We start from the raw sequence: 53,982 nt of genomic DNA, 5'->3' as shown, positions 1-53,982 counted from the left end.
GACGAAGACATTGGGGATCGTTTCGCGTGCCGTGCGGTCCAGCACCGCCGGCAGATTGTCGGCCGTCAGCTTCGACAGGTCCTGGTCTGGCGCATAGCGCTGCGCCAGGAAGCCGTAGCCCATGGTCTGCTCATACTGGCGGAAGGTGGCAAGCGCCGCCGGGTCTTTGTCCTCGGAATACTGATGCAGCGCCATCACGGCCTTGATGCCGTTGACGGTATCGACCTTGGCCTTCTGTTCGAGATCGATGATGCCCGGCACGGCGGTCGTGAAGGAATGTGCCACCAGCGGCCCCAGCACATAGGGGATGTTGATTTCGGCATAGTTCTTCTGCGCCACGTCATCCGGGATGGCGAAGGCGGTCCAGGGCGCGGATGGCGGGGTCGTCGTGTGCCAGATGCCTTCCATGGCGGCCAGCTTCGTCGGCTGCACCAGATAGTCGAGACGGCCGAGCGCATCGCCCAGGGTCACCACGGCGAGGGAGGAGATGACGCCGAACAGCGCCGCCATGCGGAAGGAGCGCGCCGCGAATTCACGGTGCTGCTTGCGCAGCATGTAATAGGCGCTGATGCCCATGACGAACATCGCGCCCGTCACGAAGCCGGCGATGGAGGTGTGCACGAACTTTGCCTGCGCATCCTCGCTGAAGACGAGTGCGGCGAAATTGGTGAATTCCATGCGCATCGTGTCGGGGTTGAAGGTGGCGCCGACCGGGTCCTGCATGAAGCCGTTGGCGACCAGAATCCACAGGGCCGAGAGGTTGGAGCCGAGCGCCACCAGATAGGTCACGGCCAGATGGCCGCCTCGGCTCAGGCGGTTCCAGCCGAAGAACATCAGGCCGACGAAGGTTGATTCCAGAAAGAAGGCCATCATGCCTTCAATGGCCAGCGGCGCACCGAAGACGTCGCCCATGAAATGCGAATACATCGACCAATTGGTGCCGAATTCGAATTCCATGGTCAGGCCGGTGGCGACGCCGATGGCGAAGTTGATGCCGAACAGCTTGCCCCAGAACTGGGTCATGTCTTTGTAAATCTGCTTGCCGGTGATGACGTAGACGGTCTCCATCGCGGCGAGCAGGAAGGTCATGCCGAGGGTCAGCGGCACGAACTGAAAGTGGTAAAGGGCGGTCAGCGCGAATTGTAATCGCGATAGGTCTACGACGCCGTGGTCCATGTCATGCTCCAACACAATACGCATTGCTGCGGCGTCTATCATTTTAGTGGCCGAGCGTAACGAAATCCTAGCCGACAGGGGCTGAAGGCGCCTTGATCTGAGTCAATGCGCCTGGATGGGGATGTGACAGTGTGACGTCATGGACCGATCAGCCCCCGATTTCCGGCTCCTCAAGACGCGCCAGAAGGCGCGGCGGGCCGCCTGGCTCGCCGAACTCGGCAAATCCGGCGGCGGCATGACCCGCATCGCCGGCACGGTGCTGACGCTTGAAAGCGTGGCGGCCATCGGTTTCGCCGCCGCCCTCGCCTATGGGCTGACCGCCTTGCCGCGTGGTTTGCCGGCCGCAGCTCCCTGGCTGGTCTTGGGTGTGGTGAGCGCCACCGTTCGGGGCGGCTGTGGCTTTCTGTCCGCCCGCACAGGGGCCGAAGCGGCGCGCCGCGCCAAATCCATTCTGCGCGACCGCATGACCCGCCACAGTCTGGCACTGCCGCTCAGCCAACGGCCGGAAACCGGGGCGCTGATGACCGCGGCGATCGATCGGGTGGAGACGCTGGACGGTTATATCGCCCGGTTTCTGCCGGCCAAGGCAGCGGTCTCCGGCCTATTCCTGGTTCTGGTCGCGACGGCCGTCGCCAGCCCGGTCGGCGCTGCGATCCTGGCAGCGACTTTACTGCCCTTTATCTTCCTCATGATCCTGGCCGGCACGGCCGCCGCCGATCAGGCCGCCGCTCAGTTCCAGGCCATGATGCGCCTGGGCGCCGTCTTCGCTGACCGCATCCGCGCCTTGCCGCTGATCCTGGCCTTCCAGGCCGAGGCCGCCGAAACCTCCCGCCTGGCCCAGGCGGCCGGGGATCTGAAACGCCGGACGATGGCGGTGCTGCGCATCGCCTTCATCAGCTCCGCCGGGCTGGAGTTTTTCGCGGCTCTCGCGGTGGCGCTGGTCGCGGTCTATTGCGGTTTCAACCTGCTCGGCCTCGCGCCTGAATTCGTCCAGCCTTTCCATTTCGGGCATCTCGATCTGGCGCGCGCCTTCTTCATCCTGGCGCTGGCGCCGGAATTCTATCTGCCGATGCGCCGGCTGGCCGCGACCTATCACGACCGGCAATCGGCTGAGACGGCGGCGGACGGGCTGATGGCGATTGCGGCGCAGGCGCCTCCGGCGGCGGCCGCGCCGCTGGCCCTTCAGGCCGCGCCACGCATCCGCTTCGATCATGTCATGCTGCGCTATCCCGGTCATGACCATGCCGTGCTGGATGCCTTCACGCTCGATATCGCGCCGGGCCAGACCGTGGCGCTGCTCGGACCCAGCGGTGCCGGCAAGACCTCCATTCTCAACCTCCTTCTGGGACTGGTGGAGCCGACGCAGGGGCGCGTTTTCATTGACGACCATGCGCTGGGGCCATTGGCGACCGTCGCCGGGTCTGTCGGCTGGGTCGGGCAATCCCCACTCATCACCGCCGGCACGCTGGCCGAGAATATTGCTTTGGCCCGGCCGGATGCGACGGGGACGGAAATTCTGCTGGCGGCGCGCGAGGCCGGGCTCAGCGCCATGCTGGCAACCCGCGCCCAGGGGTTGCAGACCGATATCGACGAGCGCGGCAGCGGGCTTTCGGGCGGGGAGCGTCAGCGTGTGGCGCTGGCACGGTTCTTTCTCAATCCCGCGCCCCTGCTGCTGCTGGATGAGCCGACGGCGCATGTCGATGCGGCAGCGGAGGAAGCCTTGGTGGCGTCCATCGCGAAGGCGGCACAGGGCCGCACCACGCTGATCGCAACCCATTCACCGCGCCTGGCCGCGATCGCGGACCGGATCGTGCGGCTGGAGGCAGAGTGATGACCGTGCTCTCTCAACTCATCGCGGCCGAGAAGAAGGCCCAGCGCGGATGGCTGGCGATTGCCTGCCTGGCGTCCATGGCCGTCGCCGCCGGGTCGGTGGCGCTGCTCGGCGTCTCGGGCTGGTTCATCACCGCCAGCGCGCTGGCCGGTCTAGCCGGGCCGCTGGCCGCCGGTGCCTTCAACTATCTGCTGCCGGCGGCGATCATCCGGCTTTGCGCCATTCTGCGCACGGGCGGGCGCTATGCCGAGCGTGTCATCGGCCATGATGCGGCGCTCGGCGCGCTGGCGCGGCTGCGGCCGAAGATTTTCGCGGGCATCATGGCCGCGCCGGTCAAGTTTGCCCTGGGCCTCTCGGTGGGCGATGCGTCCAGCCGCATGGTGCAGGACGTCGATCTGCTGGAAGCGCGCTTCGTTCGCATTCCCGTGCCATGGGGACTGGCCGTTGGCGTGCTGACGGGCATGGTCATACTGGTGCCGGCCGGGATTGCGCCTGCCTTGGCGACGCTGGCCATCCTCGGCATCACCATTGGCTGCGGCTGGCTTTTGGCATGCCTGTCGGCGGAAGCCGGGCGGAATGTGCAGCGGGTGACGGCACGCCTGAAGGATCGCTACGCGACGCTGGTCTCCTCCGCGTCCGAACTCCGCGCCTATGGGCTGGAGAATTGGGCGGCGCAGGAGATCGCCCGCGAAAGCGAAGCGCTGCTGAAGGCTCAGAAGCAGCTGACCGCCTGGGGCGGCTGGTTCGCGCTGCTGCAAGCGACGGCTGCCGGGCTTGCCGCGATGCTGGCGATGGCGCTGAGCGCCCATCAATTCCTGCCGCTGGCCGCCATGGCGGCGCTGGGCGCGGCGATGACGGTCGATTGCGCCGGGCCTTTTCTGCGCGGCCTGGAAGCGCAGGGCGGCTGGGCGGAGGCCGCGCATCGGCTGGAACGTCTGCTTGAGGCGCCAACGGTCTCCACCGGAATAGCGGTGCGGCCGGCTGAGCGGCCGGAGATTCGCTTCCTGCGCTTCGGCGCCGTGCTGGTGCCGGGCAGCGTCACCGGGCTGACCGGGCGTTCGGGCATCGGCAAGACGACCATTCTCGAAAAGCTGGTCGGGCTGCGCCATGACGATGATGTGACAATTCTGCTGGATCGCTGGTCCCTGCCGGTGATCGACCCGGCCGATCTGCGCCGAGCCTTTGCCTATGCGCCGCAGGATGCCGCGATGCTGGCGGGCTCCGTGCGCGACAATCTGCGGCTGGCGGCCGGTGAAGCGACCGACGACCTGCTGTGGCAGGCGCTGGAGGATGCGGCCTTGGCCGATACGATCCGCGCGCTGCCTCAGGGGCTCGACACCTGGATCGGCGAGAATGGGGCTGTGCTGTCGGGTGGCGAGCGGCGGCGCCTGAGCCTGGCCCGCGCCTATCTGCGCGCCGCGCCCTGGCTGCTGCTGGACGAACCGACAGCCGGCCTGGATCAGGCCACGGAACAGCGCGTGGTGGAGCGGCTGCGCGCGCGGCTGGCCGCGAGCGGGCAGGGTGCGATCATCGTCTCCCACCGGCCGGCGCCGCTCGCGCTTTGCACCGCGCTTATCACCTTGCATGAGAGCGGGGCTGAAGTGTTGGGGCAATCGGCCGAGGGGCCTTCACGCCTGGGCGGCCACTCCCTACATATCAGTCCAGCCGTTTGAAGCTCCCCTTTCCGCTGTCCGGTACCCTGAATGCCAAAAACCGATCTCTATGCGACCCTTGGCGTCGCGCGCGACGCGACGCCCGATGCTATTCGTAAGGCCTATCGCGCCTTGGCGAAGAAGCATCATCCTGACCTCAACCCCGGCAATGCCGAGGCTGAGGAGCGATTCAAGGCGGTCGCTGCCGCCAATGACATTCTGGGCGATGCCGACAAGCGCGCCCGCTACGATCGGGGCGAGATCGATGAAACGGGTGCGGAAGCCCCGCCCGAACATCCGGCCTATCGCCGCTATGCCGATGGCGCGCAGGGTCAGCGCTATCGCCAGTCCGGCGGTGACACGGTTTCGGAAGATGATTTCGGCGATATTTTCGAGAATTTGTTCCGCAATGGCGGCGGCAATCCCGGCGGCGGCACCGGGCCGCGTCGTGGCCGCGACCAGCAATATACGCTGACGGTCGATTTTCTGGACGCGGTGACGGGCGCCACCAAGCGGCTGTCCCTGCCGGACGGTCGTGGGCTCGATGTCCGCATTCCGCCGGGAATCGAGGACGGGCAGACCATGCGCCTGAAAGGCCAGGGCGGCCCCGGTCGCAACGGCGGCCCGGCCGGCGACGCGCTGATCGAGATCAGTGTCGCGCCGCATCGCTTCTTCCGCCGCGAGGGGCGGGACATCCATGTCGAACTGCCGATCACGCTGTCTGAGGCTGTGCTGGGTGGGAAGATCGTGGTGCCGACGCCGACCGGCTCGGTCGCCATGACGATCCCGAAACAGGCCGATAGCGGCACTGTTCTGCGTTTGCGCGGGCGCGGCATTGCGGCCCAGGGCAGCCAGCCAGCGGGTGATGAGTTGGTGACGCTCAAGCTGGTTCTGGGCAAGCCGGATGAAGGTCTGGAGGCGTTTCTGCGTGAAAAGCCCGGCGACCAGGGTTTCGATCCGCGCCGCAGCATGACGGAGGCATCATGATTACGATCGAAATATTGTCCCGCATGGTGGCCGGCGCGGACACCAGCCAGGTGCAGCGCTGGATCGACAATGCCTGGATCCGCCCCGATGGCGAGCCGGGCCGCTACCAGTTTCATGATATCGACGTCGCCCGCGTGCGCCTGATCGTGCAACTGCGCGACGACTTGGGCGTCGACGACAATGCGCTTCCGGTTGTTCTGTCGCTGATGGATCAGCTTTACGAGACGCGTCGGCAGATGCGCCGGCTCTGCACTGTCATCGAAACATCGGTACCGGACGACCTGCGATCGGCGCTATTGGATCGCCTGTCGCAACGTTAGGCTGTATCGACCACAAAAGGACGAGATCATGAGCCGGACGGGTTCCATCCTGACGCTGAATGCCGGCTCATCCAGCGTCAAATTCGCGCTGTTCGATGCCAGTCGCGATTTGCACCAGTCCATGCGCGGCGAAATCGAAAACCTCAGCAGCGTGCCGCATTTCCATGCCGTCGATGACCAGGGGCGGGTGCTGATCGAGCGGCGCTGGAAGGCGGAGGATAATGCGTCCTATCCCCATGTCATCGAAGAACTTCTCTCCTTCATCGAAAGCCATCTCGGCAAGGGCGGTCTGACGGCGGTCGGGCATCGCATCGTTCATGGCGGCGCCGATTTCACCGCGCCGGTGAAGCTGACGCCGAAGGTGATCGACGCGGTGGAAGCCTTGACGCCGCTGGATCCGCTGCATCTGCCGTTGAATATCGCGCCCATCCGGGCGGTGGCGGAAGCCCGGCCCAGATTGCCGCAGTTCGCCTGTTTCGACACGGCCTTCCACCATACCATCCCCAAGGTGGCGCGGACCTATGCGATCCCGCGCGATCTGACGGAGAAGGGCGTGCGCGCCTACGGCTTTCATGGCCTGTCCTACGAATATATCGCGGGCCAGTTGCAGCAGCATGCGCCGGACCTCGCGGCCGGGCGCGTGATCGTGGCGCATCTCGGTGCCGGCGCCAGTCTATGTGCCTTGAAGAATGGCCAGAGCATCGCGACCACGATGGGGTTCAGCGCGCTGGACGGGCTGATGATGGCAACCCGTTGCGGGATCATCGATCCAGGCGTGCTGCTGTATCTTGGCCGCCACGGCTATAACTTCAAGCAGATCGAAGAGATGCTGTATCGCAAATCCGGTCTGCTCGGGGTCTCCGGCATCAGTGGCGATGTCCGCGAATTGCTGGCGAGCGACGCGGATGAGGCGCGGGAGGCACTGGATCTGTTCAGCTATCGCCTGGCCTGGGAAATCGGCGCCTTGGTCAGCGCGCTTGGTGGAGTGGATGGGCTGGTCTTTACCGCCGGCATCGGCGAGCATTCAGCCGAAATCAGGGCGAATGTCTGTGCGCGCCTGGCCTGGCTTGGGCTGCGCCTGGACCCCTGGGCCAATGAGGCCCATGCCGGCGTGATCAGCCTGGGCGAGAGTACGGTCGCCGCCCGCATCATCCCCACCAATGAAGAAGCGATGATTGCGCAGCATAGCCAGGCTTTGCTCGCACATTAATCGGACTGGCGCGGGAAACCCGCAAGGACACAACCTGCCACTGTTTTTCTGCGCGGCTTGTGGCATAGATCGTGCAGCCGTCCCACATGCGTGGGACGGCGCAAGTCGTCCAGACAAATAAGCCATGACCCAGGGATGAACGATCAGAGCCTCAAACAATTTGTGGCGCTTGTAGAGGAAACGCCGGTTCTGGGTGCCGTCTATGACGGGACGGATCACCTGCGTTATGCCAATGCGGCCTTCCGGTCGACATTTGCCGTGGCGGCGGATGAGATGCCGTTTTGGGACGAGATCATGCGCCGCAATCTGCGGTCCGGTGTCGGCACCGTCATAAAATCGGCGGATTTCGAATCCTGGCTCATCTCCACCAAGTCGCGCCGTGGTAAATTGCCTTATCGCGCCTTTGAGATGGACTTGCAGGACGGGCGCTGGTTCCTGATGACGGAAACGGTGAATGCGGATGGCTGGATGCTCTGCATCGCGACGGACATTACCCCGCTCAAGACCGGTCGCCGGGAATTGCGGCAGGCGCGGGATTTCGCGCTGCGCGCCTCCCAGACGGACGAGTTGACGGGCATTTCAAGCCGCAGGGCCATGATGGGCGCGCTGGAGATGCTCAACGAGGCGGTGACCGAAGGCCGTGTCGCTGCTGGATGCCTGTGCATCCTCGATCTCGATCTGTTCAAAAACGTCAATGACACCTTCGGCCATCAGATCGGCGATCAGGTTTTGGTCGAATTCGCGCGCCTGACGCAAACGGCGACGCGCCGCCGCGATCATTTCGGCCGCATCGGGGGAGAGGAGTTCATGCTCATCTTTCCGGACACGAGCCTGGAGGAGGCGACGCGTGTGGTCGAACGGGTGTTGCATATCGTCCGGCAGGCAAGGCCTATTCCGGTGGCGCCGGCTTTTTCCTGCACCTGTTCGGCCGGTATCGCCGCCGCCATTCCCGGTCAGACTACCGGCTCACTCTATGCCCGCGCCGATCTGGCGCTGTATCGGGCGAAACATGCTGGCCGGGACCGGCTTGAATTGGCCGTCTAGGTCAGCACAGCACCAAAAAAGGCGGGGCCTTTCGGCGCCCGCCCTTTGGCTGTCAGCCAAGCCTGAAACTCAGGCTGCGACCGTCTCGTTCAGCGCCGGGTAATCCGTATAGCCCTCGGGGCCGCTGGCATACATCGTCGTCCGGTCAAGCTCGTTCAGCGGTGCGCCGGCTTCAAGGCGCGCAACCAGATCCGGATTGGCAATGTATTTGACACCGAAGGAAATGGCGTCGGCCCAGCCTTCGGCCAAAGCCTGCTCGGACTGCTCGATCGTGAAGCGCTCATTGGCGATATAGACGCCGCCGAATTCGGCCTTCAGCGCGCGGCCGATGGAATCATCCGCCTCATGCTCGCGGGCAAACAGGAAGGCGAGGCCCCGCTTCTTCGCTTCGCGCGCGACATGGCTGAAGGTGCCGAGCAGATCGCTGTCACCCATGCTGTGGCTGTCGGCGCGCGGCGCCAGATGCAGGCCGACGCGACCGGCGCCCCAGACGGAAATCGCCGCATCCACGGCCTCGAACATCAGGCGGGCGCGGTTTTCGACAGAACCGCCATAGGCGTCGTCACGGGTGTTGGTACTGTCCTGCAGGAACTGGTCCAGCAGATAGCCGTTGGCGCCATGCAACTCGACGCCATCGAAACCGGCATCCTTCGCGTTCTGCGCAGCACGGCGATAGTCTTCGATAATGCCGGGGATTTCATTGAGCGCGAGAGCGCGCGGGGTCGGGTAGGGGCGTTCCGGGCGCAGCAGGCTGACATGGCCGGTCGCCGCGATGGCGCTGGGCGCCACCGGCAGGTCGCCACCGAGCAGCGCGGGGTCGGAGATGCGGCCGCAATGCCAAAGCTGGGCGACGATACGGCCGCCGGCGTCATGCACGGCATCCGTGATGATCTTCCAGCCCTTGACCTGTTCGGCCGACCACAGGCCCGGCGTCCGCTCATAGCCGACGCTTTTCGGGTTGATATTGGTGGCTTCGGTCAGGATCAGACCGGCGGTCGCGCGCTGCACGTAATAGTCGCGCATCAATTCGGTCGGCACGCGGTCTTCCGTCGCGCGGGCGCGGGTCAGCGGTGCCATGATGATGCGATTGGGCAGGTCCAGGCTGCCGACGCGGATCGGGTCGAAAAGGGTGGGCATGAATGGCAATTCCTTCTACGGGCTGAGAAAGCCCCGGCAAGGCGCGCCGCAAACCCAAAAAAGCGGCGAAAGCGGTCGCGCTGGTGTTTCGTGTTCGACGAACATCGAATATAGAAGGTCCCATCATGGCGCAAGAGCCCTACTTTCACCCCGACCTTGACGCGATCTCATTGGCCGATGTGCTGCATGCGCTGAGCGACCCGGTGCGCCTGGCCATCGTCAAATCCCTGGCGCCGGGGGAGGAAACGGCCTGGAATGCCTTTATGGTCGGCGTGGCACCCTCCACGCTCAGCCATCACATGAAAGTGCTGCGCAATGCCGGGATCATCGCCAATCGGCGGGATGGCATGCGCTGCATCGTCTCACTGCGCCCCGAACTCTCGGCACGCTTCCCTGACCTGCTTGAAACCGTGTTGCGCCTGCTACCCGAAGCCGCCTGACTGACCTGCAAAAGCTGGGAGGCTCGCATGGTCAAGGTTGCTGTTCTGGACGATTGGCAAGGCATCGCGCGGACAAGCGCGGACTGGTCGGCGCTCGCAGCCAAAACCGATCTTTCGTTCTTTGCAGACGCTTTCGATAGTGAGGATGCGGCGGCCAATGCGCTGGCCGATTTCGATATCCTGCTGACGATGCGGGAACGCACGCCCTTTCCGGCATCCCTGATCAACCGGCTGCCGAAACTCCGCATGATCGGCATTACGGGGGCCCGCAATGCCTCGCTCGATGTCACGGCCTGCAAGGCCCGTGGCATTGTGGTGAGCCATACCGAAAGCAGCGGCCCCGGCGGGTCGGCGACCGCCGAACTGGCGCTGGGCCTGCTGATCGACTGCGCCCGTGGTGTCACGGTGGGTGACGCCACGATCCGCGCCGGCGGCTTTCAGCGCGGCGTGCCGGTGGGGCAGACGCTGGCCGGCAAGACGCTCGGCATTATCGGCCTCGGGCGCCTGGGCCAGATGATGGCGGGCTACGGCCAGGCGCTGGGCATGAAGGTGATCGCCTGGAGCCAGAACCTGACGCCGATCGCGGCCAGCCAGGCCGGTTATGATTACGCGAAAAAGGACGACCTGCTGGCGAAGGCGGATGCCGTCAGCCTGCATCTGGTGTTGTCGGACCGCACGCGCGGCATTATCGGGGCCAAGGATCTGGCGCGGATGAAGCCTGGGGCCATCCTCATCAATACGTCCCGCGCCGGTCTGGTCGATGAGCAGGCGCTGCAAGCGGCGCTCCGCGAAGGCCGCATCCATGCCGGGCTCGATGTCTTCACCGACGAGCCGCTGGGCGCCGATGACGCCTGGCGGACCATGCCCAATACGGTGCTGACGCCCCATATCGGCTATGGCGTGGCGGAAACCTGGGCCGATTTCTATCCCCAGAGCGTGGAGAATGCGCTCGCCTTCCTGGGTGGCGCACCCATCCGGGTCATTTCCGGCTGAGGTCCGTTAGTCTCTCTCAACCGTCATACCCGCTTGCGCGGGTATGACGGTGTTTCAGTCAAAACCTGACAAACGTTAAGGCTTACGCCCAGACCTCGCGATACAGATCCTCGATCGTCGCGGCGTCCGGAATGCGCGGATTATTGCCGGGCGACCCTGAGGCCAGGGCCTGTTCCGCCATCAGGGGCAGAAGCTGAGTCCAGCGGTCCGCATCGATGCCGTAGCTTTGGGGCGTCGGCACGGCCAGATCACGGTTCAGCAGGGCCAGTGCCTCGGTCAGCATGGCGACCGCCGTCTCTTCGTCGTCGCTGTCCGCCGCGATGCCCATGACGCGCGCGCAGGTCGCGTAGCGCGCCATGGCGCCGGCCGCCGACCAGCGCGTGATGGCCGGCAGCAGCATGGCATTGGAGAGGCCGTGGGCGACATGGAAATGCGCGCCGATCGGCCGGCTCATCCCATGCACCAGGGCGACCGATGCGTTGGAGAAGGCGATACCCGCCTGATGCGATCCCAGCATCATCGCCTCGCGCGCGCGACGGTCATCCGGCTGCTCATAGGCCGTGCGCAGATGCGGCCAGATATTGCGCATGGCGAGCAAAGCCATGCCGTCCGAAAAGGGATTGGCGCGGCGGGAGACGAAGGCCTCGATCGCATGGGTCAGCGCGTCGATGCCGGTATCGGCCGTCAGGCGTTTCGGCTTGCTCATCGTCAGTTCGAAATCGACCACGGCGGCGATGGGCAGATAGGCGAGGCCGGCGCAGAGCATCTTTTCGCCCTGCACCTCATCCGTGATGATGGTGAAGCGCGTGCCTTCCGAACCCGTGCCGGCGGTGGTGGGGATGGCGATAATGGGCAGGCCGGGCCTCTCTTCCAGATGCGGCGTCTTCAGCGCCTGCATGGACCCGCCGCGCTGGCTGAGCACGGCGGCTGCCTTGGCCGTGTCGATGGGGCTGCCGCCGCCGAAGCCGATGACGCAGTCGAAGCCGCTTTTGCCGATCATGTCGACGACCGCATTGACCGAGGCGACCGTCGGATCGGGCACGACCTCGGTAAAGGCGCGGGCCTGGATGCCGTCTGCCGCCAGAATGCCCGTCAGCCTCTCCAGCCCGCCGCTTTGCGCCAGATAGGGGTCGGTCACGATCAGCGGACGGGTGAGGCCGAGCTGCACCAGCAGCGCGCCGGTTTCCCGGATGGCACCGGCGCCGATGCGGATCAGCCGAGGCAGTGCGATGGCGGCCATGGCCTTATTCTCCCGAAAAGCGGATTTCGTTTTTAGAGCGGGGATTTGAGCCGATAGGCGACCTCACCCACAATGCCGCGGCGGAATATCAGAACACAGATCACAAAAATGCCACCTTGGATGACGATCACCCAGGCCCCGAAGGGGGCTAGATAATATTGCATGGCGACGACGATCAGCGCGCCGACGACCGGCCCGAAAATGGTGCCGATACCGCCCAGCAAGACCATGAGGACGACAAGCCCTGACGTGGTGACGCCGACATCGGACAAGGTCTGGATGCCCATCACCATGGCCTTCAGACCGCCGGCAATCCCCGCCAGCACTGCGGCCAGGATAAAGATGATGCGCTTGTAGCTGGCCGGGCGGTAGCCGAGGGAGACCATGCGCGGTTCGTTGTCGCGCACGGCGCGGATCACCTGCCCGAAGGGCGAGTGGATGACGCGATGGACGAAGAGGACGCCGGCGAGGAAGACGACGCCTACGACCGCATAGATGACGCGGTCATTGCCGAGGGGAATCAGGCCGAAGAGCGCCGAGCGCGGAATGCCCTGGATGCCGTTTTCACCGCCCGTGAAGCCGGTAAGCTGCACGGCGCCGAAATAGACGATCTGTGCCAGGGCCAGGGTGATCATGGCGAAATAGATGTCCTGGCGGCGGATGGCGAGCCAGCCGAAGACAGCGCCCAGCAATCCGCCCGCGAGACCACCGGCGAGAATGCCGATTTCAGGCGTCAGCCCCAGGCTTTGCACCAGGTAACCGGCGGTATAGCCGCCAAGGCCGAAATAGGCAGCCTGCCCGAGCGATAGCAGCCCGACCGACCCCATCAGCAGATTGGTGCCCAGCGCAAAGAGCCCGTAGCACATCACCTGCATGGCCACGATGGGATAGACGAAGAAGGGGGCCAGGATCACGATCGCGACGAGGATCGCGAAACTGACCGCCTGTGCGCGTGAAAAACCAGCCATTCAGGCGGCCTTGCCGAAAAGGCCGGCCGGCCGCGCCAGCAGCACGATGGCCATGACGACGAAGACGACGACCGCCGAACCCGGCGGATAGAACACATCGGTAAAACCTTCGATGATGCCGAGGCCGAACCCGGTGAGGATGGCGCCGCCGATCGACCCCATGCCACCGATGACGACGACCGCGAAAACTGTGTCGATGAGGTCCGATCCCATACCGGGATTGACGGCGTAAAGCGGTGCGGCGAGCACGCCGGCCAGGCCCGCCAGCGCCACGCCGCCGCCGAAAGTCAGCGCCAGCAGGCGCGGCACATTGACGCCGAAGGCCTGCACCAGCGCTGGGTTCTCGGTCGCCGCCCGCAGCAGCGCACCCAACCTTGTCTTTTCAACGATCAGCCAAGTGCCGCCGCAGACGATGATGGCCGCGAAGACCACGAAGCCACGATAGAGTGGCATATACATGAAGCCGAGATTGACGACGCGGGCGAAGGCGGCCGGGGGGTCATAACTGACGCCGGAGACCCCAAAAAAGTTGGTCGCCAGCCCTTGCAGCACCTGCGCCAGCCCGAAGGTCAGCAGCAGGCCGTAGAGGATATCCAGCTTGTAGATCGGCCGGATCAGGAACCGCTCCGCCGCCATGCCCAGCAGCCCGACCGGGAGGGGCGCGCAGATGATAGCGCCCCAGAAGCCGATGCCCAGATAGGTCAGCAGGCCCCAGGTGACGAAGGCGCCGACCATGAACATTGCGCCATGGGCGAAGTTGATGATGCGCAGCAGGCCGAAGATGATGGCCAGGCCCATCGACAGCATGGCGTAGAAGGAGCCGTTGATAAGGCCGAGCAGAAGCTGCCCGAAGAGCAGCGGCAGCGGCTTGCCGAGAACCATCACCATCGCGGGTCAGCTTTTCACCAGCGGGCAGCCTTCGGTCGCCAGCGGTGCGAAAGTATCCTCGGCCGAGGTCGTGTGCAGAAGATCGTAATAGTCCCAGGGAATGCTGCTTTCGCCGGGCTTCTTCACGCGGAAGAGATAGGACGGACACATGAAGCGCCCATCCTCGCGGACGCTGCATGACCCGAAGGCGTCATCCTCCGTCGGCATCTTTTTCATCTGCGTCACCACAGCCGGACCGTTGCCCGCTTGATCGACCCCGATGGCATCGACCGCTTTCAGGAAATGCGTGGTGCCGCTGTAGCAACCGGCCTGCGCCATGGACGGGTAGTTGTTGGGCGTCCTGGGCAGAACGCGCTTGGTGAAGGCGCGCGTGCGGTCGCTCATGTTCCAGTAGAAGCTTTCCGTCAGCACGAGGCCCTGCGCGATCTCCAGCCCGATGCCGTGGATGTCGTTCAGATAGATCAGCAGCCCGGCGATCTTCATGCCGCTTTGCGTGATGCCGAACTGATGCGCCTGCTTGATGGAATTGACGGTATCCTTGCCGGCATTGGCGAGGCCCAGCACCTGCGCGCCGGATGATTGCGCCTGCAACAAAAAGGACGAGAAATCGGTGGTCTGCGGAAAGGGATAGTCGACGTCGCCGACGACCTTGCCGCCGGCCGCTTTCACGACGGCCGAGGTCTGATCACGCAGCAACTGGCCGAAGGCATAGTCGGCCGTAATGAAGAACCAGGTTTTGCCGCCCTGCGCCACCATGGCGCCACCCGTGGAATGCGACAGCATATAGGTGTCGTAACTCCAGTGAATTGTGCTCGCATTGCATTTCTTGCCGGTGAGAAGAGAACTCGCGGAATTGGTATTGATGTAGGTTTTATTCTTCTCGCCGGCGACGGCCGCGATGGCGAGGCCGACAGCCGAATTCGGCACGTCGATGACAAGATCGACGCCATTGTCGTACCATTGCCGCGCCAGGCCCGCGCCGACATCCGGCTTGTTCTGATGATCGCCCTGGATGACCTTGATGTCATAGCCTTTGGCGACGGCGCCCCAATCCTCTATCGCCTGATGCACGCAGGCGACGGAGGTTTTGCCGCCGATATCGCTATAGACGCCTGAGAAGTCGGTGCAGACGCCAATGGTGAGCTGTTTGCCCGCGGCGGCCCGCGCGCGGCTGCCGGGCAGCGCCGTCATCGCGCCGATTGTCAAAGCACTGCCAAGAACTGTACGCCGTGTCATGGTCATCTTAGCCGTCTCCCCGTTTCTTGTTGTGGGGTTCAGTGAGGGCCCCAGTTTTAGACGCCTAGCCGGTTGTGCAGATCGTCCATGCGCGATGCCAGTGCATGGGCGGGAATCATGTCGACAATCTTGCCTTGCTCGACCAGGTAATGGCGGTCGGCGAGCTTGGAGACGAAGCGGAAATTCTGCTCGACGAGAAGGATGGTAAAGCCGCGGCGCTTGATCGCTTCGATCATGTGGCCGATCTGCTGGACGATGACGGGGGCCAAGCCTTCCGTCGGCTCATCCAGCAGCAGAAGTTTCGCGCCCGTGCGCAGAATGCGGGCGATGGCCAGCATCTGCTGTTCTCCGCCCGAGAGTTTCGTCCCCGGGCTGCGGGCGCGTTCGTGAAGATTGGGAAAGAGCGCGTGGATTTCGGCGATCGTCAGACCGCCGGGGGCCACGACAGGCGGCAGCAGCAGGTTTTCCTGCACGCTGAGAGAGGCGAAGATGCCGCGTTCCTCCGGGCAGAAGCCGATGCCCTGCCGCCCGATCCTGTCGGGTCGCGCCGCGATCAGCTCCTGCCCGCGAAAGCGGATGCTGCCGGCGCGTTTAGGGATAAGGCCCATGATGGATTTAAGCGTCGTCGATTTGCCGGCGCCGTTGCGGCCCAGCAGCGTCACCACCTCGCCTTCCTGCACTGTGAAATCCATGCCGTGCAGGACATGGCTTTCATCATACCAGGCATGGAGGCCGGAGATTTCAAGCATGATCTTGGCCGAGATAGGCGGTGATGACGGCGGGGTCACGTGAAACGGTTTCGTAGTCACCTTCCGCCAGAACGCGCCCCCGCATCAGCACGGTGATGCGATCGGACAGGCCGGCGACCACGGAAAGATTGTGCTCCACCATCAAGATCGTACGGCCCTGGCGCAGGCGTTTGATCAGATCGACGATGCGCTCGACATCTTGCTCGGTCATCCCGGCCGTCGGCTCGTCCAGAAGAAGCAAGGGCGGGTCCAGCGCCAGGGTTGTGGCGATTTCCAGTGCCCGTTTGCGTCCGTAGGAGAGTTCGGCGGCTTTGGTATGGATAAAGGCGCCGAGACCGACATCCTCCAGCAAGGCGCAGGCACGATCGTCGAACCGTTGCAGATTGCGATCGGATCGCCAGAAATCGAAACTGGCCCCACGTTCGCGCTGTAGAGCGATACGGACGTTTTCCAGTGCCGTCATATGGCCGAAAACGGCCGAGATCTGGAAGCTGCGGACAAGGCCGCGGCGGGCGACGTCGGCCGGTTTCAGATATGTAATATCATCGCCGCGATAGATGATCTTGCCTGCGCTGGGCTGCATGAACTTGGTCAGCAGGTTGAAGCAGGTTGTCTTGCCGGCGCCGTTCGGGCCGATCAGTGCATGAATGGAGCCAGTTTTGACCTTCAAGGAAACGTTATCGACAGCGGTGAAGCCGCTGAAACGCTTGGTCAGGCCGGATGTTTCCAAGACGGTGTCGGCGACAGCGTTGTTCACTGCTCATATTCCAGTTTGCCCGGATTTTGATGAAGGCTTGCATAGATCGCGGGACCGCGCAACGGCTATCGCGCTGGCGCGTATCCCTCGCCTGGAATGAGCCGATCGCAGGAGGCATGGTCAACACGAGTGCTTAAAGAGAGCCTTGTCGTGAGGCCATACTCATGACGAAGCAAAGTCTACAGGGGCGATGCCGGCCCAGCTGCGCAGAGACCGCCAGCGTCTTAGCGGGCTGCGGTCTGATGCTCGGAATGACCGAAATGTGGTGGCGCGAGGCCAGGCCTGCTGAAGGCGGGCTTAAGCCTAATAGCAGCGCTTTCAGTCGATCTGATGAACGAAAATATTTGTGGATTCTGGGGATAACTTTACAGGGCCAGACAATAGCTGGAATGCCCCAGCATCGTTTAGTCCGAGCTTGACTGTCTCGGGCCTAGACCATGGTGAGCCCGGTGGGACTCGAACCCACGACCCCATGATTAAAAGTCACGTGCTCTACCGGCTGAGCTACGGGCTCGACTTTAGGTGGGTGGGTTGAACGGCAGTTGGGCCGCCGCGTCAAGCCATGCAAACGAAAGGCGCCCCGCGTGAAACGCGGGGCGCCCCTCAAGATACTGAAAAGTCTGCAGAAATTACTTCGCGACCGTCATATGGATGATGCGGTCGGGGTCGGTCACGCTGCCGCTTTGGCCGACGCCCTTCTTGATGTCCTGCACGAAGTCCATGCCGCTCACGACCTGGCCGACGATGGTGTACTGGCCGTCCAGCCAAGGGGTGGGCGCCAGGCAGATGAAGAACTGGCTATTGGCGCTGTTCGGGTTCGCCGTACGCGCCATGCCGACCGTGCCGGTCAGGAACTTGGCGTCATTGGTGAATTCCGCGGGCAGGTCGGGCAGGCTGCTGCCGCCGGTGCCAGTGCCGGTGGGGTCGCCGCCCTGGGCCATGAAGCCCGGGATAACGCGGTGGAAGGGCGTATTGTCATAGAACCCTTCGCCGGCCAGCTTCAGCAGCCGGGCGGAGGCTTCCGGCGCGATATCCGGCCGCAGCTTGATGACCACGGTGCCGTATTTCAGCTGCATGTCCAGAGTATCGGACGCCGCCTGTGCTTCGCTCATACCAAATCCAATCATAGTTGCGCCGAGGGCGACCTGCATCGCCTCTCTTCGGTTGAAGATCATGGCTCTCTCTGCTTCTTGGCCCAGGTGACGAGCTGCGCCTTCGTCAATGGCGGCACGAAGCTCGATACATCTCCACCCAGCAGGGCGATTTCTTTAACGAAACGGGAGGAGATGAACTGGTGCTTTTCGCTCGCCATGAGAAAGACGGTGTCGATTGTTGAATCGAGCCGATAATTCATGCCGGCGAGCTGGAACTCGAAATCAAAATCCGAGACCGCGCGCAAGCCGCGAATGATGACGCTTGCGCCAAGCTCATGCGCGAATTGCACGAGAAGGGTGGAATAGGGGCGGACGTCTATTGCCGTTCCGCTATCCGGCATGGCCTCCGCCAGAACCGAACGGGTCAGCGCGACCCGCTCGTCGAGCGACATCAGCGGGCCTTTGCCGGAATTGATCGCGACACCGATGATCAGCCGGTCGACCAGCTTGGCGCCGCGCGTAATGATATCCAGATGGCCATTGGTTATCGGATCGAAAGTCCCGGGATAGACCCCGATCTTTTCATGGCCACGCATATTAGCTGGGCTCGCCGTCGGGCAGCGTCCCATCGGGCGCGGAGGCATCCTCGTCCGGCGTGATGATATCCGGCATCTCGTCTGTCAGTGTCTCACCCGTTTCCGGCTCGGTCGGCTCCTCCATCACCGGGAAGACGCTCGTCACCGTCTCGCCCTCACTCAGCCGCACCAAGGTCACGCCCATGGCCTGGCGGCCGGTGACGCGCACCTGATCGCCCGGCACGCGGATGAGGCGCGCGGTATCGGTGACGAGCATGAGATCATCGCCCGGCACGACAGGGAAGGTCGTCACCACGGCGCGTCCGTTGCGCTTGCTGAGCGTAATGCCGCCGATGCCCTGGCCGCCGCGGCCGGTGACGCGGTATTCGTAGGCGGAAGACCGCTTGCCGAAGCCGCCATCCGTCACCGTCAGCAGGAACTGCTCGACATCCTTCAGCTCCTGATAGCGCTCGTCGGACAGCGTCACCGTGCTGTCGGCTGTCTCTTCGGCGTCGGCCTCGATTTCGATCTCGGCAGCCTCGTCGTCGCCCGCGCGGCTGCGCTTGAGATAGGCGGTACGTTCCTCGACGCTGGCCGGCACATGGCGGAGAACGGAGAGGCTGATGACGCGGTCGTCCTTGCCCAGGCGGATGCCGCGCACGCCGGCCGAATCGCGGCCGGCGAAGACGCGCAGATTATCCTCGTGAATCTGGAAGCGGATGCAGCGGCCGCGCTCGGTCGCCAGCATCATGTCATCGCCGTCGCGGCAGGTGGCGACGCCGATGAGGTGATCGCCCTCGTCCAGCTTCATGGCGATAAGGCCGGAGGCCCGCATATTGCGGAAGTCGGACAGCTTGTTGCGGCGGACATTGCCGGACGCCGTCGCGAAGACCAGATGCAGATTCTCCCACAGGCTTTCATCCTGCGGCAGCGGCAGCACGGTCGTAATGGTATCGGTGCCGAGTTCGGGCAGTAGATTGATCAGCGCGCGGCCCTTGGCCTGGGGGCCTGCTTCCGGCAGGCGCCAAACCTTTTCGCGATAGGCCTTGCCGCCCGAGGAGAAGAACAGCACCCATTGATGGGTATGGGCATTGAAGCTGCGGGTGACGACGTCATCGCCGCGCGTCGTCGCCGCCGTGCGGCCACGACCGCCCCGGTTCTGCTGGCGGAAGGTTTCCAGCGGCGTGCGCTTGATGAAATTGTCGCGGGTGATGGTGACGACCATCTGGCCCGGCTCGATCAGGCTTTCGTCATCCTGGTCGGCGGCGGCATCCGTAATCTCGGTCATGCGCGGAGAGCCGATTTCCAGCCGCACGGCGGCCAGTTCGTCGCGCATCACTTCCAGGCGGCGCACGCGCGAGCCCAGGATATCCAGAAGATCCTTGATCTTTTCGGCAACTTCGCCGAGTTCGGACAGGATCTTGTTGCGCTCAAGCCCGGTCAGGCGCTGTAGGCGCAGGTCCAGGATGCCGCGAGCCTGGGCTTCGGTCAGCTTGATGCGGCCGGTATCGGCGACGATGCTGCCGCGATCCTCGATCAGGTCCAGCAACGGAAGGATGTCTTCCGCCGGCCATTCCCGCTCCATCAGCGCCGCGCGGGCGCTGGCGGCGTCCGCAGCGGCGCGGATGATGCGGATGACTTCATCGATATTCGCCACGGCCACGGCCAGGCCGACGAGCAGATGGCCACGGTCGCGGGCGCGGGACAGGTCATGCCGCGCGCGGCGCAGAATGACTTCCTCGCGGAAGGTGATGAAGCACATCAGCGCTTCACGGATGCCCATCTGACGCGGGCGGCCGTTGTCCAGCGCCAGCATATTGACGCCGAAGGAGGTCTGCAGCTGCGTGAAGCGGAAGAGCTGGTTCAGCACCACTTCCGGCGTCGCGTCGCGCTTCAGCTCGACCACGATGCGCATGCCGTCGCGGTCGCTTTCGTCCCGCATGTCGGAAATGCCTTCGACCTGCTTGTTGCGCACCAGATCGGCGATGCGCTCCAGCAGGGTCGACTTGTTCACCTGATAGGGAATTTCGGTGACGATGATCGCCGTGCGGTCCTTGCGGATTTCCTCGAATTCGGTTTTCGCGCGCAGGATGACGCTGCCGCGTCCGGTCTCGAAGGCCTGGCGGATGCCGGCGCGGCCCAGGATGATGCCGCCCGTTGGGAAATCCGGGCCCGGAATGATGCGCATCAGCTCATCGAGGCCGATATCCGGATTCTCGATCATCGCGAAAGTCGCGTCGATCACTTCGCTCGGATTATGCGGCGGAATATTGGTCGCCATGCCGACGGCGATGCCGTTGGCGCCATTGACCAGAAGGTTCGGGAAGGCGGCGGGCAGAACCTTGGGCTCTTCCGCGCTTTCATCGTAGTTGGACTGGAAATCGACCGTATCGCGGTCGATATCGTTCAGCAGGAACATGGCCGCATTGGCGAGGCGGGATTCGGTATAACGCATCGCGGCCGGCGGATCGCCGTCAACCGAGCCGAAATTGCCCTGACCGTCGATCAGGCGCACGCGCATGGAGAAGGGCTGCGCCATGCGGACCAAGGCGTCGTAAATCGAGGCGTCGCCATGCGGATGGTATTTACCCATCACGTCGCCCGTGATGCGCGCCGATTTGCGATAGGGCTTGTCCGGCGTGAAGCCGGATTCCTGCATCGAGAACAGAATACGACGATGAACAGGCTTCAGACCGTCGCGCGCGTCCGGCAGGGCGCGGCTGACGATGACCGACATCGCATAAGCCAGATAGGACTGACGCATCTCATCTTCGAGCATGACAGGCTGCGTCGATGGCGGCAGGGAAGCGGATTGGTCAGGCGGTGTGGTGTCGCTCAACGGGTCTCTCGGAGCTGCTCAACAGGCGAGCGGGGGAGGCAGGTCGAAAAGGTGACCCGCGCGGGGATCTATCGCCGTTGCAGACGGGAAGACATCAGGATTTTATGCCCTAAAATCCTGATTGGAGCAAGGTCGGCGGCTTGTTGCGGCAGGCTGCGGGTTAAACGAAAACGCCGCTCGCGCCGCCCGGTGACGGGTGGCGGAGCGGCGCTTCGTTCAGTCCCAGGCCAGCGAACCGGCCTGGACAGGAAAATCAGTCTTCGCGGCGGCTGCCGCCCTTGGAACCGACCTTGTCGCCGATGTCTTCGCCGGTCGCCTGATCGACGACGCGCATCGAGAGCTTCACCTTGCCGCGGTCGTCGAAGCCGATGACCTTAACCTTCACGGCATCGCCCTGGGTGACGATATCGGCGGTCTTGTTGACGCGGGTGGCGGCGAGTTCGCTGATATGAACCAGACCGTCCTTGGCGCCCAGGAAGTTCACGAAAGCGCCGAAATCGGCGACCTTCACGACCTTGCCGTTGTAGATCTTGCCGATCTCGGCCTCGGCCACGATGCCGGTGATCCGGTCGATCGCCGCCTGGGTCTTCTCTTCGCTGGTGGACGCGATCTTGATCGTGCCGTCGTCCTCGATGTCGATCTTGCAGCCCGTCTGCTCGACAATGTCACGGATGACCTTGCCGCCCTGGCCGATGACTTCGCGGATCTTTTCCTTCGGCACATTGATGATCGTGATGCGCGGGGCGGTTGCCGCCACGCCGCCACGGGCACCGGTCAGCGCTTTGGCCATCTCGCCCAGGATGTGGATACGGCCTTCGCGGGCCTGCTCCAGAGCGATCTTCATGATCTCGGGCGTGATGGAGGTGATCTTGATGTCCATCTGCAGGCTGGTCACGCCTTCTTCGGTGCCGGCCACCTTGAAGTCCATGTCACCGAGGTGATCTTCGTCGCCCAGGATGTCGGACAGCACCGCGAAACCGCGATCTTCCTTGATCAGGCCCATGGCGATACCGGCCACGGGACGGGTCAGCGGAACGCCGGCATCCATCAGCGACAGGGAGGTGCCGCAGACGGTCGCCATGGAGGACGAGCCGTTGCTTTCGGTGATCTCGGAGACCACGCGCAAAGTGTACGGGAACTTGTCCTTGCCCGGCAGCAGCGGGTGGATGGCGCGCCAGGCCAGCTTGCCATGGCCGATTTCGCGGCGGCCCGGGGAGCCCATGCGGCCGGCTTCACCAACCGAGTAGGGAGGGAAGTTGTAATGCAGCATGAAATGCTCGCGGTATTCGCCGTCGAGCGCGTCGATCACCTGTTCGTCCTGCGCGGTGCCGAGGGTGGCAACGCAGAGCGCCTGGGTCTCGCCACGGGTAAACAGCGCGGAACCATGGGCGCGCGGCAGAACGCCGACTTCGGCGACGATCGGGCGGACCGTGCGGGTGTCGCGGCCGTCGATGCGGATGCCGTTGTCGAGGATGCTGTTGCGGACGATATCGGCTTCGAGGTCCTTGAACAGGCCGCGGGCGGCGTCGGCATTCAGGCCTTCAGCCGTCAGCGCGGCGGCGGCGGCCTTCTTGGCGGCGCCGACCTTTTCATAGCGAGCAGCCTTGGCCTTCTCGCCGTAAGCGGCGGCGATGCTGGTGCGGGCCAGGGCATCGACGCGGGCGCGCAGCGCCTTCTCTTCCTCGGACGCTTCCGGCAGAGCCCAGGGCTCCTTCGCCGCATGTTCGGCGAGTTCGATGATCGCATTGATCACGGCCTGGAAGGCGGTGTGGCCGAAGGTGACGGCGTCGAGCATGATCTCTTCGGACAGCTCTTTCGCCTCGCTCTCGACCATCAGCACGCCTTCGGCGGTGCCGGCGACGACGAGGTCAAGATCGCTCTCTTCCGTCTGCGCGGTGGTCGGGTTGAGGACGAATTCGCCGTTGATGCGGGCGACGCGGGCGGCGCCGACCGGGCCGAAGAAGGGAATGCCGGAAATCGTCAGCGCGGCCGAGCAGCCGATCAGGGAGACGATATCGGGATCGTTCTCGAGATCGTGGGACAGGACGGTCGCGACGATCTGGACTTCATTACGGAAGCCTTCCGGAAACAGCGGGCGGATCGGACGGTCGATCAGGCGGCTGACCAGCGTCTCGTTCTCGTTCGGGCGGCCTTCACGCTTGAAGAAGCCACCCGGAATCTTGCCGGCCGCGAAGGCCTTTTCCTGGTAGTTGACGGTGAGCGGGAAGAAGTCCTGGCCCGGCTTCACGGTCTTGGCGCCGACCGCCGTGCAGAGCACGATGGTATCGCCATAGGTGATCATCACGGCGCCGTCGGCCTGGCGGGCGATCTTGCCCGTTTCCAGGATCAGGGGACGGCCGCCCCATTCGATTTCCTTGCGGAAGTAGTTGAACATTCAATCATCCTTTCCGTGCGAGCCGGAGGAGACGGCAGGACGGAGAGCGGACCGGGATCGGCTGGAATCAGGATTTCGGCGTCTCGGGCGGCATGGGGAGCGGAATGCGTTTATACGCATCCGCCGGCCATGTGGCCGGAAACGCCGGTCTGGTCCTGATTGCGTCCTTGGTTGTCCGGGTCTGCCTTTCCACCGTACCGCCGCGTCAGCGGCTCTGTCTGTCTTACGCCGTTCGTGGCGTCCGGTAGCGCCGCTTCTGCGGCCCTTGGTCTTGGCCCCGGGAAGCGGGGCGGGCACCTTCCACCCGAAGGCGGAAGGTGATCGCAGAGACTGCGCTTTAGCGGCGCAGGCCGAGGCGGCCGATCAGCGTCGTGTAACGCTCGTGATCATTCCGCTTCAGGTAGTCCAGCAGGCGGCGACGGCGGCCGACCAGCATCAGCAGACCGCGACGGCTATGGAAGTCCTTCGCGTGAATCTTGAGATGCTCGGTGAGGCTGACGATCCGGTCGGTGATGAGCGCGACCTGCACTTCAGGGCTGCCGGTGTCATTGGTGCCACGGGCATAGTCGGAGATAAGCGACGAGCGCTTCTCGGCTGTAATCGACATCGTGTGTTCCTATAAAAAGGGGTTACAGCAGGCGCTCGGGCTTCATCCAGCCCTCTTCGAGCCGGCATAAACCGATCACGCGGCTCCCCACCATCGCACGCACGGTCCCGCCTGCGGGATCTGCGCCATCAGGTATCCGCCCCATGAGATCGACGAGGCTGATTGCCTGTCCATGTCCGAGACTGACGGCTTCGCTTTCGGTCAAGGCCAGCGCCGGGATGTCGGCCAGCGCGGTCGCGACCGGCAGCAGAAGCGCCGGAGAGATGGGGGCCGTATCCTCCCCCTGTTCCAATTTGTCCAGGGAAATCGCCATATCCTCCGTAAAGGGGCCGACCCGCAGGCGGCGCAGGACGGTGATATGGCCCAAGGAACCGCAGGCCAGCGCGATGTCGCGGGCCAGGCTGCGCATGTAGACGCCCTTGCCGGATTCCACTTCGAAGACCGCGGTATCGGCATCCGGGCGGTCGATCAGCTCGAACCGGTCGATCTGGGCCGGGCGCGGCTCCAGCACCGGGGCGCGGCCTTCGCGCGCCATGTCATAGGCGCGCTCGCCGGCGACCTTGATGGCGGAATAGATCGGCGGTACCTGCATGATGAGGCCGCGGAAGGCGGGCAGTGCCGCTTCGATCGCGGCATTGTCCGGGCGGACGTCGCTGGTGCCGGTGACGGCGCCCTGGGCATCGTCCGTATCCCGCGATTCCCCGAAGCGCAGGGTGAACTGATAGCGCTTGGTGCCGTCCATGACATAGGGCACGGTTTTGGTCGCGGCCCCGAAGGCGATGGGCAGCAGACCGGTCGCCAGTGGGTCCAGTGTGCCGCCATGGCCGGCCTTTTGGGCGTCAAAGAGCCGTTTCAGCTTGTTCACCATATCGGTGCTCGTCGGGCCTTCCGGCTTGTCGAGGATAAGCCACCCATCCAAGGGGCGGCCGCGCTGGCGGCGTTTCATCATGGCGTCAGAACAGTACAGTTGGGAAAGCGAATAAGGGGCGGGGCTATGGCAGGTGAGACGCGCTTCGGCAAGTTGCAGCAGCCTTGCCTCTTAGCGGCGCGGCTCCGGGAGTGCATAAAACGGTTTAATTGATAAATTGAGCGCGGCGGTGCTTGCGTCGGGCCGCGTTTCGATGAACTGCGCCTTTGCACCAGAGGGGCCGTTCTTCATGTTTGCTCGCCTATCGGTATCGCTCGAACGACGACTGACCCTGACCTATTTGCTGGCTTTGGCCATTGTCGCCGGGCTGACCCTCGTCTCGCATATCGTTTTGATGCGCGTGCTGGTCACCCAGAGCGGCGCCGCAGCCATCATCAGCCTGAGCGACCGGCAGCCGATGCTGTCCCAGCGTATCGCCAGCCTTGCCGCCCAATATGCCGATGGCGATCTGGCGATACGTCCTCTGCTGGTGCAGACGATCGACCAGTTCGCCCAGCAGCATGATGAACTGCTGCGTGGGGATAGGGCCTTCGGCCTGATGGCGCCGCGTCTGGGCGATCTGCATGCGCTGTATTTCTCGGGGGACAACCCGGTGCATGGCATGGTCGAGCGCTATGTCGCCGACGCGCGGCAGGTGGCGGCCCTGCCGCCTGGGAGCCCGACCCTGAAGCCCCTGCTGGCGGACCTGTTCGCTGCCGCGGATGGTCCTCTGGTGTTGGGCCTGGGCGAGGTGGTGCAGGCACATCAGCGGCGCAGCGACCAGCAATTGGCGGAACTGGCCGATATGCAGGACGTCACCTTACTGGTGATCCTGATGACCTTGCTGATGGAGGCGCTGACGATCTTCCGGCCAATGGTGCGTTACGTATCGGGCTACGCAAGGCAGCTTTTGACTCTGGCGACGGTCGATCCGCTGACGGACGTGCTCAACCGGCGGGCCTTCATGGATCAAGGCGCCCAGGCGCTGGCGCGGGCCAGAACCGCGGCGGCGCCAGTCAGCGTCTTGATGGTCGATGCCGATCACTTCAAGCGTATCAACGATACCTACGGCCATGCCGGGGGCGACGCCGTCCTGAAAGCGCTGGCCGCGGCGCTGCAGGCGGAAATCGCCGATCCCGGCCTGATCGGCCGCTATGGCGGGGAGGAATTCGTGCTGCTGCTGCCCGATATGGCCGTGGCGGCAGCCTGGGCTTTGGCCGAACGGCTGCGCGCTGCCGTGCTGCGCATGACGGCCGAAAGCGAAGGGCGGCCGATGTCCGTGTCGATCAGTATCGGTCTGGCCAGTGCCGCGGCGGGCGACGAGGGATTGGACAGGCTTCTGCCCCGCGCCGACCAGGCGCTCTACCGTGCCAAAGCCAATGGCCGCAATCGGGTCGAGGTGGCGGAGTGACCTTCGGCCGACCCCGCATCCCGGACAAAGCGGAATCGCAACCATCCCCGGCGCAATCAGGCTGACATCCGCTCAGCATTCCCTTATGTGACGGGCATGACCGACACGCCGCTTTCCCTCATCCGCAATTTTTCCATCATCGCCCATATCGACCATGGCAAGTCGACGCTGGCCGACCGCCTGATTCAGGCGACCGGCGGCCTGACCGCGCGCGAGATGACCGAACAGGTCCTCGACACCATGGAGCTGGAGAAGGAGCGCGGCATCACCATCAAGGCGCAGACCGTGCGCCTGAACTACAAGGCCAATGACGGGCTGACCTATGTCCTGAACCTGATGGACACGCCCGGCCATGTCGACTTCGCGTATGAGGTGAGCCGCAGCCTTGCCGCCTGCGAGGGCTCCCTGCTCGTCGTCGATGCCAGCCAGGGCGTGGAAGCGCAGACGCTCGCCAATGTCTATCAGGCGATCGACGCCGGGCATGAGATCGTCCCGATCCTCAACAAAATCGATCTGCCGGCGGCCGAGCCCGACCGCGTGAAGGAGCAGATCGAGGATGTGATCGGCATCGACGCGTCGGACGCCGTCATGATCAGCGCCAAGACCGGCATCAATATCGAAGGCGTGCTGGAAGCGCTCGTCACCCGCCTGCCGCCGCCGAAGGGCGACCCGGATGCGCCGCTGAAGGCGCTGCTGGTGGATAGCTGGTACGATGCCTATCTCGGCGTCATCATTCTGGTCCGCATCAAGGACGGCAAGCTGCGCCGTGGCCAGAAGATCCGCATGATGGCCAAGGGCGCCGTCCATACCGTCGATCAGGTCGGTGTCTTCCATCCTAAGATGGTGGCGGTGGACGAGCTTGGGCCGGGCGAGATGGGCTATATCAATGCCGCCATCAAGACGGTCGCCGATTGCGATGTGGGTGACACCATCACCGACGACCGCCGTCCGGCCGCTGAGATCCTGGCAGGCTTCAAACCCTCCATCCCCGTCGTCTGGTGCGGCCTCTTCCCGGTCGACGCCGATGATTTCGAGAAGCTGCGCGAATCCTTGGGCAAGCTGCGGCTGAACGACGCCAGCTTCCATTATGAGGCGGAAAGCTCGGCCGCGCTTGGCTTCGGCTTCCGCTGCGGCTTCCTGGGCCTGCTGCATCTGGAAATCATCCAGGAGCGGCTGTCGCGCGAATTCGACCTTGACCTGATCGCGACCGCCCCCTCGGTCGTCTATCATATCTATGACAGCAAAGGCGCGATGACCGAGCTGCACAATCCGGCCGATATGCCCGATGTCATGACCATCGATCATATCGAGGAGCCCTGGATCATCGCGACCATCATGGTGCCGGATGATCACCTGGGCGCCGTGCTGACGCTGTGCAACGAGCGTCGTGGCCAGCAGCAGGATCTGACCTATGTCGGCACCCGCGCCATGGCGGTCTATAAGCTGCCGCTGAACGAAGTGGTCTTCGATTTCTATGACCGGCTGAAGTCCAGCACCAAGGGCTATGCCAGCTTCGACTATCACATGGACAGCTATGCCGAGAGCGACCTCGTCCGCATCTCCATTCTGGTCAATCAGGACCCGGTGGACGCGCTGAGCTTCATCGCCCATCGCTCCCAGGCCGAGTTCCGCGGCCGCGCCATCTGCGCCAAGCTGAAGGACCTGATCCCGAAGCAGCTCTTCAAAATCGCCATCCAGGCGGCGATCGGCGGCCGCATCATCGCGCGTGAGACGATCGGCGCGCTGTCCAAGGACGTCACCGCCAAATGCTATGGCGGCGACATCAGCCGCAAGCGCAAGCTGCTGGAGAAGCAGAAAGAGGGCAAGAAGCGCATGCGGCAGTTCGGCAAGGTGGAAATCCCGCAAAGCGCCTTCCTGGCCGCGCTCAAGATCGACGCCTGACCCTTCGGCCCGGCCCTTGCGGGCTGGGTTCGCAGTCTTGCGTCAGGGCACGGTCGGCCCCGCGCGAAGCTGAGCCGAATTGTGCGGCGGGGGTGTTGCACTGGCGGTCCGGACTGGCTAGGAAGCGCTCCACCGCCGCTGGAGAGATGGCCGAGCGGTTTAAGGCGCACGCTTGGAAAGCGTGTGTGCGTGAAAGCGTACCGTGGGTTCGAATCCCACTCTCTCCGCCACCCGCCACCCGCCACCCGCCGATTACGCGGCGCTGCGCCAGGGCGCGGGCAGCTTGAGTCCTCAATATTTTTGTTGTGCAGCCGGTGTAAGCGGGCTTTCCGGCAGGGTTAGCGCCGCGACGCCTGAGCCCAGCCGGCAATCATGATCAATGCGGAGACAAGCAGCGAATAGCCGCCGGCAGCCATAAGGCTGATCGAGGGCCCTGGCTGGACGAGACCGGACATGTCGCTGGTGAAGCGGTCGCCCCAATAGATCACGGCGGTGACCACAGGCCAGGTCAGAAGCCCGGCCAATAGATAGATCGTGCCGGGACCGCTGCGCGCTTTGCGCCCCATGCTTTTACTCACAGCCTATATCCCTCGATCACTTGGCCCGGGGCCGGTCCGGTGTTCTGGACCAGAGCGGGGCCAGCGTAAACCGCTGCATGGCAAGGGCAGGCGCCTGCCAGATTCCCGCAGAAACCACCATGAAACCGTCCGCGATCGGCAGATAAATGGCTTTTCGTCGAACAAAACGGGGTAATGAGGCTAATCTTTCGATTTTGTTACCGCCACCTGTCTTAAAGTCTCAAATGAGGCTCGATAACGGAGCGAACAGATATTACTTTGGGCGCGCTGCAACGGCGCCACTGGCTAAGTAAGTCGTCGTCTCTTGAACCAGAGAGGCGGGGAGGGCCGCAAAACCTCCCCGCCGCAGTCTTCGTCGTTGAACCAGATCAAGTCGCGAAGACAAGCTATCCGGCTTTAGTGACGGATTCTACTAAAGTCTTAGCCATTTGGGCCCTTGAGGCGCAAATGTGATCGAAAATCGATTAAAAATTAGGTCTTTGGTGTTGGTAGTTGCCGGAGCCGGCCTCGGCCGGGCGCACAAACGGCACCCCCCCCTGAAACGCAAAAGAACGGAGACGGCATCTGCCATCTCCGTCCTTTCGCGTTTAGGCTTGTCGATCCGGATCAGCGCGAGGCGAGGGTCTCTTCCCGCTGCATGACCGGCATCGGAGAGATGTTCGGATGGCTCATCGTCGCCCAGACCACGTTATTGACCGTCGCCGGCTCGTTGATGATGCGGGCGGAGCCCGGAATCAGCTTGCCGTCATGATCGAAATGCAGCGCCACCACCCAATCAAAGGTGTCGTTCGGCCAGTGGCCGCCCGGCAGCATGGTCTTGGGATCGACGCCCAGCGCCGCCATCAGCTTGGCGATCTTGGTGTGATGCCAGGAAATCAGCGTCGTCTGATGCGCCGGGCGCTGCTTCAGCCAGTCCACTAAGGTACCGATCGCATGGTCAGCGCAGGGCTGCTCGATCGGCATATTCATGGCGGCAGCGAGCGGTTCCAGCGTCAGGCGCGGACGGTCGCTTTTATGCGTGTCCTCGGCCGCGACCAGAGCGTCGATATGCACCGGCGCGCCGTTCATCGAGAAATGGGAGAAGTAATCGGCATAGACCTGCGCGCGCATCGAACCGGCCGCGCTCAGCCCTGTGCCGAAGCCAGTCTTCTCGCCATGGCGGACGATCAGGATGGTCGCGTCGCTCAAGCCATTTGTGGCCGGCAGCGCGATATTGCTGTTCAAAAGCCTGGGCGCAGAAGCAACGGCCGGGGTTACCAGCGTCGCCAGAGCCAATCCGCAAGCTGTCAAAGCAAAACGCATCGCCACTCACCTCCTGATGCCGAGGATATTAGACTGTTTCAAACATATGAAACATTGATTTCGTGCAATAGATCGTAACACCCGGGGTGCAGCGATTGCATGTCAGATAATTTTTCCTGCCGCAGCTCAAATGTGCGCGAGGGTTAGACGTGCTGGCCGCCATTGATATGGATTTCGGCGCCATTCACGTAGGACGAGCCGTCGCTGCACAGATAATAGATGGTTTGAGCCACCTCATTGGGCCGGCCCAGCCGCCGCATCGGCACTTCGGCCGAGACCAGGGCGTCGGTGCCAGCTGAGAGGATGGCGGTGTCGATCTCGCCTGGCGCGATGGCATTGGCGCGCACGCCCCGACCGCCGAATTCATGCGCCATTTCGCGGGTGAGAGCCGCCAGCGCCGCCTTCGACGCGGCATAGGCGACGCCCGCGAAAGGATGCACGCGGGATCCGGCGATGGAGGTGACGTTCACAATCGATCCCCCCGCCCGTTCCAGTTCCGGCAGCAGCGCCCGCGCCAGCAAGGCGGTCGAGATCAGATTGACGTTCAGGACCTTCGTCCAAAGGGCGGCATCGCTGTCGATGACACCCAGGCGCTTGCCCTCCGGTCCCTTGGGGGAAATGCCGGCATTATTGACCAAAGCATGCAGCTTGCCACCCTCCAACCGGCTGCGCACATCCTCGGCGAGTGCGGAAAGACCGGACAGGTCTTCAAGATCGGCCTGGATATGGCTTTCCCGCGCATTGGGCCAGCGGCAGAGCGGCGAGAAGGCTTGGCGGGAGACGGTCAGCACCCGCCAGCCGCGTTCCTGAAACAGTTTGACGGTCGCATGACCGATGCCGCGGCTGGCGCCGGTCAGGAGCAGGACGGGCTGGGATTCGGACATGGATAACAACCATTGCGGGAAAGGAACGCAGCCATAGAAGCCGCTCTCCGTTCCCGCTGCAAATCGGCGCGGCCGTCAGCCTGGGCGCGACTTCGACAATAGCCGCGCGAGCGCTGGCCCCGCGATCAGTACGCAGAGAAACCGCGCGATCTGCATGGTCATGACGAAGGGCATGTTCACCTTGCTGGAGGCCGCGATGATGGCGACCGAGTCGGCGCCGCCCGGGCTTGTCGCCAGATAGGCGGTCAAGGGATCGACCCCGGTGACGAGCATCAGAATGGTGCCAAATCCGCCGCAGATCAGGATCAGCGCCAGGATCGAGGTCAATACGCGCGGAAAGACACGTCCGGCATAGCGCAGCACCGAGGCCGAGAAGCGCATGCCGATGCCCCAGCCGACCACGGCATAGCTTACCGCCAGAAGCAAAGGCGGCAATTCCAGATCCAGCGGCGTGAAGACTTTCAGCAGCATGCCGAGAACCATCGGCGTCAGCATGGCGCCGCCGGGGATTTTCAGCCGCACGCCGGCATAGGCGCCGATCAGCGCGATGGCGACGGCCGTCGCCACGGCGGTCCAGGAGGCGGGGGCCGCAAAGAAATGCTCCGTGACGCTGCCGCCGCCATGGCCCAGGAAGCGGGAGACCAGGGTCGCGACCACGGCGCAGGCCACTACCCGCATATACTGCATGAAGGCGACGAGCCGCATATCGGCGCCGAACTGTTCGGACATCAGCGTCATCACCGTCGCGGCGCCGGGGGACGATCCCCAGATCGCCGTCGTGCCCGGCAAGGCGCCGGAGCGGGAGAGCAGCCAGCCGAGCAGGCTGGAGGCAAGCAGCGTGGAGAGCGTGCCGAGCAGAAAGACCGGCCAGTCCGTAGCCATTTCAGGGAAGATCGAGACAGGCAGGTTGATGGCGATCATGGCGCCGACAATGCCCTGGTAGGTGACGAAGACAGGCGGGGCGATGCGGACTGTGCCGTCCTGGCTCGCCATCAGGATAGCAGCGGCCATGGGCCCCAGCAGCAGGGCCGCCGGCAGTTTCATCAGGATCAGCAGGACTGCCAGTGCGAAGGAGAGGGGTACAAGCACGAGCCAGCGCCGCGAGATCGGCCAGGTTTGCGGGCGGAGGGCGCCCAGGGTGCGGGCGCGCTCGGTCGTATCAGACAATGGTCGGTACCAGTGCAATTGGGCGAAGCATGAAAGGCGAGGCGAGGATAGCCTGCCAAAGATGAGATGATGCGCGCATGAGGCGTGAGCATGCTAAAGCTGGGCAAGTCGGCCGTCAGCCGGCCACAGAGCGTGTGCGGGATGAGGGTACAACGGAATGAGCGGATGCTTGTCCCGCGTAAGGGATAGTTGAGGATGGGCTCTCAAAACACAAGCGCGCTGGCCGCAGAGGCGCTCATGCCCAAACGCCAGCGCGGGCGTGATCGGGTCGACGCCATCCTGGCAGCGGCGACCGTGCTTTTCGCCGAAAAAGACTACGAGGCGGTGACGATGACGGAAATCGCCGCCCAGTCCTCGACCGCGATCGGTTCGCTCTATCGTTTCTTCCCGACCAAGGACGTTTTGGTCGCTGGCCTGCTGGAACGCTATGGCGCGACGCTAAGCGTCTCTCTGGCGGAAATCGTTGCCCGCGCGCCGCTATTGACGGCCGAGGCTATGGCAATGGCACTGGTCGCCATGGGTGACAGCCTGCGGCCGCAGCGGACCGTGACGCTGAAGCTGATCGACGTGCCGGATGACAGCATGGTGCGGCGTCAGCAGATGCGCGACACGTTCCAGGATGCGTTGGCTTGTATCCTGACACGCTATGCCGGCAGCCCCTACCGCGCGGATGATGTGGCGGTGCTGCTGATGCTGGGGCTGATGAAGTCTATCTGGTCTTTCGAGGCGGAGACAGAAGCGCAGCGGGACAGTTTCAGTCGGAATGCCGGGCGTATGATTGGCCTGTATCTGGCTGACCTCGGCGGATCGTCTTAGCCGGCTGCCTTCAGCGATCGAAGCGCGGCCAGGACCGCTGCGGACCGCGCATCGCTTCAAAAGCAGCCCCCATGCGCAGCACGCCGGTATCGTCGAAGCGCCGGCCTGCGATCTGTAGGCCGATCGGCATGCTTGAGGTCGAATAGCCGCAATTCACCGATAGCGCCGGCTGCTCGCTCATATTGAAGCCGACGCAATAGCCGATGTGCTCGAAGGGTTTTGCCGGATTGTTGAGCGGGCTGGCATAGTCCGCCGGGAAAGAGACGGTCGGCCAGACCGGCAGAAGCACATAGTCGAAAGGTGCCGTGGCTTTCTGGGTCGCCTGGCTCATGGCCGGGATCTGGGCGAAGCCGCGATAGACGTCCCTGCCGGACAGTTCGTCCCCGCCTTCGATCCAGTCCCGGATATAGGGCAGGATTTTCGCGCGCTGTTCGTCGGACAGGCCTGCGGTGTCCGAACCGAAGCGCGCCCGCCAGAAGCGGTCCAACCCCTCGATCATATCCCGGTTCAGGAAGGGGGCGAGTGGTTCGACGGTCGCCCCTGCATCTGCGAAGAGTCTTGCGGCATTGGTGATTGCGTCGACAACCTCCGGGTCCGGGTCACTACCGATGCCGGTATCGAGGCACAGCCCCAGCTTCAGGCCGCGCAACGGCAGCGGTTCAGCCGACCAGTCCAGGTCAGCAGGCGGCAGGCTCATATAGTCGCGGCTGTCGGGCAGGCTCAGCACCTGCATGGCGAGCGCCGCATCGGCGACGGTGCGGGTGATGGGACCGGCGGCGCGGCCGAGGAAGGGCGGGGAGACCGGAATGCGGCCGAAGCTCGGCTTGAGGGAGACGGCGCCGCACAAAGCGGCGGGCAGGCGTACCGATCCGCCGATATCCGTCCCGATATTGATCGGCGCATAGCCGGCAGCGGTGGCGGCAGACGCCCCGGCGCTGGAGCCGCCGGGATTCATGGCCAGATTCCACGGGTTTCGGGCGAGGCGATGGAAGCTGGACAGTCCGGAGGACAGCATACCGAAATCCGGCATGGTGGTCTTGCCCAGGATGACGGCGCCGCTTTCGCGCAGGCGCGCGGCGGCGGGCGCATCTTCGGTCGCGACCATAGCGTTAACGGCGGCGGTGCCGGCCGGCATCGTCACGCCCTTGGTCGCGATATTCTCTTTCACCGTGACAGGCACGCCGTCCAGCGGCCCGGCCGGCGTGCCGGACTGCCAGCGGGTTTCGGACTGGCGGGCAGCGGCCAGCGCGCCCTCCGGGTCCATCGCCCAGGTGGCGCAAATCTGATCGTCCCAGGCGTCGATACGCGCCAAAGCGGCGCGCGTCACCTCGACAGGGGAAAGCCGCCGCTCCCGATAGGCAGAGACAAGGACAGTCGCCGGCAGATCGGGAAGCTCGCTCATTCCGTCAGGCTAGACCGTGGATTTTGCTCTGTCTGCCCCTTTTGCGAGGATAGGCTCGTTTATTTTTGCGTGATCAAGCGATCAGCCGATATCGTATTTGCGCAGCCAGGCCAGGGCCTGTGCCCAGGCGGCTTGCGCGTCGGCCGCGTTGTAGCTTGGCCGGTAGTCGGCATGAAATCCGTGCCCGGCGTCGGGGTAATAGATGATCTCGACCGTCTTCCCGGCGGCGGCTGCCTTGGCCTGTGCGGCATAGACGTCAGTGGCATGGATGCTGGGGTCACGGCCGCCGTAAAGGCCGAGCAGCGGGCAGTTGAGATTCGCTGCCATGGTGATGGGATTGACGGGCTGGATGGCGCTGGTGGCACCCGCGACGGGACCATAGAAGGCGACCGCCGCTTTCAGCCGCTTGTCATGCTCGGCAAACAGCCAGACATCGCGGCCGCCACGACAGAAGCCCAGCACGGCCACGCGGTCCGCGTCCCCCTTCTGCGCAATGGCCCAATCGACGGTATGGCTGAGGTCGGACAGCATGGTCGCGTCCGGCGCTTTCGAGATGACTTTCGCGACGATTTCCTGCGGATCGGTCATCTTGGAGAGATCGGCGAGGCGGGCGTAAAGCTCGGGTGCGATTGCGAAATAGCCCTGCTTCGCCAGACGCCGGCAAACATCCTTGATATATTCGTGGACGCCGAAAATCTCCTCGACCACGACGACAATAGGCGGGTTTGCAACGCCCGCCGGACGCGCGAAATAGGTGGGCAGGGTGCCGTCCGCGACCGGCATAGCGACCTCGCCGAGATCGAGGCCGTTTGCATCGGTATGGATCGGCGCGGCCTGCGCGCGGGCGGCGGCCAGGGTGAAGCCGGTGATCAGGCTCGTCATGACAAAGCCACGACGGCCGAGCGGCGGCAATCCAGGCGAAGCGAGCTTATCTTCGGGCATCATTCGGGCTCCTGAAAGGGCGCGGGTCGCGTCATCAAGCCTGCGTTACGCCGAGTTTCATGTGCCAGACATAGTGCGGAAACAGGACGCGGTTAGAGGATCGCGCCATGATCAATCGCATAATATCCGCCTCTCTTCTCGCCGGCGCCGGGGCGCTGGCGGTCTTTCTATTCCAGCAGCATTACGCGGCGCCGTCCTGCAGTGCCGATACCGTGACCGCGCTCGCGACCCATCAGGTCGGTGCCGAGCTCGGCCATACCGGCTTCACGCTTACCGATATTCGGGAGACCAGCGGCGGTTTCTTTTCCCGCGTGCGGCAATGCCGGATGGATGTCGCCCCCCTCATCGGGCTGCAAGCCTTCGACAAGGCGCATTGGATGCGCGTGCTCTATTCCGATATTCGCGACGGCAAGACCGACGCGGTGACGGTGGTCGCGCATGTCGCGGGACCGACCGAGGCGGATCTGACGTCTAACGGCTAAAGGCTGAATGGCTTCAGGAGGAGAATGGTGCCCAGGAGTGGAATCGAACCACCGACACTGCAATTTTCAGTCGCATGCTCTACCAACTGAGCTACCTGGGCAACGACGCTCTTGGCGTGGCCGGCTGGGTAGCGCAGCCGGCCGCCGGGATCAAGGGGGGTATCTGCAATCGGGCTGTCACATCGCCGGTCGGCAGCCATCCATTTTAAGCGGTCAGATAGCGTGCCGTCAGATGGGCGGTGAAATCGGAGGATTCCAAGGGCTTGCCCGTGGCCGCCCGCATCAGGTCATTGAAGCCGAGGGAATTGGCGCGTCCGTGGATTTCACGCCTGATCCAGCCGAGCAGGGGCGACAGATCGCCCCTGGCAATGGCATCGTCTACGTCCGGCACGGCGCGGCGGATCGCCGCCATGATCTGGGCTGCGGCCATCGCGCCCAAAGTATAGCTTGGGAAATAGCCGAAGGCGCCGTCATACCAGTGGATGTCCTGCAGGCAGCCGCGACGGTCATCCGGTGGCGTGATGCCGAGCAGGGACTGCATGCCCTCGTTCCAGGCGCCGGGCAGGTCACCCACCGCCAGATCGCCGCTCATCAAGGCGCGTTCCAGCCGGAAGCGCAGGATGACATGGGCCGGGTAGGTCACTTCATTGGCCTCGACGCGAATGAAGCCTCGATCCACCCGGCGCAGCAGACGGCCGAGATTTTCCGTCGCATAGGCGGCTGACTTGCCGCCGAAGGCGGAGGCCAGTTGCGGCCCGAGCCAGGACAGGTAGCCGTCGCTGCGGCAGACCTGCAACTCGATCAGCAGGGACTGGCTTTCATGCGCGGCCATGCCGGCGGCCTCGCCCACGGGTTGGCGGGCATAAGCCGGCGGCAGTCCCGCCTCATACATCGCGTGGCCGGTTTCATGCATCACGCCCATCAGGCTCTGGAAGCATTCGTCTTCCGAGTAGCGGCTGGTGATGCGGTTGTCGGTCGGCGTGCCGCCGCTAAAGGGATGGGCCGAGATATCCAGCCGGGCATGGCGGTAGTCCAGCCCGGCGGCTTCCGACAGGTGCCGGCACAGCGCCTGCTGCGCCGGGATCGGGAAGGGGCCGGACAGGGGCAGCGGCGTGCCGCGCGCGGCCTGAATCGCTTCGGCGCGGGGCAGGGCATCGGCCAGGAAGCCTTCATAGGCCGTGAAGATGGGCTCCACGTCTGCCGCAGCGATGCCGCGCTGATAGAGGTCCATCAGCGCGTCATAGGGGGCCATGCCGAAGGTCTCGCCCAATGCCACCGAGGCTTCCCGGGTCAGGCGCACCACCTCCGCGAGATAGGGCCGCACGACGGCGAAATCGGAGTTTTGACGCGCCACGCGCCAGACGGATTCGCAGGCCGAATTGGCGCGGCTCTGCGCTTCCACCAGGTCGGCGGGCAGGGCGGCGGCCTGTCGCTGGCGGTGGCGCATGAGGGCGAGATTGCCAGCGGCCCAGGGCTCGGTCGGCGGTGCGGTCTCGGCTTCCGCGAGGTCATCGGCGAGTGCCGGTGCGGTCGCGAGTTCATGGGACAGGCCGGACAGCACGGCCAGCTGCTCGCCGCGCGCGGCGGCGCCACCGGGCGGCATCATGACGGAAGCATCCCAGTTCAGCATCGAGATCGCCTCGTTCACGGTCGCGATGCGGGCGAAGCGTGTGGCGAGGCGGTCATAGGCAGTCATGGGAAGTCCTTCCGGTTGGCGGGCCGTGCCGAAGCAGTCACCCAGTCAAACCGGAAACGACGGCGCGGGGCTAGCCCCGCGCGCGGGCGGCCGCGATCAACGGATCGCGTGGCAGAGGGCCAGCGCCAGAAACAGCAGGAACAGATAGAGCAGCGAAAAGCGGAAGGCCTTTCGCGCCGGCGCATGGTCCGAGACGGTATCGCCGCCGGGGCCGCGGCCGTCCTGCATGACGCGGACGGCGTAGTAGATGAACATGCCGCTGAGGATGAGGCTGACGACGAGATAGGGCAGCCCGACAAAGCCGACCATCCAGGGGCTGGCCGCGACGGGCAGCAGGATCAGCGTATAGACCAGGATGTTGATGCGGGTGACGCGCTGGCCGCGCACCACGGGCAGCATCGGCACGCCTGCGCGCTCGTAATCGCCGCTCGCATAAAGCGACAGTGACCAGAAATGCGGCGGCGTCCAGAAGAAGGTGATGGCGAACATCAGGACCGGCACAAGATCGATGCTGCCGGTGACGGCGGCCCAGCCGATGATCGGCGGGAAGGCGCCGGCAGCGCCGCCGATGACGATATTCTGCGGCGTGCGGCGCTTCAGCCACATCGTATAGATCAGCACGTAGAAGGCGATGGAGACCGCCAGCATGCCGGCCGCGACCCAATTGGTGAGGACGAACATGGCGATGACCGAAATGACGGACAGCACGATGCCGTAGATCAGCGCGGGCATCGGCGCCATGCGCCCAGCCGGAATCGGCCGATTGACCGTGCGGCGCATGACGGCGTCGATATCGCGGTCGTACCACATGTTGATGGCGCCGGCCGCGCCCGCGCCGATGGCGATACAGATAACGGCACCGACAGCGACCAGCGGGTTGATATGGCCGGGCGCCAGCAGCATGCCGATGGCGCCAGAGAAAACCACCAGGCTCATCACCCGTGGTTTCAGAAGAGCGATCCAATCCGCAAATGCCGGACCGGCGGTCAAGCTCGGCTCGGCAGACATCGCGGTAGCAGGCTTCTCCATGATCAGGTTTCGTCTTTCCTGTATCTTCCGGAAGCGCTTTCTTTACGGGAAAGACGCCGCGCCGAGTATATGTCGCTTGCCGCTACGGACGATGGCTGCCATGCGGCCGAGCACAGGCATTGTCGTTCTCTGCGACGGTCGCGCTGTCGACTCCCAGTCGACAGCGCGCAGGTTCGCTACCACAGCTGGCTGGTGCAGAGAACTCTTTGCGGACGATGGGACGCGTCCTGGGCGGGGCGCTGCTCTGCGTGGTGGGGCGCGCCGGCGCCCGATCTGCCGCTTAGCTCTGCGGCAGATGCACGAGCGTGAAAATGCCGAAGGGCGCGCAGCCGCGAATGATGGCGCGGTTCTTTTCGGCGGGCGTGAACAAGGCTTCCATCGCAAAGTCCGGATGCCAGCCCAAAGCGTGCGAGGCCGGCGCCATGGCCTGCTCCACCCAGCGGCGCGGACCGGTCTGCGCGATGAAGTGATTGACGAAGAGAAGATGGCCACCCGGACGCACCAGACGGCGCATTTCCGCGATCAGGCGCTTGGGATGCGGCACGACGGAGGCAACAAACATAGCGGCGGCAATATCGAAGCTGTGGTCCGGGAAGCCGGTCGCCTCGGCGTCCATCTCATGCAGGCCGGCGACATGGGACAGGCTCAGCTTGGCGGTGCGCTGGCGAGCGATGGCCAGCATTTCCGAGGACAGATCGATGCCGGTGACGCGTTTCTGGGTGGTGTAGAGCGGCAAAGCGAGGCCGGTGCCGACGCCCACTTCCAGCACGTCGCGGCCGGGCAGGCTATTGACCAGGCGCACGGTTTTTCGCCGCGCCGAGCTTGAGACCGCACCGAACAGATTGTCATAGACACTGGCCCAGCGCTTGTAGGCCGCCTGAACGGCCGCCTTGTCCATCGCCGAATGCGGTTGATGTTCCCCTGTCTCAGAAACCTGCATCCGGAACGGCCCTGCCCTATGAATATTCACCTTCCGGTCGCTGTCGCGCCGGAAGGCGTCTTGATGAGTATCAGCGTTACAAATCCGTGACCAGCCGCCAGGGCCGGTATCGATCCTGAAAAACGCTTTCGGCATATAGGGATGGTGCGCGTCCGGTGCGATCCCGGAACTGCTTCGCGGCGATGGAATCTGCATGGATCGCGCCCAGCACAGCCGGTGAGACGGCAAGCTTGTCCCGTGCGGCCGGGCGGGATTCGAGGATCTCGGCCAAAGCGGCGAGAGCCGCCAGGCCCTCCGCATGATCGCCGGTCAGCAATTCGTGAAGCGGCGGGGCGCGGCGCTGCCGCTGAATTTCACCCAGTCCCAATGCCGAGAAGCCAAGAAATTTGGCGCCGAGCGGGTCGGTCGCCAGACCCGCGTGAAATACATCCGCCAGCATCGGCCGCTGCCGCTGCGGCAGCCCGGCCGGATCGACCAGAATGGCGCCGGCCAGATGGCGCAACCGGATATGCCGCAGGATCGTCGGGATGACCGCGCGGTTGAGCGCCAGCTGCGCATCCTTTTTGCCGCGTTTCTCGGCCGTGGCGCTGCCGGTATCGACATCGATCGCGGTCAGCGCCGGTGTCGGCGTGATGGTGAAGCGGGCGCCGTTCGGCAGGATGACCTCGCTGTCCGCCAGCCCAGCCCAGAGCGATTGCGCCAGCGCGGACTCATCGCCCAATCCGACCGAGACGCGGGGGCGGAGGGCCTGCGGCAGGATCGCGGCCAGGCCCGGCCGGTCGACCAGGATGGCGGCATCGGGATGCAGGTGTGCCAGCTTTTCCACGGCGCCGGGACCGCGCGCCAATACTCGTGGCGGTCCCTCGGCGGCATCGGGCGGCTGTTCCGGCAAAGCGGCCAGACGGCAGCCCTTGCCGCCCTGCGGCCCGCGGGTGACGCGCAGCGCCAGATAGGCGCCTTCGCCCAGGCCCGCGGCGCCTGCCGTGTCCGGCAGAAAACCGTCCGGTTCGGAGCCCGGCAGAGCCACGAAAGCGCCGGCCATGGCAGGCACCACGGTCGTGACCCGCCCGACGATGCGGTCGTCGATGCCGAGCGGTCCGCCGGGGCGCTCGATGGCGGTGTCGAGCGCAGCCTCCCCGCGCACCGCGAGTGCCCGGACTTCGCCCGGACTCGATGTCGCCAGAATCAGGATGGGCTGATTATTTGGCAGGGAGTTTCTCGCCCGGCAGCACGCCCCAGAATTCCGACCGCTGCAGCCACCCGCCGGTATGGCCGGTGCGGACGCGGCACCAGTCGCTGGGCGGGTCGCATTTTTCGATCAGGCCGACGACGCCCGGCATCAGCTGCGCCGCCGGATTGGCGCCGGATGCAGGGCTGCGATAGAGCGTGACCGGCTGAGTGCCGTTGATGACGAAATGCCGATAGCTGACGAGCGTCGCTTCATGCATCCAGCCCTTGGTGCCGTCGGAATCCACCACCAGCCGCCAGACGTCATATTCGCGCAGGATTTCGACCGGCAGACCGACGCGATGATAGACCCAAAGGATTGGGTACTGGTCGCCGGGGCCGACCCGCATGTTCACCTCATCGGCGCGCAGCGAGACGAAGCGTGGCAGGGGCAGGCCAGTCGATGAGCCGATATTGGGATTGAAGACCGGCTTGGCGGGGGGCTTGGCCTGATCCGTGGCGGCCGGCGTCGTGCTGCTATCGGCGCGTGCCGCGATGCTCCAAAGCGCTGGAAAAATCACGAGGCCGGCAAGCACGGAGAGAACAAGGATGCGGCGGGATCGGAAGATCATAGGCCCTGCCTGCCAAGCAAGTGGCCCCGGGTCAAGGAGAGAGGGAAGTTCCTGTCTCAGGCTCAAGCTTCCTTATTCGCCTCGTCCTTATAGCGTGATGATCTGGCTATCCGCGCTTTCGGCCAGAAAAGCCGCGATGCCGCTGACCTGCACGGAGGGCAGCAGCGTGGCGGGCGTCACCCCTTCGGACTTCAACCCGGCATCGCAGGCGACCATGCGGACCTTCTGCTCCAGGCAGGCGTCCCGCAGGTCATCCAGGCCGGCCACGCCTTGAGCGCGAATCGTGCGATCCCGCGCCGCGCCGTCAAGGCCCGACCAGTCGGTCTCCAGCGCGAAACAGCCGCGATTGGTGGCGAAGATCATGGTCCGGCGACCAAGGGCGGCGGCGCTGGCGGCGAGCGCGAAGGCGTAATGCGCGCGCTCATGCGTGCCGGAGATCAGAAGAATGCTCAGTCCGGGCGATTCGCTCATAGGGCCGAGCATACCGGGCAGGCCGGATCGCGCGCCAGCCGTATCATGCGGAAGCGCGTCGCGAGCGCATCCCATAGCACCAGGCGGCCCGACAGGCTTTCCCCGATGCCGGTAATTTCCTTGATGGTTTCGCTGGCCTGGAGCGCGCCCATGACACCGGTAACGGCGCCCAAAACGCCGGCCTCGGCGCAGGAGGGGGCGAAGCCCGGCGGCGGCGCTTCCGGATAGAGGCAGCGGTAGCAGGGGCCGCCGGCATGGGGCTTGAAGACGCTCAGCTGCCCTTCGAAGCGCAGGACGGCGGCCGAAACCAGGGTGCGCTTTGCGGCGACGCAGGCATCGGCCACCAGATAGCGGGTCTGGAAATTGTCCGAGCCGTCGCAGACGATGTCGTAGCGGGGAATAAGGTCCGGCGCGGTCGCCGCATCCAGCCGCAGGCGGTGTTCTTCGATCTTGACCAGAGGATTGATGGCGCGAGCGCCAATGGCGGCGGAGGCCGTTTTGTCCTGCCCCAGCCGGTCGGTGGCATGGGCGATCTGCCGTTGCAGGTTCGACAACTCCACCCGGTCATCATCGACCAGGCCAATGGTGCCGACGCCCGCCGCCGCCAGATACAGCAGAAGCGGTGAGCCGAGACCACCGGCGCCGATGATCAGCACGCGCGCGCGCCGCAGTGCCGCCTGGCCACTGCCGCCCAGTTCGGGCAGCAGGATATGCCGGGAATAGCGCTGAATTTCCTCTTCCGAGAAGTCGAGATCCGTATCGGGCATCCGTGCCGTCACCTTGAGGCGAAACTTGCCTGACCCATGGAAACACCGGGGCGCCTGTCCGGCAAGCGCTTGACCGGGCAATTCGCTATAGCGTTAAGATCGTGTGATAGATTAAGAATATCATCTAATCTCTTCTCGTCATGGGACAATTCGGGATGCGATCTGGACAAGGCTTCGCTACGCGCGGCTTGGCGGCTCGGGTCTGGCTGTCGCTATCGTCTTGCCTGATCCTGGCCGGCTGCGGTGGCGGCCGTTACGCCGCCTATGGGCAGGCGACCTCCATGAGCTGCGTGCCTTATGCGCGGCAGGTCTCGGGCATGCCGTTGCAGGGCGACGCCTGGCAATGGTGGCACGCGGCACGCGGCCGCTATGCCGAGGCCAGCGTGCCGGCGCCCGGCAGCGTGCTGGTGTTCCGGCGCACGGGCCGGCTGCCCAGCGGGCATCTGGCTGTGGTGTCTTCCATCGTCTCGGGGCGTCAGGTCATCGTCGATCAGGCGAATTGGGTGCCCTATCGCATCACCAACAACCAGCCGGTGATGGATGTATCGCCCGGCAATGACTGGTCGGCGGTGCGCGTTTGGTGGCCGCCGTCCCATGCCTGGGGCATCACCGTCTATCCGACCTATGGATTTATCCAGCCGCGCCCGGCCGGCGTGCAACAGGGCGCGCCGATCGCGCAGGCGAACCAGAACGAGCTGCGCGTCGGCAGCTAGCTACTTGCAGTGGCTGGGCAGCAGCTGGAACTGGGCGAGGTCTCCGGCCATGGTGAAATTGCCGAAATCCATCGTCAGCTGATCGGCGACGCCATTGTCCCAATAGCGCATGGCCAGAAGCGTATCGGGCAGCATCTGCGTCGTGTCGGTTCCGTAATAGGCCATATGGACCAGCACGGTCGGCATATGGGCCAAGGGCGCGAAGCTGGTCGGCACCACCTGCCCGTGTTCAGTGATAATGGAGAAGGTGTTTTCCACGGCATCCGTCGCCGTGCCGTCGAAGATCGGCACCGCCAGGAAGGGTTTTCCGGCTTTCGCGGCTGCCAGCACGGCGGCCGTCTGCGCCATGGGAAAGAGCGTGCCGGGCGGCAGCGCCACGCGCCGGGCAGTGGGCTGGGTATAGACGGCGAAGCCGGGCCGGCCCGGCGGCAATTCGGCATAACCCGCGCGTACTTCACGCTGGTCATTGGTGTTCTGGGTGATGCGGAAGCGGAACTGCCGCCCGTCCTTGGATTCCCAGGTGGAATAGTCGGACACCGTATGAGTGTCGCCGCCCTCCCGATCCAGCACCGTCATGTCCAGCCGCTGTTGCGTCGCCCAGCCGGTGCAGCCGTTGATGACCTCGTATTCCATGGCGCCGGCGGCATTGGTGACGCCGCTATTCTCGGTCGAGTCGAGCGTCAGTTTGTAGAAAGCGCGGTGGGCCGCCAGATCGGTCGTGGCGGCGAATGCGGAATGCGCGAAGAACGGCAGGCCCAAGACCAGTCCAAGACAAAAACGGCGGGTGGCAGTCTTCATGAAGGCTTTCAGTCCGGGCGAAAGAGGATAGGGAGCGTCTTGCCGCGCGGTATCCTGCGACACATGGTACATCAAAGCACGATGACAGGGCGGAGCCCATGGCAATATCGACCGCCCACCGCAATTCGCCCGCGCCTGTGTCCCGCCTGCTGACCGTCGGCTACGAGAAGGCCGGATTCGGCGCCTTTGTGGCGACCTTGAAAGCCGCCGGCGTGCAGACGCTGATCGATGTGCGCGATCTGCCGCTGTCGCGCCGCGCCGGCTTCTCCAAGCGACAATTGGCGGCCGGGCTGGACGAGGCTGGCATTGCCTATGTCCATCTTCGTGCGCTCGGCACCCCGGCGCCGGGACGGGAAGCCAATCGCCGCCGCCAATGGCCATTGTTCTGGGAGATTGTGGAGCAAAGCCTGGCACGGCCCGAAGCCCAGGCGGCGCTGAGTGAGGCGGGCGAGATCGCGGCTGCCCGCCTCAGTTGCCTGCTGTGCTACGAAGCCGATGCCTGTATCTGCCATCGTCGGCGGGTGGGCGAGATGCTGCAGCATCGGCATGGCTTTGCTATCGAAAACCTGCGGGTCGAGACGCCTTTCGACCCCGGTTAGCGGCTACAGGCCGGCATCCTCTGCCGCGCGTTCCGCGATGACGCAGAAATCGCGCTCGGCGTCCCCTTTCGCTTCGCTGGCCAGAAAACGGTCGCGCAAGATGGAGGCGAAGGGCAGGGGCACGGCCAGTTCCGCGCCGGCTTCCAGAAACAAGCGATTGTCTTTCGCGCCCAGGCCGAGCTTGGCGCCCGGCGGGTCATAGGCGCCATCGACGATGATGCGCCCGTAATTCTTGTGAACCGGAGCGGTAAAGAAGGACTCCGTCAGCACGCTAAAGATCGTCTCCTTTTCCAACCCGCCCTTGGCTCCGATGGCGAAAACCTCTGCCAACTGCTCGATCGTCGAAAAGATCAGGAAATTGCAGCAGAGCTTCATGAGATTGGCCTGGAAGGGCTGGTCGCCGACGAGGAAGAGTTTCTGGCCCAGATCGGTCAGCACTGGCTTCACGCGTTCGATAGCGGCGGTCTCACCGCCCGCCATCACGAACAGGCTGCCGCTTTCGGCCGCCGGTGGCCGCCCCAGCACGGGAGCGGCGACGAAACCCTGGCCCAGGCCCTGATGGGCTTCGGTCAGCCGCTTCGACAGATCGACCGAAATGGTGCTGCCGGAAATATGGATGCCGCCGCGCGTGAGGCCGGCAAGCACGCCATCTGCGCCGAACACCGTGTTTTCCACCGCGTCGTCATTCGCCAACATGGTGATGACGATGCCGCAGCCGGCGGCGGCGGCCGCGCTGTCGGCAAGGGTGGCGCCATCGGCTGCCAGCGCCTCGGCCTTCTGCCGGGTGCGATTATAGACGGTGACCTTATGCCCGGCGCGCAGCAGCGTGCGCGCCATGCCGCTGCCCATGGGGCCGGTACCGATCAATCCGATATCCATCTGCTTGGTCCTTGTCTGAAGCATTCGAAACGTGAGGGCGCGCCGCGCCTAGGCCAGGGCTGTCATCGTGAAGGATATTGCCGAAACCACCTTCTCCCCGGTATTTGTAGAGCCGTGGAAAATCTTCTCAGCGGTTACCGTCGTTTTCGTCACACAGTCTGGCCCAGCCGCCGCGAGCGGTTTGAGGCTTTGGCCAAGCTTGGCCAAAAGCCGGAAACGCTTGTCATCGCCTGTTCGGACAGCCGGGTCGATCCGGCCATGGTGTTCGACGTGGGACCGGGCGAGCTTTTCATTGTTCGCAACGTCGCCAATCTGGTGCCGCCCTACGAGGAAGACACCGCCTTCCACGGCACCAGTGCCGCCATCGAGTTCGCCGTCCGCGTGCTGGGCGTGCGCAATATCATTGTCATGGGACATGCCATGTGCGGTGGCATCCATGCGCTGCTGCATCCGGCCTCGGCCGAGCGGTTGGACTTCATGTCCTCCTGGGTCGAGATCGCGGCGGAAGCGCGCGACCGCGTGCTGGCCTGCGAGCCGGTGGAAGAAGAGCAACAGACATTGTGCGAGCTGGAAGCCATCAAGCTGTCGCTGCGTAACCTGATGACCTTCCGCTGGATCGCATCGCGCGTGAATGAGGGCAGCCTGACGCTGCATGGTACGTCCTTTGATATTCGCACGGGCGTGCTGTCGCGGTTGAATGACGCGGGTGACTTCGTCCCGGCGGAATAAGCGGCGCGCGGCTGAACCGGGTCCGGAAGGGATGACGCAGTGATCGAGTTTTTCGCGAAATATATTATCTATCTGGCGCTCGGTCTGATGGGCATCGCCGCCGCATGGGTCGTCATCCAGATACTTTTCGCGTCGCCGGACATGCTGGTCTTCGCCGAAATCGCCATTGTCTGCGCCGTGCTGGCGCCGGTCCTTTGCCTGATCGGCTGGGGCGTGCGCTGGGTCGGCTGGCAGACGCGATCCTGACGGCTGCTGTCTGCGCATCACGGCTGCTGATGGAGACTTGTCATGAATGACGAGAAGACGGCGCTTGGGCAGAAGATTCTCCGTATCAAGCGGCAGCTGCGATTGAGCTGGGACGATATCGGCCGGGCGCTGGGGCATTCGCCGGTCTGGAGCTGTGCGGCCTGTCTGGGCCAGATGTCGATGACGCCCGAAACAGCGGAAAAAGCCGCCAGCCTTTTCGATCTGGATGCGGCTGAGCAGGCCGTGCTGGAAGCCATTCCCTATCGCGGATCGCTGCCGGGCGCGGTGCCGACCGATCCGCTGATCTATCGTTTCTATGAGCTGATCCAGGTTTACGGCACAACCTGGAAGGAACTCATCCATGAAGAATTTGGCGATGGCATCATGAGTGCCATCGATTTCGACATGACGCTGGAACGCCAGCCGGACCAGAAGGGCGATCGCGTCAAAATTACCATGAGTGGTAAGTTTCTGCCCTACAAGCGCTACTGACGCGCGTTTTAGTTGTTCGGTCAATTACGTCTCGCGCGGCTGGCCGGCGTCATAGACGGCCAGCTTGCGGTCATGAATGCCGAGCGCTGGCCATGACGCGCGCCATTCCGCCAGATGCGGCGTGGCAAAATGGCGATCAAGCGATGCCTGGTCCCGCCAGATTTCAGTCACGCGGATAAGCCCTGGCTGCAGCACATCCTCGGCATAGGCATAGGCCTCGCAGCCATCTTCAGCGAGGCTCCGCTCCACCATCCGCCGCATGACCGGACGTGCTTCGGCACGCTTTTCCGGCGGCAGGCGGATGGTTCCGATGATGAGCAGCATGGCATTCGTCCGATCGGCTGAAAACGGCAGCCTATCAAGGGCAGAGCAGCCGGAACAGCACGCTGCCGATATAGACGCCGGCAGCCCCGATGATGCCGGTGAGCGTGGGCGGCGCCGGCAGCGGCAGGCGCAGCCAGGCGAAGAGCAGTCCCACGGACAGGCCGGCACCGAGGGCCAAGACAGGTTGCAGTGTCATTTGACAGCCGCAATCTCTGTCAGGAAGCTGTCGAGTGCCTGCGTAAAATGCGCGATGGTGACGGCATCCGTCAGCTTTCCATCGGTAATCTTTTCCCCCACATGCGCCACGACCAGTTCCTTGGCGGGGGACAGACGGCACAGCATGGATGACAGCGTATCGCGCATCGCGGCCTGGGCGCGGACGCCACCCAAAGCACCGGGCGAGACGGTCGCGAAGAGCACCGGCTTGTCGATGAAGCCGCTTTCGAAGGCCGGTCGGGACAGCCAGTCCAGCGCGTTTTTCAGCACGCCCGGCAGGCTGTGATTGAATTCCGGTGTCACGATCAGAACGGCGTCGCTGGCAAATATGCGGGCGCGCGCAGCGGATACGCTTTCGGGGCTGCTCTCCCCATCCTGGTCCTGATTGTAATGGGGCAGGGCGCCGATATCGAGCGATGCGTAATCGGTGCCGGGGGGCAGCAGGCCGGCCATGCCGTCCAGCGTCATGCGGGACGCGGAGGCTGCGCGCAGGCTGCCGGCGATACCGGTAATGGTCAGGGTCATAAGAGTCTCCAGAAAGAAGGCCCTGACATTTAGGCGTAAATTCTGATGGAAACTTTCGAGAAGGCGCCAAAAATATGCGATCCTCAGCCAAAGTGAGGCAGGGAAAGGCCCATGCAAGACGCTGTCCTGATCAGCCATGTCGCCGGCAGCCATGTCGACAGCCATCACCATGCCCAAGGCCAGCTCTCCGTGGTGACGCAGGGCACCATGATGGTGACGACGGAGGAAGGAGTCTGGCTGGCCCCGCCCGGTCGTGGCATCTGGGTTCCACCGGACAGGGAGCACGGTGCCCGCTACAGCGAAAATTCAGTCCATATCAGGATATTTTTCGATCGGGTCATGATCGGGAATTTGCCGCATCACTGCCGGGTGGTCGATGTCACGCCCTTGCTGCGGGAACTGGCCCTGGAAGCGTCGCGGCTGGCGACGATGCCGAACGATGCCGAAGAGCGGTCGCTGGTGATGCGCCTTATTCTGCGCCATCTGCGGCGCCCCGCGTCCCGGCTCGCGCTTTTCGTGCCCTATGGCCAGGATGCCCGCCTGCGGCGAGTGACGCAGCATCTTCTGGCTGACCCCGGCAGCACGGCCGGGTTAGATGATCTGGCAAAACTGGCCGGCGCCAGCCCGCGCACGCTGCTGCGGTTGTTTCAGGCTGAGACAGGCATGACGCTCAGCCGCTGGCGGGAGCATCTGCGCGTGACGGTCGCGGTCGACCGTCTCAGTCGTGGACGCTCGATTACCGAAACCGCGCTCGCGCTGGGCTATCAGAGTCCCAGCGCCTTCACCACCATGTTCACACGACTGATGGGGCAACCACCCCGGGCTTTGCTGAGGACTATGGAATAGACCGCCTGGTCAGGCGGCGCTGTCGCGCGGATGAAACAGATGAAGATGCGCGTCGCCCCAATGCTTCAAAGCCAGAATGACGGCTTCCAGGGAACGGCCGCGTTCCGACAGGCTGTATTCCACCTTCGGCGGCACCTGCGCATAGACGCGGCGGGCGATCAGCCCGTCCACTTCCAACTCGCGCAATTGGTTCGTCAACATGCGCTGGGTGACGTCCGGAATGCGCTTGCGGATTTCATTGAAGCGCAAAGTCCCGTCCAGCAGATGGAACAGGATGACGCCCTTCCACTTGCCGTCGATAAGGCTGAGCGTTGCCTCCACCGAACAGCCGGGGCTGCAATCGAGACGGGAATGGCGGCCAGGGCTACTAACGGTATCCATTTTGACACTATGTGCTGAATTTGTGCGTACTTGGCGGAAGCGCTGATAATAGCGACACTCGCGGCCAGACGATAGAGAGGAGACGCTTCATGCGCGCCATCGGATACCAAAGCCCTGGTCCCATCGAACGGGTGGACGCTCTGGTCGATATTACACTGCCAGACCCGGTGCCGGCCGGCCTTGACCTGCTGGTCGAGGTCAAGGCGGTGTCGGTCAACCCCGTCGATACCAAGATCCGCAAATCGGCGACCCCGCCCGAGGGCGGCTGGAAGGTTCTGGGCTGGGACGCGGCCGGCATCGTCCGCGCGGTCGGACCCGACGTGGCCTGGTTCAAACCCGGGGACGCTGTCTACTACGCTGGGGATATCACGCGTCCAGGCACCAATTCGGCGTTGCATCTGGTCGATGAGCGGATCGTCGGACGCAAACCCGAAACGCTGGACTGGGCGGAAACTGCGGCCCTGCCGCTGACGGCGCTGACCGCCTGGGAAGCGCTGTTCGACCGGCTTGATGTGAAAAAGCCTGTGCCGGGCGCGGCGAATGCCATCCTCATCATCGGCGGCGCCGGCGGGGTGGGCTCCATCGCCATTCAGCTGCTGCGCGCACTGACCGATCTGACGGTCATTGCCACGGCGTCACGCCCCGGGACGCAGGATTGGATTCGCACACTTGGCGCGCATCATGTCATCGACCACAGCCAACCGATTGCGGCACAGGTGGAGGCCCTCGGCCTGGGCGCGCCCGGCTTCGTCTTCTCGACCACGCATACGGATGCGCATCTGCCTGAAATCGTCGCGGCCATCGCGCCGCAGGGACGTTTCGCGCTGATTGATGATCCCGCCGCGCTCGACATCAATCCTTTCAAGCGCAAGGCGGTTTCGGTTCATTGGGAGCTGATGTTTACGCGGTCGCTATTTCAGACGGCCGATATGGCCGCACAGCGGGAGATTCTGAATGATGTTTCCGCCTTGGTGGATGCCGGGAAAATCCGCACCACGCTGACGGAGACGCTGCGGCCGATATCGGCGGAAAATCTGAAGCGGGTGCATGGGCTTATCGAAAGCCATGCCGCACACGGCAAAATCGTATTGGAAGGCTGGGCCTAACCGCTCAGCCAGGCGGCAGGCGTGCCGGGGAGGGTCAGACCTGCCCGAGCGCCTGATCGCAACGTCCGGCCTGCTTGCCCGGATGATAGGCGCCGTCGCGACAGAGATCATCTTCGTCGACCTCTTCGCCGCTAAAGAGAATGGCCAGACCGCCGATAGCCTCGATCGCGGGGCGTGACCGCTTGGCTGGCGCGATTTGGCCTAGGCCTTCGCCCGGCACCCAGGTCCAATAGCTATAGACTGTAATGCTGCTTCCCACGCGTCCTCCTCTCGGCCGCTTCTAAAGGCTGGCCGATACAGGAATTATGACGCGCTCAGCGGAAATTGTGATATCGCATTCGCGTGTGTCTGGCAGCTGCTCGGCGCTGGGCAGATAGTTCTGATCTTTGCAGTGGCGGTGACGACTTTTGCAAAGATAGACATTGCGTTGAAACCGGATGCACGGATGCCAGATAGAGAAAGGCTTCGCAGAGAGCCGGTTCTTAAAAGAGGCAAAAGACCATGGAGATGGGAAGCAGTCTCACGATCGCAAAATCATTGATCAAGCGATATGGGGCGCAGGCGCAGGCTGTAGCCACGGAGCGTGCGACAATCGCGGCACAGCAGGATCCGGGATCGAATTTCATTTGGCAGCAAGTGCCTGCGTTGGTGAGCGAGTTGCGACGGACAGGCCTCGCACATCGCCAAAAGCTGACGGAGCTCGGTCCGCAAGCGCCTGATCGCTTCATGCGATAGGCGCGTCTTGTCACGATGAGGGACGGTTTGAAAAAGTCTGGTAGCGGTGGACGGATTTGAACCGCCGACCAAGGGATTATGATTCCCCTGCTCTACCGCTGAGCTACACCGCCAGACCAGTTTACCATGCGGCAAACGCCGCGCGGTGGGAGCGGATACCGCCCACGCCGCGCGGCGTCAACCCGTGTCGACGCTTAGGCGGGTTTCGTCGGATAGCCAGGATAGTCAGGGTCCACGACGAAGGGGAAGGGACCGGGGAACCGCTCGACATAGACGGTATGGGTCACGATGCCGCCGTCGGCCGATTGCAGGTGTAAATGATAGGCTGACGGTTCCAGCACCAGCTGCGCCTCGATATCGGGCAGCAGGCAAAGATCGGTCTGATGGGCGACGGCCGGCGCGATGATGACGATGGCATGGCCCAGGCGGCCGACGATATTGCGGTGATGATGGCCGGTCAGGATACGCTCGACCTGCGGGTGCTTCTGCAGCAGGGCGCCGAGTTCCGTGGTATTCTGCAGCCAGATGCTGTCCATGTCGGGCGCGCCGGTCAGCATCGGAGGGTGGTGGAAGACCAGCATGGTCGGCTTGTGGGGCGCGGCGGATAGCGCCTGATCCAGAAAGGCCAGACGCTTGGCGCAGAGCAGGCCGTGGCCCGCTTCCGGCACCACCGAATCGAGCATCACCAACCGCACGGGCAAATCATCCACCACATATTGGACGAAATCGGGGTCTGCCGTGACGCCCGGCAGATGGGCGAAGGCCGCGCGGAAATTGTCCCGCCGATCATGATTGCCCGGCACGACATAGACCGGCATCGTCAGATACCGGCGGAAGAGCTGGGCTGCCATTTCATATTCGCCGGGCCGGCCGTTCTCCGTCACGTCACCCGAGACGATGACGACATCGGGTTGCGGGTTGAGGGCCGCGACATGGGCCAGCGCGCGCTCCGCCAGCATATTGGTCTCTACCACCCGTGCGGCGGCGCGGCCGCGCTCACAGATGTGCAGGTCGGATAATTGGGCGATAAGCATGAAAGGATCGGTCTCCAGGCGAAGGAGACCCCAGCTTATGTCCCGACGGCGCGGAGTTCTATGGGCCTCTCGATGAAACCGCCGCCCAGCACGCGGTCGCCCTGATAAAAGACACAGCCCTGGCCGGGGGCGGGCAGAGCAGGCTCATCCAGCACCACTAGGGCGCCACCAGCAGCCAAGGGCCGCACCAGTGCGGGCGCGGGTTCGGCGCGGGCGCGCATCTTCACTGTCACCCGCAGGCCGTCTTCAGGCGCATCTGCCAGCCAATTGACCTCGCGCAGACGCACCTCGCGCACGCCACCCTGACGGGGGCCGACGATGATGCGACGGCGGGCCGGGTCCAACTGCGTCACGACCGGGCTTTCCTCGCCTTCCCGATGCGGCAGCCGCAGGCGCTTGGCCTGCCCCACGGTATAGCGCGCGATACCCTCATGCTGGCCCAGAACGCGGCCTTCGGCATCGACGATATCACCCGGCGTCATCGCCTCGGGCCGCAGCTTGGCGATGATATCCGTGTAACGGCCTTGCGGCACGAAGCAGATATCCTGGCTGTCCGGCTTCACCGCGACCTGCATACCCAGTCGCGCGGCTTCCGCGCGCACGGCGGCCTTGTCCGGCATATCGCCCAGCGGAAAGCGGCTGAAATCCAGCTGCTCGCGCGTGGTGGCGAACAGGAACCAGCTCTGGTCGCGCGCCGGGTCGACCGCGCGATGCAGTTCCGCGCCGTTCGGGCCTTCGATGCGGCGGACGTAATGGCCGGTCGCCATGGCCTCCGCGCCCAGGTCGCGCGCCATGGCGATCAGATCGCCGAACTTCACGCTCTGATTGCAGCGCACGCAGGGCACGGGCGTTTCGCCGGCCGCGTAGCTGGCGGCGAAGTCTTCCATGACCGCCGCGCGGAAACGCGCTTCGGCGTCGATGACGTAATGGGGAATGCCGATGCGGTCGGCGACGCGCTTCGCGTCGTGAATATCCTCACCGGCGCAGCAGGCGCCCTTGCGTTTCGCAGCCTGGCCGTGATCGTACAGCTGCAACGTCACGCCGATGACTTCATGGCCCTGTTCGGCGAGAAGACCGGCGACGACTGAGCTATCCACACCGCCGGACATGGCGACAACAATGCGCATGCGAATTCCTTCGTGATGCGCAGCCTTTTATCGCGAATGCGCTTACGCGGCCACGTGTTTCCGAGATGGCGGCTTCACGGCGGGCGGCGGGCTCTTGGTCTTCAGGCCGCACCAGGGCGCGGCATTGCAGCGCCAGCATTCCGGCAGCCGCGCCTTGCAGATGTAGCGGCCGTGCAGGATCAGCCAGTGATGGGCATGCATCAGCATATCCGGCGGGATGCGCTTGAGGAGCTGATCCTCGACCACGCGGACGGTCGCGCCCGGCGCGAGGCCCGTGCGATTGCCCAGCCGGAACAGATGCGTGTCGACGGCGATTGTGGGTTCGCCGAAGGCCACGTTCAGCACGACATTGGCGGTCTTGCGGCCGACGCCGGGCAAGGCTTCCAGCGCGTCGCGGTCATGCGGCACTTCGCCGCCATATTGCGCGACCAGGATTTCCGACAGAGCCACGACATTGCGGGCCTTGCCCTGCCACAGCCCGATCGTCCTGATGTAGCGGCCCACGCCTTCCACGCCGAGGGCCACCATCGCCTGCGGCGTTCCGGCCAACTTGAACAGCGGGCCGGTGGCCTTGTTGACCGAAATATCAGTCGCCTGGG

56 protein-coding genes and 4 tRNA genes (2 of these 60 only partly in view) are annotated in these 53,982 nt (G+C 64.1%); 20 read left to right on the top strand and 40 right to left on the bottom strand.

Features of this window, described 5'->3' with window-relative positions:
- Positions 1-1,200 carry the 5' portion of a cytochrome ubiquinol oxidase subunit I gene (locus tag ASILVAE211_RS07840; RefSeq protein ID WP_227320724.1) on the bottom strand. It extends 435 nt beyond the left edge of the window, so 1,200 of the gene's 1,635 nt are visible here — the first part of the coding sequence; the start codon lies at positions 1,198-1,200; the stop codon falls past the left edge of the window.
- Between the two features lie 115 nt (positions 1,201-1,315).
- On the opposite strand from ASILVAE211_RS07840, the gene cydD reads away from it, so the two are divergent.
- The 6 genes from cydD to ASILVAE211_RS07810 all read left to right on the top strand — a co-directional run bounded on the left by cydD (position 1,316) and on the right by ASILVAE211_RS07810 (position 8,220).
- Positions 1,316-3,007: a thiol reductant ABC exporter subunit CydD gene (cydD, locus tag ASILVAE211_RS07835; RefSeq protein ID WP_227320723.1), complete on the top strand. Its 1,692-nt coding sequence runs from the start codon at positions 1,316-1,318 to the stop codon at positions 3,005-3,007.
- Complete coding sequence (locus tag ASILVAE211_RS07830; protein WP_227320722.1) at positions 3,007-4,680, top strand: amino acid ABC transporter ATP-binding/permease protein; 1,674 nt, start codon at positions 3,007-3,009, stop codon at positions 4,678-4,680. The genes cydD and ASILVAE211_RS07830 overlap by 1 nt, the downstream gene beginning before the upstream one ends.
- Positions 4,681-4,710: 30 nt before the next feature.
- Complete coding sequence (locus ASILVAE211_RS07825; RefSeq protein WP_227320721.1) at positions 4,711-5,646, top strand: DnaJ C-terminal domain-containing protein; 936 nt, start codon at positions 4,711-4,713, stop codon at positions 5,644-5,646.
- Positions 5,643-5,966: a chaperone modulator CbpM gene (locus ASILVAE211_RS07820; protein WP_227320720.1), complete on the top strand. Its 324-nt coding sequence runs from the start codon at positions 5,643-5,645 to the stop codon at positions 5,964-5,966. Before ASILVAE211_RS07825 ends, ASILVAE211_RS07820 begins: the two co-directional genes overlap by 4 nt.
- 28 nt (positions 5,967-5,994) lie before the next feature.
- A complete protein-coding gene (locus ASILVAE211_RS07815) occupies positions 5,995-7,176 on the top strand; it encodes an acetate/propionate family kinase (protein ID WP_227320719.1) in 1,182 nt (393 codons plus the stop codon).
- 135 nt (positions 7,177-7,311) lie between these two features.
- A complete protein-coding gene (locus ASILVAE211_RS07810) occupies positions 7,312-8,220 on the top strand; it encodes a sensor domain-containing diguanylate cyclase (RefSeq protein WP_227320718.1) in 909 nt (302 codons plus the stop codon).
- A 69-nt stretch (positions 8,221-8,289) separates the two neighbouring features.
- Here the strand turns inward: ASILVAE211_RS07810 and ASILVAE211_RS07805 are convergent, their stop codons facing one another.
- A complete protein-coding gene (locus ASILVAE211_RS07805) occupies positions 8,290-9,357 on the bottom strand; it encodes an alkene reductase (protein WP_227320717.1) in 1,068 nt (355 codons plus the stop codon).
- A 125-nt stretch (positions 9,358-9,482) separates the two neighbouring features.
- On the opposite strand from ASILVAE211_RS07805, the gene ASILVAE211_RS07800 reads away from it, so the two are divergent.
- Both ASILVAE211_RS07800 and ASILVAE211_RS07795 read left to right on the top strand, forming a co-directional pair.
- Positions 9,483-9,797 carry an ArsR/SmtB family transcription factor gene (locus tag ASILVAE211_RS07800; protein WP_227320716.1) on the top strand — a complete coding sequence of 105 codons (315 nt, stop codon included), beginning with the start codon at positions 9,483-9,485 and terminating at the stop codon, positions 9,795-9,797.
- A gap of 27 nt (positions 9,798-9,824) precedes the next feature.
- Positions 9,825-10,790 (top strand): D-2-hydroxyacid dehydrogenase family protein, encoded by a 966-nt coding sequence (locus ASILVAE211_RS07795; protein ID WP_227320715.1) that lies wholly within the window; start codon positions 9,825-9,827, stop codon positions 10,788-10,790.
- A gap of 82 nt (positions 10,791-10,872) precedes the next feature.
- Here the strand turns inward: ASILVAE211_RS07795 and ASILVAE211_RS07790 are convergent, their stop codons facing one another.
- From ASILVAE211_RS07790 to truB, 13 genes are all read right to left on the bottom strand, one after another.
- A complete protein-coding gene (locus ASILVAE211_RS07790) occupies positions 10,873-12,030 on the bottom strand; it encodes an iron-containing alcohol dehydrogenase (protein WP_227320714.1) in 1,158 nt (385 codons plus the stop codon).
- Positions 12,031-12,062: 32 nt separating this feature from the next.
- Positions 12,063-12,998 carry a branched-chain amino acid ABC transporter permease gene (locus ASILVAE211_RS07785; RefSeq protein ID WP_227320713.1) on the bottom strand — a complete coding sequence of 312 codons (936 nt, stop codon included), beginning with the start codon at positions 12,996-12,998 and terminating at the stop codon, positions 12,063-12,065.
- Positions 12,999-13,886 carry a branched-chain amino acid ABC transporter permease gene (locus ASILVAE211_RS07780; protein WP_227320712.1) on the bottom strand — a complete coding sequence of 296 codons (888 nt, stop codon included), beginning with the start codon at positions 13,884-13,886 and terminating at the stop codon, positions 12,999-13,001. It abuts the gene before it with no gap.
- Between the two features lie 6 nt (positions 13,887-13,892).
- On the bottom strand, positions 13,893-15,122 hold the full coding sequence (locus tag ASILVAE211_RS07775) for an ABC transporter substrate-binding protein (RefSeq protein WP_227320711.1): 1,230 nt from the start codon (positions 15,120-15,122) through the stop codon (positions 13,893-13,895).
- 56 nt (positions 15,123-15,178) lie between these two features.
- Positions 15,179-15,871 (bottom strand): ABC transporter ATP-binding protein, encoded by a 693-nt coding sequence (locus ASILVAE211_RS07770; RefSeq protein ID WP_227320710.1) that lies wholly within the window; start codon positions 15,869-15,871, stop codon positions 15,179-15,181.
- Positions 15,864-16,628, bottom strand: coding sequence for an ABC transporter ATP-binding protein (locus ASILVAE211_RS07765; protein WP_227320709.1), 765 nt, complete (start codon positions 16,626-16,628; stop codon positions 15,864-15,866). Before ASILVAE211_RS07765 ends, ASILVAE211_RS07770 begins: the two co-directional genes overlap by 8 nt.
- Before the next feature lie 438 nt (positions 16,629-17,066).
- Positions 17,067-17,142, bottom strand: a tRNA-Lys gene (locus tag ASILVAE211_RS07760).
- A 115-nt stretch (positions 17,143-17,257) separates the two neighbouring features.
- Positions 17,258-17,740: a peptidylprolyl isomerase gene (locus ASILVAE211_RS07755; protein ID WP_227320708.1), complete on the bottom strand. Its 483-nt coding sequence runs from the start codon at positions 17,738-17,740 to the stop codon at positions 17,258-17,260.
- Positions 17,741-17,799: 59 nt separating this feature from the next.
- Complete coding sequence (coaD, locus tag ASILVAE211_RS07750; RefSeq protein WP_227320707.1) at positions 17,800-18,318, bottom strand: pantetheine-phosphate adenylyltransferase; 519 nt, start codon at positions 18,316-18,318, stop codon at positions 17,800-17,802.
- 1 nt (position 18,319) lies between these two features.
- Positions 18,320-21,076, bottom strand: a complete 2,757-nt coding sequence (gene gyrA, locus ASILVAE211_RS07745; RefSeq protein ID WP_227320776.1) for a DNA gyrase subunit A — start codon at positions 21,074-21,076, stop codon at positions 18,320-18,322.
- Between the two features lie 313 nt (positions 21,077-21,389).
- The gene (pnp, locus tag ASILVAE211_RS07740; RefSeq protein WP_227320706.1) at positions 21,390-23,531 is read right to left on the bottom strand and encodes a polyribonucleotide nucleotidyltransferase; all 2,142 of its coding nucleotides are present in this window, start codon (positions 23,529-23,531) and stop codon (positions 21,390-21,392) included.
- A gap of 337 nt (positions 23,532-23,868) precedes the next feature.
- A complete protein-coding gene (rpsO, locus tag ASILVAE211_RS07735) occupies positions 23,869-24,138 on the bottom strand; it encodes a 30S ribosomal protein S15 (RefSeq protein WP_227320705.1) in 270 nt (89 codons plus the stop codon).
- 22 nt (positions 24,139-24,160) lie between these two features.
- Complete coding sequence (gene truB, locus ASILVAE211_RS07730) at positions 24,161-25,084, bottom strand: tRNA pseudouridine(55) synthase TruB (protein ID WP_406566032.1); 924 nt, start codon at positions 25,082-25,084, stop codon at positions 24,161-24,163.
- Positions 25,085-25,295: 211 nt separating this feature from the next.
- Between truB and ASILVAE211_RS07725 the strand changes: the two genes are divergently transcribed.
- From ASILVAE211_RS07725 to ASILVAE211_RS07715, 3 genes are all read left to right on the top strand, one after another.
- Positions 25,296-26,456 carry a diguanylate cyclase gene (locus tag ASILVAE211_RS07725; RefSeq protein WP_227320703.1) on the top strand — a complete coding sequence of 387 codons (1,161 nt, stop codon included), beginning with the start codon at positions 25,296-25,298 and terminating at the stop codon, positions 26,454-26,456.
- Between the two features lie 96 nt (positions 26,457-26,552).
- Positions 26,553-28,358 (top strand): translation elongation factor 4, encoded by a 1,806-nt coding sequence (gene lepA / locus ASILVAE211_RS07720; RefSeq protein WP_227320702.1) that lies wholly within the window; start codon positions 26,553-26,555, stop codon positions 28,356-28,358.
- Positions 28,359-28,498: 140 nt separating this feature from the next.
- A tRNA-Ser gene (locus ASILVAE211_RS07715) sits at positions 28,499-28,588 on the top strand.
- 108 nt (positions 28,589-28,696) lie between these two features.
- Here the strand turns inward: ASILVAE211_RS07715 and ASILVAE211_RS07710 are convergent.
- The 4 genes from ASILVAE211_RS07710 to ASILVAE211_RS07695 form a co-directional block, all read right to left on the bottom strand.
- Positions 28,697-28,936 (bottom strand): hypothetical protein, encoded by a 240-nt coding sequence (locus ASILVAE211_RS07710; protein WP_227320701.1) that lies wholly within the window; start codon positions 28,934-28,936, stop codon positions 28,697-28,699.
- Between the two features lie 606 nt (positions 28,937-29,542).
- Positions 29,543-30,238: a hypothetical protein gene (locus ASILVAE211_RS07705; protein WP_227320700.1), complete on the bottom strand. Its 696-nt coding sequence runs from the start codon at positions 30,236-30,238 to the stop codon at positions 29,543-29,545.
- 143 nt (positions 30,239-30,381) lie between these two features.
- The gene (locus ASILVAE211_RS07700; RefSeq protein ID WP_227320699.1) at positions 30,382-31,122 is read right to left on the bottom strand and encodes an SDR family NAD(P)-dependent oxidoreductase; all 741 of its coding nucleotides are present in this window, start codon (positions 31,120-31,122) and stop codon (positions 30,382-30,384) included.
- A 75-nt stretch (positions 31,123-31,197) separates the two neighbouring features.
- Entirely contained in the window at positions 31,198-32,289 is a 1,092-nt protein-coding gene (locus tag ASILVAE211_RS07695) for an AbrB family transcriptional regulator (protein ID WP_227320698.1), read from the bottom strand.
- A gap of 237 nt (positions 32,290-32,526) precedes the next feature.
- Between ASILVAE211_RS07695 and ASILVAE211_RS07690 the strand changes: the two genes are divergently transcribed.
- Positions 32,527-33,105, top strand: coding sequence for a TetR/AcrR family transcriptional regulator (locus tag ASILVAE211_RS07690; RefSeq protein ID WP_227320697.1), 579 nt, complete (start codon positions 32,527-32,529; stop codon positions 33,103-33,105).
- A gap of 10 nt (positions 33,106-33,115) precedes the next feature.
- Here the strand turns inward: ASILVAE211_RS07690 and ASILVAE211_RS07685 are convergent, their stop codons facing one another.
- Together ASILVAE211_RS07685 and ASILVAE211_RS07680 are read right to left on the bottom strand one after the other, a co-directional pair.
- Complete coding sequence (locus ASILVAE211_RS07685; protein ID WP_227320696.1) at positions 33,116-34,507, bottom strand: amidase; 1,392 nt, start codon at positions 34,505-34,507, stop codon at positions 33,116-33,118.
- Positions 34,508-34,588: 81 nt separating this feature from the next.
- Positions 34,589-35,449, bottom strand: a complete 861-nt coding sequence (locus ASILVAE211_RS07680) for a dienelactone hydrolase family protein (RefSeq protein ID WP_227320695.1) — start codon at positions 35,447-35,449, stop codon at positions 34,589-34,591.
- Positions 35,450-35,556: 107 nt separating this feature from the next.
- Here ASILVAE211_RS07680 and ASILVAE211_RS07675 point away from each other — a divergent pair, with 107 nt between their 5' ends.
- Complete coding sequence (locus tag ASILVAE211_RS07675; RefSeq protein ID WP_227320694.1) at positions 35,557-35,931, top strand: hypothetical protein; 375 nt, start codon at positions 35,557-35,559, stop codon at positions 35,929-35,931.
- A gap of 25 nt (positions 35,932-35,956) precedes the next feature.
- On the opposite strand, the gene ASILVAE211_RS07670 is transcribed toward ASILVAE211_RS07675, so the two are convergent.
- The 8 genes from ASILVAE211_RS07670 to ASILVAE211_RS07635 form a co-directional block, all read right to left on the bottom strand.
- Positions 35,957-36,032: transfer RNA gene (locus tag ASILVAE211_RS07670), tRNA-Phe, on the bottom strand.
- 104 nt (positions 36,033-36,136) lie between these two features.
- Positions 36,137-37,627, bottom strand: a complete 1,491-nt coding sequence (locus ASILVAE211_RS07665; protein WP_227320693.1) for a carboxypeptidase M32 — start codon at positions 37,625-37,627, stop codon at positions 36,137-36,139.
- Positions 37,628-37,723: 96 nt separating this feature from the next.
- Positions 37,724-38,656: a heme o synthase gene (locus ASILVAE211_RS07660; protein ID WP_406566025.1), complete on the bottom strand. Its 933-nt coding sequence runs from the start codon at positions 38,654-38,656 to the stop codon at positions 37,724-37,726.
- A gap of 280 nt (positions 38,657-38,936) precedes the next feature.
- Positions 38,937-39,596: a class I SAM-dependent methyltransferase gene (locus tag ASILVAE211_RS07655; protein WP_227320692.1), complete on the bottom strand. Its 660-nt coding sequence runs from the start codon at positions 39,594-39,596 to the stop codon at positions 38,937-38,939.
- Between the two features lie 76 nt (positions 39,597-39,672).
- On the bottom strand, positions 39,673-40,740 hold the full coding sequence (locus ASILVAE211_RS07650) for a ribonuclease E/G (protein ID WP_227320691.1): 1,068 nt from the start codon (positions 40,738-40,740) through the stop codon (positions 39,673-39,675).
- Between the two features lie 55 nt (positions 40,741-40,795).
- Positions 40,796-41,395, bottom strand: a complete 600-nt coding sequence (locus ASILVAE211_RS07645) for an SH3 domain-containing protein (protein WP_227320690.1) — start codon at positions 41,393-41,395, stop codon at positions 40,796-40,798.
- Positions 41,396-41,482: 87 nt separating this feature from the next.
- Positions 41,483-41,866 (bottom strand): DsrE/DsrF/DrsH-like family protein, encoded by a 384-nt coding sequence (locus tag ASILVAE211_RS07640; protein ID WP_227320689.1) that lies wholly within the window; start codon positions 41,864-41,866, stop codon positions 41,483-41,485.
- Entirely contained in the window at positions 41,863-42,633 is a 771-nt protein-coding gene (locus tag ASILVAE211_RS07635) for a HesA/MoeB/ThiF family protein (RefSeq protein WP_227320688.1), read from the bottom strand. The genes ASILVAE211_RS07640 and ASILVAE211_RS07635 overlap by 4 nt, the downstream gene beginning before the upstream one ends.
- A gap of 155 nt (positions 42,634-42,788) precedes the next feature.
- Here ASILVAE211_RS07635 and ASILVAE211_RS07630 point away from each other — a divergent pair, with 155 nt between their 5' ends.
- Positions 42,789-43,346, top strand: a complete 558-nt coding sequence (locus ASILVAE211_RS07630; protein ID WP_227320687.1) for a CHAP domain-containing protein — start codon at positions 42,789-42,791, stop codon at positions 43,344-43,346.
- On the opposite strand, the gene ASILVAE211_RS07625 is transcribed toward ASILVAE211_RS07630, so the two are convergent.
- Positions 43,347-44,144, bottom strand: a complete 798-nt coding sequence (locus ASILVAE211_RS07625) for an EipB family protein (RefSeq protein WP_227320686.1) — start codon at positions 44,142-44,144, stop codon at positions 43,347-43,349.
- Between the two features lie 98 nt (positions 44,145-44,242).
- Between ASILVAE211_RS07625 and ASILVAE211_RS07620 the strand changes: the two genes are divergently transcribed.
- Positions 44,243-44,743: a DUF488 domain-containing protein gene (locus tag ASILVAE211_RS07620; protein WP_227320685.1), complete on the top strand. Its 501-nt coding sequence runs from the start codon at positions 44,243-44,245 to the stop codon at positions 44,741-44,743.
- Positions 44,744-44,746: 3 nt separating this feature from the next.
- Here the strand turns inward: ASILVAE211_RS07620 and ASILVAE211_RS07615 are convergent, their stop codons facing one another.
- Entirely contained in the window at positions 44,747-45,646 is a 900-nt protein-coding gene (locus ASILVAE211_RS07615; RefSeq protein WP_227320684.1) for an NAD(P)-dependent oxidoreductase, read from the bottom strand.
- A 90-nt stretch (positions 45,647-45,736) separates the two neighbouring features.
- Between ASILVAE211_RS07615 and ASILVAE211_RS07610 the strand changes: the two genes are divergently transcribed.
- From ASILVAE211_RS07610 to cynS, 3 genes are read left to right on the top strand one after another with little or no spacing between them, the layout of a single operon-like run.
- Positions 45,737-46,351: a carbonic anhydrase gene (locus ASILVAE211_RS07610; protein ID WP_227320683.1), complete on the top strand. Its 615-nt coding sequence runs from the start codon at positions 45,737-45,739 to the stop codon at positions 46,349-46,351.
- A 39-nt stretch (positions 46,352-46,390) separates the two neighbouring features.
- The gene (locus tag ASILVAE211_RS07605) at positions 46,391-46,597 is read left to right on the top strand and encodes a hypothetical protein (RefSeq protein WP_227320682.1); all 207 of its coding nucleotides are present in this window, start codon (positions 46,391-46,393) and stop codon (positions 46,595-46,597) included.
- Positions 46,598-46,639: 42 nt separating this feature from the next.
- A complete protein-coding gene (cynS, locus tag ASILVAE211_RS07600) occupies positions 46,640-47,089 on the top strand; it encodes a cyanase (protein ID WP_227320681.1) in 450 nt (149 codons plus the stop codon).
- Positions 47,090-47,113: 24 nt separating this feature from the next.
- On the opposite strand, the gene ASILVAE211_RS07595 is transcribed toward cynS, so the two are convergent.
- Genes ASILVAE211_RS07595 through ASILVAE211_RS07585 form a run of 3 tightly spaced genes read right to left on the bottom strand, consistent with a single transcriptional unit; the run spans position 47,114 to position 48,154 of the window.
- Complete coding sequence (locus tag ASILVAE211_RS07595; RefSeq protein ID WP_227320680.1) at positions 47,114-47,413, bottom strand: putative quinol monooxygenase; 300 nt, start codon at positions 47,411-47,413, stop codon at positions 47,114-47,116.
- Between the two features lie 34 nt (positions 47,414-47,447).
- The gene (locus ASILVAE211_RS07590) at positions 47,448-47,609 is read right to left on the bottom strand and encodes a DUF1427 family protein (protein ID WP_227320679.1); all 162 of its coding nucleotides are present in this window, start codon (positions 47,607-47,609) and stop codon (positions 47,448-47,450) included.
- Positions 47,606-48,154 (bottom strand): NADPH-dependent FMN reductase, encoded by a 549-nt coding sequence (locus tag ASILVAE211_RS07585; protein ID WP_227320678.1) that lies wholly within the window; start codon positions 48,152-48,154, stop codon positions 47,606-47,608. Before ASILVAE211_RS07585 ends, ASILVAE211_RS07590 begins: the two co-directional genes overlap by 4 nt.
- Positions 48,155-48,265: 111 nt before the next feature.
- On the opposite strand from ASILVAE211_RS07585, the gene ASILVAE211_RS07580 reads away from it, so the two are divergent.
- On the top strand, positions 48,266-49,000 hold the full coding sequence (locus tag ASILVAE211_RS07580) for an AraC family transcriptional regulator (RefSeq protein WP_227320677.1): 735 nt from the start codon (positions 48,266-48,268) through the stop codon (positions 48,998-49,000).
- Positions 49,001-49,009: 9 nt separating this feature from the next.
- Here the strand turns inward: ASILVAE211_RS07580 and ASILVAE211_RS07575 are convergent, their stop codons facing one another.
- The gene (locus ASILVAE211_RS07575) at positions 49,010-49,381 is read right to left on the bottom strand and encodes a winged helix-turn-helix transcriptional regulator (protein WP_227320676.1); all 372 of its coding nucleotides are present in this window, start codon (positions 49,379-49,381) and stop codon (positions 49,010-49,012) included.
- A gap of 89 nt (positions 49,382-49,470) precedes the next feature.
- Here ASILVAE211_RS07575 and ASILVAE211_RS07570 point away from each other — a divergent pair, with 89 nt between their 5' ends.
- Positions 49,471-50,487 carry a zinc-binding alcohol dehydrogenase family protein gene (locus ASILVAE211_RS07570; protein ID WP_227320675.1) on the top strand — a complete coding sequence of 339 codons (1,017 nt, stop codon included), beginning with the start codon at positions 49,471-49,473 and terminating at the stop codon, positions 50,485-50,487.
- A 34-nt stretch (positions 50,488-50,521) separates the two neighbouring features.
- On the opposite strand, the gene ASILVAE211_RS07565 is transcribed toward ASILVAE211_RS07570, so the two are convergent.
- The 5 genes from ASILVAE211_RS07565 to nth all read right to left on the bottom strand — a co-directional run.
- The gene (locus ASILVAE211_RS07565) at positions 50,522-50,746 is read right to left on the bottom strand and encodes a hypothetical protein (RefSeq protein WP_227320674.1); all 225 of its coding nucleotides are present in this window, start codon (positions 50,744-50,746) and stop codon (positions 50,522-50,524) included.
- A gap of 514 nt (positions 50,747-51,260) precedes the next feature.
- Positions 51,261-51,335 (bottom strand) — tRNA-Met (locus ASILVAE211_RS07560).
- An 81-nt stretch (positions 51,336-51,416) separates the two neighbouring features.
- The gene (locus ASILVAE211_RS07555; protein WP_227320673.1) at positions 51,417-52,256 is read right to left on the bottom strand and encodes a phosphodiesterase; all 840 of its coding nucleotides are present in this window, start codon (positions 52,254-52,256) and stop codon (positions 51,417-51,419) included.
- A gap of 35 nt (positions 52,257-52,291) precedes the next feature.
- Positions 52,292-53,383 (bottom strand): tRNA 2-thiouridine(34) synthase MnmA, encoded by a 1,092-nt coding sequence (gene mnmA, locus ASILVAE211_RS07550; protein WP_227320672.1) that lies wholly within the window; start codon positions 53,381-53,383, stop codon positions 52,292-52,294.
- A gap of 42 nt (positions 53,384-53,425) precedes the next feature.
- Positions 53,426-53,982, bottom strand: the 3' portion of a protein-coding gene (gene nth / locus ASILVAE211_RS07545; protein ID WP_406566024.1) for an endonuclease III. Its footprint extends 172 nt past the window's final position; only the last 557 of its 729 coding nucleotides appear in the window; its start codon lies off the right edge, out of view; the stop codon is at positions 53,426-53,428.

Source organism: Acidisoma silvae (genome assembly GCF_020618775.1).
GTDB lineage: Bacteria > Pseudomonadota > Alphaproteobacteria > Acetobacterales > Acetobacteraceae > Acidisoma > Acidisoma silvae.
Note: the sequence above shows the minus strand (reverse complement) of the source record. Positions and strands in the feature narration are given on the sequence as shown.

Excerpts from the sequence above, each read along its gene's own strand:
- cydD (WP_227320723.1), top strand. The coding sequence starts at position 1,316 with ATGGACCGATCAGCCCCCGATTTCCGGCTCCTCAAGACGCGCCAGAAG.
- ASILVAE211_RS07830 (WP_227320722.1), top strand. The coding sequence starts at position 3,007 with ATGACCGTGCTCTCTCAACTCATCGCGGCCGAGAAGAAGGCCCAGCGC.
- ASILVAE211_RS07825 (WP_227320721.1), top strand. The coding sequence starts at position 4,711 with ATGCCAAAAACCGATCTCTATGCGACCCTTGGCGTCGCGCGCGACGCG.
- ASILVAE211_RS07820 (WP_227320720.1), top strand. The coding sequence starts at position 5,643 with ATGATTACGATCGAAATATTGTCCCGCATGGTGGCCGGCGCGGACACC.
- ASILVAE211_RS07815 (WP_227320719.1), top strand. The coding sequence starts at position 5,995 with ATGAGCCGGACGGGTTCCATCCTGACGCTGAATGCCGGCTCATCCAGC.
- ASILVAE211_RS07810 (WP_227320718.1), top strand. The coding sequence starts at position 7,312 with ATGAACGATCAGAGCCTCAAACAATTTGTGGCGCTTGTAGAGGAAACG.
- ASILVAE211_RS07805 (WP_227320717.1), bottom strand. The coding sequence starts at position 9,357 with ATGCCCACCCTTTTCGACCCGATCCGCGTCGGCAGCCTGGACCTGCCC.
- ASILVAE211_RS07800 (WP_227320716.1), top strand. The coding sequence starts at position 9,483 with ATGGCGCAAGAGCCCTACTTTCACCCCGACCTTGACGCGATCTCATTG.
- ASILVAE211_RS07795 (WP_227320715.1), top strand. The coding sequence starts at position 9,825 with ATGGTCAAGGTTGCTGTTCTGGACGATTGGCAAGGCATCGCGCGGACA.
- ASILVAE211_RS07790 (WP_227320714.1), bottom strand. The coding sequence starts at position 12,030 with ATGGCCGCCATCGCACTGCCTCGGCTGATCCGCATCGGCGCCGGTGCC.
- ASILVAE211_RS07785 (WP_227320713.1), bottom strand. The coding sequence starts at position 12,998 with ATGGCTGGTTTTTCACGCGCACAGGCGGTCAGTTTCGCGATCCTCGTC.
- ASILVAE211_RS07780 (WP_227320712.1), bottom strand. The coding sequence starts at position 13,886 with ATGGTGATGGTTCTCGGCAAGCCGCTGCCGCTGCTCTTCGGGCAGCTT.
- ASILVAE211_RS07775 (WP_227320711.1), bottom strand. The coding sequence starts at position 15,122 with ATGACACGGCGTACAGTTCTTGGCAGTGCTTTGACAATCGGCGCGATG.
- ASILVAE211_RS07770 (WP_227320710.1), bottom strand. The coding sequence starts at position 15,871 with ATGCTTGAAATCTCCGGCCTCCATGCCTGGTATGATGAAAGCCATGTC.
- ASILVAE211_RS07755 (WP_227320708.1), bottom strand. The coding sequence starts at position 17,740 with ATGAGCGAAGCACAGGCGGCGTCCGATACTCTGGACATGCAGCTGAAA.
- coaD (WP_227320707.1), bottom strand. The coding sequence starts at position 18,318 with ATGCGTGGCCATGAAAAGATCGGGGTCTATCCCGGGACTTTCGATCCG.
- gyrA (WP_227320776.1), bottom strand. The coding sequence starts at position 21,076 with ATGCTCGAAGATGAGATGCGTCAGTCCTATCTGGCTTATGCGATGTCG.
- pnp (WP_227320706.1), bottom strand. The coding sequence starts at position 23,531 with ATGTTCAACTACTTCCGCAAGGAAATCGAATGGGGCGGCCGTCCCCTG.
- rpsO (WP_227320705.1), bottom strand. The coding sequence starts at position 24,138 with ATGTCGATTACAGCCGAGAAGCGCTCGTCGCTTATCTCCGACTATGCC.
- truB (WP_406566032.1), bottom strand. The coding sequence starts at position 25,084 with ATGAAACGCCGCCAGCGCGGCCGCCCCTTGGATGGGTGGCTTATCCTC.
- ASILVAE211_RS07725 (WP_227320703.1), top strand. The coding sequence starts at position 25,296 with ATGTTTGCTCGCCTATCGGTATCGCTCGAACGACGACTGACCCTGACC.
- lepA (WP_227320702.1), top strand. The coding sequence starts at position 26,553 with ATGACCGACACGCCGCTTTCCCTCATCCGCAATTTTTCCATCATCGCC.
- ASILVAE211_RS07705 (WP_227320700.1), bottom strand. The coding sequence starts at position 30,238 with ATGCGTTTTGCTTTGACAGCTTGCGGATTGGCTCTGGCGACGCTGGTA.
- ASILVAE211_RS07700 (WP_227320699.1), bottom strand. The coding sequence starts at position 31,122 with ATGTCCGAATCCCAGCCCGTCCTGCTCCTGACCGGCGCCAGCCGCGGC.
- ASILVAE211_RS07690 (WP_227320697.1), top strand. The coding sequence starts at position 32,527 with ATGCCCAAACGCCAGCGCGGGCGTGATCGGGTCGACGCCATCCTGGCA.
- ASILVAE211_RS07685 (WP_227320696.1), bottom strand. The coding sequence starts at position 34,507 with ATGAGCGAGCTTCCCGATCTGCCGGCGACTGTCCTTGTCTCTGCCTAT.
- ASILVAE211_RS07680 (WP_227320695.1), bottom strand. The coding sequence starts at position 35,449 with ATGCCCGAAGATAAGCTCGCTTCGCCTGGATTGCCGCCGCTCGGCCGT.
- ASILVAE211_RS07675 (WP_227320694.1), top strand. The coding sequence starts at position 35,557 with ATGATCAATCGCATAATATCCGCCTCTCTTCTCGCCGGCGCCGGGGCG.
- ASILVAE211_RS07665 (WP_227320693.1), bottom strand. The coding sequence starts at position 37,627 with ATGACTGCCTATGACCGCCTCGCCACACGCTTCGCCCGCATCGCGACC.
- ASILVAE211_RS07660 (WP_406566025.1), bottom strand. The coding sequence starts at position 38,656 with ATGGAGAAGCCTGCTACCGCGATGTCTGCCGAGCCGAGCTTGACCGCC.
- ASILVAE211_RS07655 (WP_227320692.1), bottom strand. The coding sequence starts at position 39,596 with ATGCAGGTTTCTGAGACAGGGGAACATCAACCGCATTCGGCGATGGAC.
- ASILVAE211_RS07645 (WP_227320690.1), bottom strand. The coding sequence starts at position 41,395 with ATGATCTTCCGATCCCGCCGCATCCTTGTTCTCTCCGTGCTTGCCGGC.
- ASILVAE211_RS07640 (WP_227320689.1), bottom strand. The coding sequence starts at position 41,866 with ATGAGCGAATCGCCCGGACTGAGCATTCTTCTGATCTCCGGCACGCAT.
- ASILVAE211_RS07635 (WP_227320688.1), bottom strand. The coding sequence starts at position 42,633 with ATGCCCGATACGGATCTCGACTTCTCGGAAGAGGAAATTCAGCGCTAT.
- ASILVAE211_RS07630 (WP_227320687.1), top strand. The coding sequence starts at position 42,789 with ATGCGATCTGGACAAGGCTTCGCTACGCGCGGCTTGGCGGCTCGGGTC.
- ASILVAE211_RS07625 (WP_227320686.1), bottom strand. The coding sequence starts at position 44,144 with ATGAAGACTGCCACCCGCCGTTTTTGTCTTGGACTGGTCTTGGGCCTG.
- ASILVAE211_RS07620 (WP_227320685.1), top strand. The coding sequence starts at position 44,243 with ATGGCAATATCGACCGCCCACCGCAATTCGCCCGCGCCTGTGTCCCGC.
- ASILVAE211_RS07615 (WP_227320684.1), bottom strand. The coding sequence starts at position 45,646 with ATGCTTCAGACAAGGACCAAGCAGATGGATATCGGATTGATCGGTACC.
- cynS (WP_227320681.1), top strand. The coding sequence starts at position 46,640 with ATGAATGACGAGAAGACGGCGCTTGGGCAGAAGATTCTCCGTATCAAG.
- ASILVAE211_RS07595 (WP_227320680.1), bottom strand. The coding sequence starts at position 47,413 with ATGCTGCTCATCATCGGAACCATCCGCCTGCCGCCGGAAAAGCGTGCC.
- ASILVAE211_RS07590 (WP_227320679.1), bottom strand. The coding sequence starts at position 47,609 with ATGACACTGCAACCTGTCTTGGCCCTCGGTGCCGGCCTGTCCGTGGGA.
- ASILVAE211_RS07585 (WP_227320678.1), bottom strand. The coding sequence starts at position 48,154 with ATGACCCTGACCATTACCGGTATCGCCGGCAGCCTGCGCGCAGCCTCC.
- ASILVAE211_RS07580 (WP_227320677.1), top strand. The coding sequence starts at position 48,266 with ATGCAAGACGCTGTCCTGATCAGCCATGTCGCCGGCAGCCATGTCGAC.
- ASILVAE211_RS07575 (WP_227320676.1), bottom strand. The coding sequence starts at position 49,381 with ATGGATACCGTTAGTAGCCCTGGCCGCCATTCCCGTCTCGATTGCAGC.
- ASILVAE211_RS07570 (WP_227320675.1), top strand. The coding sequence starts at position 49,471 with ATGCGCGCCATCGGATACCAAAGCCCTGGTCCCATCGAACGGGTGGAC.
- ASILVAE211_RS07555 (WP_227320673.1), bottom strand. The coding sequence starts at position 52,256 with ATGCTTATCGCCCAATTATCCGACCTGCACATCTGTGAGCGCGGCCGC.
- mnmA (WP_227320672.1), bottom strand. The coding sequence starts at position 53,383 with ATGCGCATTGTTGTCGCCATGTCCGGCGGTGTGGATAGCTCAGTCGTC.